Genomic DNA, 55,793 nt, shown 5'->3' with positions numbered 1-55,793 from the left:
GTTCCACTCGGCCGCACTGATGGGCGGCTACTGCGTGGCGCTGTGCGGCGGTGCCGCCATCGCCCCGGCGAAGTTCTCCGCTTCCACGTTCCTGCACGACATCCGGCGCTACCACGCGACCTACATGAACTACGTCGGCAAACCCCTCGCCTACATCCTGGCCACCGAGGAAAAGGACGACGACGCCGACAATCCGCTGCGGGTGGCCTTCGGCAACGAAGCCACCGACCGCGACATCAACGACTTCTCCCGCCGATTCGGCTGCACGGTCTGGGACGGCTTCGGCTCGACCGAACTGGCCATCATCATCACGCGTGAACCCGGCACCCCGGAGGGATCGATCGGCCGGGGATTTCCCAATGTCGCGGTGTACAACTCGGACACGCTCACCGAATGCCCGCGGGTCGAGTTCGACGAGAACGGCGCACTGGCCAATGCCGACGACGCGATCGGCGAGCTGGTGAACGTCGATGGCGCAGGCATGTTCATGGGTTACTACAACGACGATGAATCGACCGGTGAGCGCCTGCGGCACGGCATGTACTGGTCGGGCGATCTCGCGTACAAGGACGCCGACGACTGGATCTATCTGGCCGGGCGCACCGGCGACTGGATGCGAGTGGACGGCGAGAACCTGGCCGCGGGACCGATCGAACGTATCCTGCTCCGTCTTCCGGAGGTCAACCGCGTCGCGGTCTATGCGGTCCCCGACGAACATGTCGGCGACGCGGTGATGGCCGCCGTGGTCCTCCAGGACGACGCGGAACTCACTCCCGGGCGGTTCGCCGAACAGCTTGCCGCACAGGCAGACCTGTCCCCCAAGGCGTGGCCGCGCTATGTCCGGATCGCCGGCGACCTGCCGACGACGGCGACCAACAAGATCCTCAAGCGGGAACTGAAGAAGGACGGCCCCAGCGCAGGTGACGGCACGCTGTGGGTGCGCGAGGGACGATCGCGGGACTACGTGATCGTCGGTGCCTCCACCGCGGCGGTCTGAGGACCGATGACGCTCTCACACGCCGGGGACACCGGGGCCATCCCCACCGATGTCGACGGACTGACCGCGTCGTGGCTGTCAGACCTGCTGCGCTCGACCGGGCGGGACGCCGAGATCATCTCGGTCGAATCCGAGCCGGTCGGCTCCGGCCAGATGGCCGGCTCGTACCGGCTGACGCCGACTTGGGCCGTCCCCGGTGACCTGCCGAGGACGATGGTCGCTAAACTCGCGACAGGTGAACGCGCGCAACGCGAGTTCGCGGCAGGCGTCTTCCGCAACGAGGTACTTTTCTACCAGCGACTGGCGCCCACTCTCACCGCGCCCATCCCGCGTTGCCATGCGGCGGTGATCTCCGACGACCACACCGAGTTCGTGCTGCTGCTCGAGGATATGGCGCCTTCCGTCCAGGGCGATCAGATCGCCGGTTGCACGCCCGAGCAGGCGCACGCGGTGGCCCTCGCCGCGGCAGGCCTGCACGCGCCCCGGTGGTGCGATCAGACCCTCGCCGACCTGCCGGGGCTGGCGTTACCCACGCACGAAGACCGACTCCTGATGGATTCGGTTCTCGCCCCGATGGCCGACGTGTTCCGTTCCCGTTTTGATCTGTCCGGTCGCGAGGCGGCCGCCATCGACTGGCTGGTCGCCACTGCCGGGGACTGGCTGGAACGTGATCCTCGATGCTTCTCCCTGATCCACGGCGATCTCCGCATCGACAACATCCTGTTCGGGCCCGAGGGGTCGGTCACGATTGTCGACTGGCAGACCATCACACTTGGCAATCCCCTGCGTGACATAGCGTTCTTGCTTGCCACCAGCCTGACCGTCGATGATCGTCGCGCTCACGAACGGGAGATCGTGGCCGCCTACCATGCTGCGCTGCTCGCGCACGGTGTGACCGACTACTCCCTCGACGACTGTTGGTCCGATTACGTCGACTCGCTGATCCAGGCGCCCATGATCATCGTCTTCGGGTGTGGTGCGGCGATGCCCACCGAGCGCGGTGACCGTATGTTCACGATCATGCTCGAGCGTGCCGCGACCGCCATCGACGACTTGAATCCCGGTGCGCTCTCGTGAAACTGGTGATCGGCGCCAGCGGATTCCTCGGATCTCACGTGGTACGCCGTCTCGTGGAGTCCGGTGAGCAGGTCCGCGTGTTCGTCCGCGAGACCAGCGACACGCAGGGCATCGACGATCTCGTCGTCGAGCGTGTCGTCGGGGACCTGTTCGACGAGGCGACGGTATCCGCCGCCCTCGATGGCTGCGACGACGTCTACTACTGCGTGGTCGACACGCGGGCCTGGCTGATCGATCCGGAACCACTCTTCCGCACGAATGTCGAGGCGCTGCGAGCTGTGCTAGATGTGGCAGTGCATGCCGACCTGCACGCCTTCGTGTTCACCAGCACGCTCGCGACAATCGGCCGTGTCACGGGCCGCTCGGCCACCGAGGCCGACGAATTCAACTGGGCGGACACAGCATCGGATTATGTCCGGTCTCGTGTCGCGGCCGAGGACTTGGTCCTCGAGTACGCCCGGACGAAGGGGCTGCCCGCCGTCGCCATGTGCGTCTCCAACACCTATGGCGCAGGCGATTGGCAGCCGACACCACACGGGGCCTTTGTGGCGGGCGCCGCCCTGGGCAAGATGCCTTTCACGGTGCGGGGCATCCGCGCGGAGTCTGTCGGCATCGACGATGCCGCCGACGCACTGGTGCTGGCGGCCGAACGGGGCCGGCCGGGCGAACGGTACATCGTGTCGGAGCGCTTCATCGACCTCGGCGAGATCATCGCCGTCGCCGCACGCACCGCGGAACGCAGGCCGCCTCGCCTCGTCCTCCACCGATTGTCGCTCTATGCGTGCGGTGCGGTCGGTTCCCTCCTCGCCAAGGTCACCGGCCGGCCGCGGCAACTGACGATCACCTCGGTGCGGTTGATGCACTACATGTCCCCGATGGAACACGGCAAGGCCGAGCGCGAACTCGGCTGGCGCCCGAGCCCGGTCACCGAGGCAGTCGCGGAGGGGGCCCGGTTCTGGACCGTCCGGGCGGCGCGACGTCGGGCCGACCGCGCGGGCGCCGGAGATCAGCGCTGACGCCCCCGCAGATCGGGCGCACTTCCCTGACGATCGGGCGCGGAATCACGTCGACTGGACGCACTCTCCGGCCGTTGCGCCCGCTCGGAAAGATCCGGTAGCCGCGCGGCGAGGTTCTCTGCCCGCTCGACGAGATTCTGTACCCGCTCGACGAGATTCTGTGCCCGCTCGGCGGGATTCGGACGACGTCCTCACGCCAGCAGGTCGGCCAGCTCCGCCAAGGTGTAGGGCGCACTGTCGTGATGATCGCGGTATGCGATGAACGCCGCCTGCTGTGGTTCGTATCGTCCGATGAAACCGCCTGCAGCCGTGAATATCTGCCCGGTGATGTCCTTGGCGGCGTCACTGGCCAGGAAGACGTACAGTGCGGCCACGTATTCGGGTGGCGCGGGCTCCAGCGCGGCATCCTTGGTGAGGTCATCGAGAATGCCGCGCCGGTGCAGACTCTCGATGTGTGCGACGTAATCGTCCCCGCTCGACAGTCGGGATTTGGCCCCCGGCATCACCACATTCACCCGAACACCATGGTCGGCGAGGTCCGCACCGCCGGCGAGCGCCAGTGCGTTGACACCCCCCTTTGCGGCCGGATATCCACTCCCACCGAAGATCCCGAGCGACGCAGCCGAGCCGGTCAGCACGATCGATCCGGTCTGTTGTCGGGAAAAGACCCGTCCAGCGGCCTGCATCAAATGAAACGCACTCATCAGGTGCGCATCGACCTGCTCGCGGAACTCCGAATCGGTGATGGTGAGGATGGTCGAGCCCGCAGGTTCGGCAATACCCGCGCAGTTGACCGCGATGTCGAGTGCGCCGTACTCGGCGAGCGCGGTGTCCACCATCTGCTGGGCCACGCCGGGGTCGCCCGCCGAGCCGACGACGCCGACCGCATACCCACCGCCGCCACGGATCTCGGTGACGGTCTCCTCGACCACCATCCGATCCCGGCCGTTCACCACCACCGACACGCCACGGCCGGACAGCGCGTAGGACACCGCGAGACCGATGCCCCGGGTGGCCCCGGCGACCACGGCCACCCGCCCGGACAGACTCAGGTCCGGGGGGTGATCCGAGGACGACGATGTCCGGCCGTCATCCATCAAACGCCGCTACCCACCGGTGTGATCGGGAGCGAGCGACCCCGGTCGGTGAACTCGAAGGAGGCACCCGAGCTGAATCGTGCGATGGCGACCTCGCCGGATTCCTTGTGGGTCTCGCTTCCCCGGGTCATCACGAACTCGATCGCCTCGTCCGTCTCGTCGCTCGAACCGACTGTCCAGTGGGCATCCATCGCCGTGCCGATGGCCTGCAACGGCTCATGGTGTGCCCTCTCCAACAGGGTGACCCACCCTCCGTCGGTCACGGCGTCGGAGCTGTGGGGTACGCGGACCACCACATCCTCGCCCCGGACCTCGGCGGTCACACCGGTGTACTGCCTGGGTCCGAGAACCGGATGCAGGTTGATCACCGCGGCCAACCCCTCGGCGTCCGATGCGAGGCCGAGTGCCGCACGCAGCCGATCCGCCGACAACCCGGCGATCCCGATCAACTGCTTGCGGAAGATCTCCCGCGCCTGCTCCTCACTCTCGGCGTGCCTGCGCACCGACAGCAGAAAGCCGAGCGAGAGCAATTGATGTTGCAGCGCAATCTCTTCGGCGATACGTGCGAGCGCCGATCGTGACCATTCCCGGAACTGGAGGTCGGCGACGAGCGAGCCGCGGTAGTCGGTCAGTCCGTCGTCGGCCGACGAGTCGATCGGGGTGAGAGTCAACTGACCGGCCCGGGTGGTGAACATCTGCCCGGCGTCGGCCGGCAGCGGCAGTTCCTCCCGGTCCGGCTCGATCGTCACCGTCCACTCGCAGTGCGGCATCCGGTCGACAGGCCGGCGCGGCGGGCGGTGGATCGGCCGGATGCGCGCGCGGCGGTTCGTCGCGATCGCAGTCGCGTCGAACGTCGGGTCCTCGATGTCGTGGCACATCGTCGTCACGTAGTCGTCGCCCATCGGCTCGACGTCCATCAATGCGCCGCAATGTTGCAGGAAGAAGGACCCGTGATACTTGTCGGTCACCTCATAACGGAAGTCCATGAACTGCGGCGGAGCTCCGATGTCGAGTTGGAGACACTTGAACATGTCCTCCACTCCGTCACCATCGATCCCGAGAGCGGCCCGCATGCGGTGGGTGTACACCGGACTGGCCGCCATCCACTCCTCGATGGCCACCTGTCCCATCACTTCCCGACCGAAGGCGCTGATGAGGTGTGCCATCCCGCTGCGGTCGATCAACTGTCCGGAGAGCAGTAGTTCGGGCACCAGGGTGGCCAACTGATCCTGACTCAGGCCTTGATAGGCCGGGGCTGAGTGAGTCATCGATCAGATCACCAGAACTCGACGGGGGCTCTGCCGAACGGGTACCACCCGGGCAGGTCGCCCGGCGCCGACTTCTCGATCCGCTTGAGCATGCCGTCACTCATCGCGTTGTTCTTGAGAAGTTCGACGAACAGGGCCGACACGTTGCCGAAGTCGAAGAAGTCACGCTGCCAGGAGAACTGGAAGTTGCCGGCGTACTTGAACCAGCTGCCCTGGATGCCCTCCAACGCGTAATTGGTGCCATCCTCACGTTTGCGGTCGTAGACCTGCTTCCACAGTCCGATCATGTCACCGGTCTTCTCGTCGATGACCCACGCCTGGTAGGGGTACTCCCACCCCTCGAGGCCCTCCATCTCCTGTCCGAGGGCGAGGTCACGGATCTCGTCGCGACCGACTGCCATGAAATCTTTCTCGGGACCGTAATTCCACCCGTAGGTCGCGTCTTCGGTGTAGAACTCGGCCAGCGGCTTCCAGTCACCCGCCTTCTCGGCGACGACGTTCGCGTCCAGCCACCGCTGTTTCATCTCTTCCAGTTCGGCACGATCAAAAGACATGTCACTCCACTTCACTCGTCGTCTTCGACAATTTTCAGAGCTTGGGTCGGGCAGTACATCACCGCGGCCTCGACCTCGGCGCGGCGATTCTCGTCGGGTTCCTTGTCGAGGATCTCGACATGATCGCGGTGCGCCTCAAAGACGTCGGGCGCCTCCATCTCGCACATTCCGTGTCCCTGGCACAAGTCCAGGTCAACCTCGACACGCACTGTCGATCACCGCTTCCGATACTTCACACGGCACGGCTGCTGGAGCTGCACGACCATCTTGGAGTGATCGTTACGATAGGACTCCGACGGCTGCAGCATCTCGAACTCGTAATTCTGGAACAGCACCGAGAAGATCGCCTTGAGCTGCATGATGGCGAATTGCGCTCCCACACAACGATGCCGACCTGCTCCGAAGGGAATCCAGGTCCACCGATTGACGATGTCTTCCTGCCGCGGCTTGTCGTAGCGGTCGGGATCGAAGGTGTCCGGTTCCGGAAAGTCCTCCGGCAGTCGGTTCGAGATCGCGGGCGACACGGCGATCGACTGGCCGGCCTTGATCTCGAAGTCCTCGACGTGGAAATCCTTCTGCACCACCCGCATCAGAACGATCAACGGCGGGTGCAGCCGCAGCGCCTCCTTGAGAGCATTCTCCAGCTGAGGCATCTGCCTGGTATGGGCGAACGTGTACTCGGGACGCTCCCCGGCCGGGGTTTCTCCATAGATCTCATCGAGTTCGCCGTACACCCGAGCCATGTATTCGGGATTGCGCAACAACTCGATCAACGTCCAGGCCGCGGTGCCCGAGGTGGTGTGGTGACCCGCGAACATCATCGAGATGAACATGCCGGTGATGGTGTTCGCATCGAAGCCGACCTGGACCAAGACGTCCATCAGATCGCGATCTTCTTTGTTCTCCGTCGGATTCGCGATGCGGTCGTTCATCACGCCCTGGATGAACTCGACCAGCTCTGCGCGAGCCTCGTCGCGCTTGCGGAAGCTCTCGATGTCGGCCTTGTAGTCGACGTATGCGATCGGATCGGTACCCTTTTCCAGATCATGGAACAGATGCGCGATGTGTCCGTTCAGACTTTCCCGGAACTTCCTGCCGATCAGGCAGGCCGACGAGGTGTACAGCGTCAGCTCGGCAAAGAACTCGAGCAGGTCGATCTCGCCTTCGTCACCCCATTGCGCGATGATGCGCTCGACCTCGTTGGGGATGGTCACCGCGTGCTGTTTCATGTGCGGGCCCTTGAGCGCCGCATTGTGGATGGCCTTGGAACGCTCCTCCGGGTCGGTGTCGAAGACGACGCCCTCACCGAAGACCGGGGTCATGAACGGGTATGCGGCGGCCTGGTCGAGATCCTCCTCCGGCGCCCGGAAGAACTCCTCGTTGGCGGCGGCACCGGAGACCAGGACCACCTCACGATCGGCGAGCTGGAACATCCCGACGTCGCCGCACTCCTCGCGGATCCGCCAGAACAACGAGATGGGGTCGCTGGCCAGCTCGTCGAGATGTCCGTGTTCGCCTTCTCCACGGGAGACGCGCTTCGGTTGGGTCAGAGCAGTCATCGCTGTTCTCCTTCAGGCTTCTTGTCACGTGTGAGGGCGCCCTCGGCCTCCACCTCGACCACGCGCATGTGCGCGCCGCGCGGCATGGTGACGATCGCCGACACGGCCTGGGCGATGTGCCCGGGCTCCAGGAAGTTGCCGTGCCGGGCGAGTCCGTGCCGGATCCAGTCGTTCAGCATCAGTTCGGTGGTCTTCTGATCGAGATCCATGCCCATGCCGGTCAGCACCTGGCCGGGCCGGATCACGCTGGCACGCACGCCGGTTCCCTCCAACTCGAGTTGCGCAGTGGCGACCAGCCCGTCGATGCCGGCTTTGGCAGCCACGTACGCCGAGGACCACGGCCGCGGGTGAAGGACGACGTCGGAGCCGATGAACACGTAGTCGCCGCGTCGCCGCTCGATCATGCCCGGCACGACGGCACGGTAGAGACGATGGGCTCCGACGAGGTGGATGTCGATCTGTGAGGCGAAGTCTTCGGGGCTCACCTCATATGACAGCCCCACGGCGAGGTCGCCGGCGCCGCTCACGACGATCTCCAGATCACCCAGCGCGGCTTGCGCTTTCGCGACGCACTCGGTGACAGAAGCCTCGTCGGTGATGTCCAGCGGGACCGCAACCGCCTCCCCGCCGGCTGCGATGATCTTGTCGGTCAGTTCCTGCAGTTTCTCCACCCGTCGCGCGGCAAGCGCCACCGGATAGCCTGCGGCGGCGAGGACCTCGGCAGTCGCGGCACCAATGCCCGATGATGCGCCGGCCACCAGCACGGGGCGACGATCGGGATGAGGGATGAACGCCATCAGCGCACCTTCACTTTCACGGGGAGTTCCGCGAATCCGCGCACGTTCACCGAATGGACGCGGACCGCGTTGTCGATGTCGATGTCGACACTGCGGATGGAACGGGCAACCTCACCCAGGCCGATGTTGGACTCCAGTCGGGCCAGGTGTGCGCCGAGGCAGAAATGTGTACCCAGCCCGAAACTCAACAGCGCCTGGCTGCAATCCCGGCCGATCTGGTACTCGGCGGCATCGGCGCCGAAGACGTCCACGTCCCGGTTGCCCGAGCCGACCAGCAGCAGGACCCGCTCCCCCGCGGGGATCGTCAGGCCACCGTACTCGACATCGGAGAGTACGCGACGCAGCACCATCTGAGTGGAGTTGTCGTAGCGCAGTGTCTCTTCGGTCCAGTCTGCGACTGCATCGGGATCGGCCAGCGGCTTCGCGAGCTCGTCAGGGTTGCGCCAACCCCAATACAGCGCATTGGCAAGGAGTTTGGTGGTCGTCTCGTTACCGGCGACGACCATCAGGACCATGAACCCGACGATCTCGTCTTCGGTCAGGCGGATCTTCTCGCCGGTCGCGTCGTCGTCGACCTCCGCCTCGACCAGGGCCGACACCAGGTCGTCCCCGAGGTTCTTGCGGCGATCGGCGATCAGCTCCGAATAGTACTTGTGCAGCTCGATGTAGGCGTAGATCGCCGCTTCCGGGATGTCGAGAACACCCTCTTCCCGATGCAGCAGCAGATCCGACTGATGCCGGAGATGCGCGCGATCGGCCTCCGGCACACCGAGTAGTTCGGACACCACGTCCATCGGCAGCAGACCCGCGAAGTCGGCGATGTAATCGAACTCGCCCATGTCGAGGCACTTGCTCCAGTGCTGGTGGGTCAGCGCCGTGATCCGTCCGGACAGGTCGCCGACCCGGCGAGGGGTGAAGCCCTTGGAGACCAGCTTGCGGATCCGCATGTGCTTCGGATCGTCCATGGCCAGGAACGACATCGACTTGTGCGCATCCGGACCATACGAGGACGGATCCATGGACACGCCCCAGCTGTTGGACAGCTTCACACTGTCCCGGAATCCGGCGCGGACATCCTCGTGGCGGGCCAGCGCCCAGAAGTCCATCGCCGCATTGTGATAGACCGGCGCCTCGCGGCGAAGCCGGTCGTATGTCGGGTATGGATCCTCGTGGAAGTCATACGCATACGGGTCGAACGGGACGAGATGCTCCATCCCCGTTCCCGTGGCGGTTTCGGTCATCACTTCTCCATCAGTAGATGTGCGGCTGCGACAAGACGTTCGGAGGTCTGCTCGTACGTCATGTGGCCCATTCCCGCGTGCACCAGACCGCCGGCGTAGATCATCTCCAGTGCATCGAGGAGGGGGCCCGGGTTCTCCGGCTCCACCTCCAGAGCCTCGGCGAGACGTCGGCGGATGAACCCGCCGATCCGCAGCCGGAGGTGTTCCACGTCGGGATCGGTGCCCAGGAGAGCCATCGTGACCGCGCCACCGAGCTGCCCCTCCCCCGCGACCACCATCGACACCTCGCGAAGCACCTCCGCCACCCGCTCGGCGGGTGCCACCGACAGGTCGGGCTCACCGACCCCGGCGCTGAGCCGACGCCAGAAGACCTCGGCTACCAGGTGACTCTTCGACGAGAAGTAGGTGTAGGCGGTCGCGGGTGCGACACCCGCCAACTTGGCCACGGTTCGGACTGTGAGTCCGTCGAATCCCTCGTCGTTCAGCACCTCGACCGCGGCATCCGTCAATCTCGTGACGGTCTCGGCCTGCTGCTGGGTCAATCTTCGGCGAGTGGATTCCTGGGATACAGGACTGGACATGTGAGCGAGGCTACACTAGGTTTGAACTTGAGTCCAGACACCTGTCCAGATGGAGTTCCAGCCAATGTCCTTACGTCCTGCATCGTCGTCGGAACTGCTGATCGACGGCAAGCTCACCCCCGGTGGGGGCGGCACCTTCGATGTCGTGAACCCGGCCACCGAGGAGATCCTCGGCCAGGCCGCCGACGCCACCGCGGCCGACATGGACGCGGCCATCGCCGCCGCCCGCGTCGCCTTTGACACCACCGAATGGTCGCGCGACCACACATTGCGGGCCCGCTGCCTCCGCCAATTACGCGACGCGCTCCTGGCCCACGGCGACGAGCTGCGCGACCTGACGGTGGCCGAGGTCGGTTGCCCCGTGTTCCTCACCAGCGGACCGCAATTCGAGGGACCGGTCACCGATCTCGGCTACTTCGCCGACTTGGCCGAGAGTTATCAGTGGACCACCGACCTCGGCCAGGCCAAGCCGATGGGCATCAAGAACGTCCGGGAGATCCGCAAGGAGGCAGCCGGTGTGGTCGGCGCGATCACGCCGTGGAACTTCCCGCACCAGATCAACTTCGCCAAGATCGGGCCGGCGTTGGCCGCAGGCTGCACCGTGGTGCTCAAGCCCGCGCCCGACACCCCGTGGTGCGCCGCCCTGGTGGGCAAGGTCATCGCCGAGGAGACCGACTTCCCACCGGGCGTGATCAACATCGTCACCTCCACCGATCACGCGCTGGGCGCGCAGCTGTCCACCGATCCGCGTGTGGATCTGGTGTCCTTCACCGGGTCCACCGCAACCGGCAAGAAGGTGATGGCCGGCGCTGCCGAAACCCTGAAGAAAGTGTTCCTGGAACTCGGAGGCAAGTCGGCGTTCATCGTCCTCGACGACGCCGACCTCGCTTCCGCCTGCTCGATGGCCGCATTCAACGTGGTCACCCACGCCGGACAGGGCTGCGCCATCACCACCCGTCTCCTCGTCCCGCGGGAGAAGCTCGACGAGGCGATCACCGCGACCCGCGACTCGCTGGCCGGACTCGGGGCCGGTGATCCGAGCGACGCCGGAACCATCTGTGGCCCTTTGATCTCCGCCACCCAGCGCAATCGTGTCGAGTCCTACATCGAACTCGCGAAGACCGAGGGCGGCACCGTCGAGATCGGCGGCGGCCGGCCGGCCGACAAGGCCAAGGGCTACTTCGTCGAGCCGACCTTGATCTCCGGCCTCGACAACTCCGCCCGCGCCGCGCAGGAGGAGATCTTCGGTCCGGTGCTCGTCATCCTCCCGCACGACGGCGACGACGACGCCATCAGCATCGCCAACGACTCGCCGTACGGGTTGTCCGGTGCCGTCTGGGGTACGGATACGGCACGGATCGACAAGGTGGTCAATGGCGTTCGGACCGGCACGATGGGGATCAACGGGGGCATCTGGTACTCCGCCGACGTCCCGTTCGGCGGGTACAAGCAATCCGGCATCGGCCGGGAGATGGGCGTCGCGGGCTTCGAGGAATATCTCGAGTGCAAGGCGGTCGCGACGCCGGCCTGAGTGATCTCGATTTCGACAAGCTCAATCGGGCGGATCGGCGGTCAGCCCAACCGCTGGTCGAGTAGCTCCGAGCCGCTAGGCGATGAGTGTATCGAGACCACACCACCCTTCAACAAACAGAAAGCAGGACAATGAGTTCCGAGGACCGTAACCAACGCTTCGCAGGCAAGACCATCATCGTGACCGGAGCCGCCGGAGGTATCGGTGAGGCCTACGCCCGCGCACTGGCCGGCGAAGGCGCCAACGTCGTGGTCGCCGACCTCAACGACGAGCAGGGCAAGCAGGTCGCAGCCGACATCGGCGGCCTCTATGTGAACACCGACGTCGCCGACGAGCAGTCGGCGCAGGCGCTGGCAACCGCCACGGTCGACGCGTACGGCACCATCGACGGCCTGGTCAACAACGCTGCCATCTACGGCGGCATGAAGCTCGACTTCCTGATCACGGTGCCGTGGGACTACTACAAGAAGTTCATGAGCGTGAACCTCGACGGCGCACTCAACGTCACCCGCGCGGTCTACCCGCACATGAAGGACGGTGGCGCCATCGTCAACCAGTCCTCAACGGCCGCCTGGCTGTACAGCGGCTTCTACGGCCTCGCGAAGGTCGGCGTGAACGGCCTCACCCAGCAGTTGGCCACCGAACTCGGCGGCCAGAACATCCGTGTGAACGCCATCGCGCCGGGTCCGATCGACACCGAGGCGACGCGTTCCACCACGCCGAAGGAAATGGTGGCCGACATCGTCAACCGGCTGCCGCTCAAGCGCTTCGGCACCCCCGAGGACCTGGTCGGCATGTGTCTGTTCCTGTTGTCCGAGGAGGCCGGTTGGGTCACCGGGCAGATCTTCAATGTCGACGGCGGACAGGTCATCCGCTCATGACACAGTCGGGTACCGCGCCCGCGCGCCTCGGCTATGTCGGCCTCGGCAACATCGGCGGGCCGATGGCCGGTCGCCTGGCCAAGTGGGAGGGTGGCCTGACCGCCTTCGACCTCTCCGAGGAAGCACTCGGGAAGGTCGTCGACCAGGGCGCCACGGCCGCCACCTCACTGGGCGACCTGGCGGCGAAATCCGACATCATCGGCATCTGCGTCCTCGACGACACCCAGGTACGCACCGTGGTCGCCGGCGACGGCGGCCTGCTCAGCGCCGCCAGACCGGGAACCATCATCACCGTCCACTCGACGATCGGCCCCCAGACCGCCGTCGATCTGGCCGCGGAGTGCGCGGAACACGGTGTGACCCTGCTGGATGCGCCGATCTCGGGCGGGGCCGCGGGCGCCGACCAAGGCCGCCTGGCCATCATGGTCGGTGGTGACCGCGCCTCATACGAACAGCTGAAGGAACCGTTCGGTCTCGTCGCGGGCATGCTCGTCCACGCCGGCGACGACGTCGGGGCCGGCACCAAGATGAAGCTGGCCCGCAATCTCCTGCACTTCATCTCGTTCACCGCCGCCGCGGAGGCCTCGAAGCTCGCCGAGGCGGCCGGGATCAGCATCACCAAACTGGGCAAGGTGGTTCGGCACACGGATGCGATCACCGGTGGTGCCGGGTCGATCATCCTGCGCGACACCACCGACGAGATCGCACCCGACGATTTCTGGTATGACATCTTGACACCGGTACGCACACTCGGCGAGAAGGACCTGTCGCTCGCACTCGAACTCGGACGAGAACTCGGCGTCGATCTGCCGCTCGGCGACATCGCACTCCGCGACTTCGCCATCGGGTTGGGCGTGCCGCATCGAGAAGGAGAGGACTCATGACGTCAGCTGACGAGACCACCAGCCCGCAACGCCAGAAGGGCTTGGACAAGATGTCCGAGGTCTACGGCTGGGAGATGTCCGACGGACCCGGAGACTTCTTCGCGCACACCGCGGACCAGGTGTTCGGTGAGGTCTGGACGCGGGAGGGTCTCTCGGTCCGCGACCGCCGCCTGATCCTGCTCGGCGCCCTCGCCCAGGCGGGTCAGATCGACGTGGCGGAGATCCAGGCGGGTGCAGCGCTGGCCAACGGTGAACTGACGGCCGAACAACTGGAGGAGATCAGCCTCTTCCTGTGCTATTACGTCGGTTGGCCGTTGGGCACCAAGATGCATTTCATGTTCGGCAACGTCATCGGGAAACACCAGAAGAAGCAGAAGTGACCTCGGGAGTCGACTTCACGGAGCTGACCGGGGGCGGCGGCTGCTCGATCATGAGCGCCACCCCCGGTCCCGACCTGGAGGCCAACGGTTTCCGGGAAAACGAGTACGCCGCATCCGGTGTCGCAACCCGCTACGCCAACGCGGGCCCCGGTTCGGTGGCCCCCCTCGGCGAGGACAAGTACGCGACTCGCGTTCTGGTGCGCAGGCCGCGTCTCGATGCCGACTTCAACGGCACCGTCGTCGTCGAGTGGCTGAACGTCAGCAGCGGATCAGACGCGGCACCCGAATACACCTACCTGGCCGAGGAACTCGTCCGAGGCGGATACGCGTGGGTCGGCGTCTCGGCTCAGTACACCGGCGTGATGGGCGGGCCGGGCTCCGTGGGCGGTCTCGGTGAAGGCGCATCGGGCACGCTGGCCGCCAAGGACCCGGAACGCTATGCCGGCCTTTATCATCCGGGAGATGCCTACTGTTACGACCTGTTCGGGGCCGTCGGGCGGTCACTGCTGTCAACGTCCGCTTCGGGCGGCTCGCATCCGCTACGCGGACTGTCCGTCCGGCGACTGCTCGCCGCCGGCGAATCGCAGTCGGCAATGGCGTTGACGACCTACGCGAATCTGTTCGCCGCCGAGCACGAGGTGTTCGACGGGCTGCTGATCCACAGCCGCGCGGCCGCCGGCCTGGATCTGGGAGAGCCTGGCACCGCCATCGATGTCGATGCGGTGTTCGCTCAGGAGCCGGTGACGATCCGGAGCGATCTGCCCATCCCGGTCTTCATCGTCCAAACCGAGACCGACGTGCTGACGAATTTCCGCTTCTACCGCGCACGCCAGCCCGACACCGATCGGCTGCGTGTCTGGGAGATCGCGGGCACCTCACACGCCGACCTCCATCAGATCGGGCCGTATGAGCACATGCTCGGGTGTCCGACACCGGTCAACCGTGGGCAGCAACGATTCGTGCTGCGCGCCGCGTTGCGCCACCTGCGCGACTGGGCCGACGGCGGCCCGGTGCCCCCGATGGCGACCCCACTGGAGCTCGACGACAGCACGGACACAAATCAATTCGCCGTCGATGAGGCCGGGAACGTCCGCGGGGGCGTCCGCACCCCGTGTGTGGATGCGCCGACCGAGATCCTGAGCGGCATCGTCGGCGGCGACGTCCCTCGCATCTGCGTGCTGTTCGGTTCCACCACCCCGATCGCACCGGAAATCCTGGCCGCGCGATACGTCGGCCGCCACGACTACGAGCGGCATTACCGAGCGGCCACAACGTCAGCGATCGAAATGGGTTTCATCCTGGCGGCCGACCGCGACGAGGCTCTGGCCGACGCCCATCCCGACCGGATCCCCGACTGACCCACTCGATGGCGGCAGGAAACGAGACACCATGGAATTCACACTCGAAGACATCTCCACGCAGGAGTTCGAACGTCGTCGTGCGCTTTTCGGTCCCCTCGCCGACTCCGTTCGCGAACTGATCGACGCGGTGATCCGCACCGAGGTCGACGAGGACGTCATCCGTGACGCCCATGGTCAGATCGACTCGGCAGTGGAATCGTTGCGCACCAGGCAGATCGACGGCGCCTTCGGCGTTCGGCACACCGCCGACATGAAGGGCATGCCGTGGGGCAATGCGGTGATCGGCCTGCGGAACGCCGTGGCTCCACCCTTGCAGGTGACCCGGCACGAGAGCGGCCTGGTGTCCACCGATTTCACCCTCGGGGCCGCATATGAGGGGCCGCCGGGTTGCGTGCACGGCGGGATGTGCGCGATGGTCCTCGACCACGTCCTCGGCCAGGCCGGTAGCGCCGACGATGTTCCGTGCTACACCGGCACCCTCACGATGAGATATCTGCGCCCGACACCGCTCGGCCGGTTGCATGCGGAGGCCATCATCGTGGAACGCGACGGCCGCAAGAAGGTCGTGCGCGGGGCGATCTCCGACGCTGATGGCGAGACCGTTGCGGCTGAAGGTGTCTTTATCGTCCCGAAGGACTGGGCGGGCGTGATGCCCGAGGCCGCGGGCACGCCCGACCCGTGATTCGTGCGTCGGCCGCAGCACCTGACGACTGTCGCTGCGCAGCAGTTGCTGTCGTCCACGTGGTCACCCGACGCCACCGAGATAGGCTCGCTCGATCCGCTCGAGATCGCCGGCGAGTACGGACGAGTCCTCCTCGAGACGCACTTGTCCGTGGACCAGAACGATCGCACGGTCGGACACCTCGAGCGCAAGCCGGACATGCTGTTCGACCAACAGCACCGCGGTGCGTTCCGACGCCGCGACGTCCCGCAGAACCGGCAGGATCGCCTCCACGACGACGGGCGCAAGTCCCATACTCAATTCGTCGATCAGCAGGACCTTCGGTCTCTGGAGCAACGCCCGGGCGATCGCCAGCATCTGCTGCTCCCCGCCGGAGAGTTGACCGGCGGCCACGCCCAGTCGCGGTTTCAACGCCGGAAAGTATTGCAACACTTTTTCTATGGACTCTCGCGTGGCGCGATGTCCGCGTTCTCGGACCGCCAGACGCAGATTCTTTTCTGCGGTGAGTCTTCGGAACAGGGCGCGATCGTCGGGCACGATGACCATACCGGCGCGAACCGCGGATCGCGGTTTCCCGGACGGGAGCACCTGCCCCGCCAACGACACTGTTCCACCCAGGCCCGGCAACAAACCGGCAAGGGTCAACAGCAAGGTGGTCTTACCGGCGCCGTTGGGGCCGAGCAACGCGATCACCTCGCCCTCCTCGACGGAGATGTTCAGCCCTCGGACACACGGCGCCGCACGGGAGTACCCGGCTTCCAGTCCCTCGCACCCCAATACCGTCACGACGGCACCTCCTCAGTCGTCACCGGATGAGAGTTCCCGATCTGCTCCTGGTCGTGTGCCGTCGGCGAACCGAGATATGCAGCGATCACCAGATCGTTCGTCCGGATCTGTTCCGGTGTGCCGGTGGCGATCACCGATCCGAGATCGAGCACGATCACACGGTCGCAGATGCTGAGGACCAGGTCCATGTCGTGGTCGACCAGCAACACGGACACACCCAGCGCACGGGCCGCCCGTAGGCGCTCCCCCAGCCAACGGCTCTCGGCAGTGTCGAGTCCGGCGGCTGGTTCATCGAGCAATGCGACATGTGGTCGGCCGGCGAGGACCCTGGCCACCGACACCAATTGTCGCTGCCCCTGGGAGAGGTCCGCCGCCAGGATATCGGCGAGATGAGTGATGTCCAGCAGCGTCAGCACGTTGGCCACCGCCTCGTCGGTGTCACCCGACAATCGCGCGGCACCCACCGTGACGTTCTCCGCAACGGTGAGCTCGTCGTAGAGCTCGATGTCCTGGAACGTCCGCCCCAGACCTGATCGACTGCGTCGATGTGGCGGCAGACCGCTGATCTCCTTGCCGTCCAGCGTGACTCGGCCTCTCGATGCCGCGAATCCGCCGATCGCATCGATGAGGGTGGTCTTGCCCGCACCGTTCGGGCCGATGAGTCCGATGATCTCGCCTTCGCGAAGATCGAAGCTCACATCGTCCACCGCGACGACCTGGCCGTAGCTCACGGTCACTCCGGCCACCTCCAGGATGACCTTCTCCCCCACGGCCCGTTCGGATTCCGGCGGAACCGCGGATGCCTCGGGTGTCTGTTCGGCGGGATGCGCCCCTCTTCCGCCGGGGAGGCGAATCCGTTGTAGGTACCCGGCGAGTCCGTCCGGACTGGTCACCACGGTGAGCACCAACAGTATTCCGCTCACCAGCATGTAGTAGTCGCCGAAGCTCAGATAGCGATCTGAGATGAAGTAGAGGATTCCGCCCGGGGCCAGCACGCCGGCGAGCAATCCACCCGACACCGACGTCACACCGGCAACGTAGAAGACCGCAAAGAGCCCGATACCGGCGAAGACCGTGAAGGAGCTGGCGGTGGCGAGCGTCTGCTGATAGGCAAGCATCGCACCACCCAGGCCGGCCACAAACGAACCGATGGCGAATGCCAGGAGCTTGGTGACGCCCACATTGATGCCCGCCGCCGCGGCAGATCTTTCATTGGCCCGCACCGCCAGCATGGACGCACCGAGAGCACTTCCGCGCAACCGCGCGACACCCAGCGCCACCAGCGCGAGCACGATCAGGCAGACCACCCCGAACGCGATCCTCGGATAGCCCTCACCGGCCCCGATCCCGAGGTCGATACCGAACAGACTCGGTGGATCGACGGGTGCGCCTTGTAATCCACCGTTCAGGCTCGGATTCCGGAACCAGAAGGCCTCCAGGAATACCGCGAGAGCCAGGGTCGCGACCATGAGCGGCAATCCCCGAACCCGTAAGGCCGGAAGACCGACCAGCACACCGATGATCATCGCCCCACATGCCGCCAGAATGGGTGCGAACGGAAACGGGACTCCGAGGTCGGAGGTGATCTTGCTCAGGCCGAATGCGCCCGCTCCGGCCAGCGTGAGCTGAGCCAGCGAGACCTGACCCGCATAGCCGGTCACCACCACCTGGGAGAGTGCGATGACGGCGAAGATCATCGAGGCGATCACTGCGAGACGCAGACTGCCGGATGTGGCGAACAGGGCGCCGAGCACCACCACACATCCGACCGCGCCGGGAACCAGCAGACGTCGAGGCCGCGGAGAACGTCCAAGGTCTTGCCGGGTGATCGCGCCGCGCCCCGGCAGCGGCTGCCCGCGGATGAGGAGGAACGCCAAGATGAGTAGCAGCGGAACGGCTTCGGCAACACCCGCCTGGGGGAACCAGTCGACGGTCGACTGCAGGTTGGTCGCCTCGGACTGGAGCATACCGATGAGCAGGCCCGCACCCACCGTCAACGCGATACCGGTGAAATTGCCCACCAGGGCGGCGGCCAGCGCCGGCACGATGAACATCGTGTATGCCACCGGGTTGAGCGGAACGATGGGCGCGATCACGATACCGCCGATACCGGCGACCGCCGACGACAGCGCCCAGTTGCTGAGTGCAATCTTGTCCGGCGACAGACCCGTGACCAGCGCGCCCTTCTCTGACTCGGCTGCCGCTTCCGTCGCCATACCGAACCGGGTGTAGCGCAACACGAGTCCGGCGCACACCGCCAGACCGATGACCACCGCGGCCAGCCACAAACGGTCGGACGAGATCGCACTGTCACCAATCCGGAGTACACGCGGTGTGAAGATCGCACTCACGGTCGGGGTTTCGGTTCCGACCCGCAGCGCGATGAGCGCCTGGATCACCAGCATCAGACCGATAGAGGCCACCGCCTTGGCGAGCGCGGGTGCCGTGCGCATCTGACGGAAGACAAGGAGATACAGCACCACGCCGAGAAGTGCCGAGACGGCGACGGACACGATCATCGCCGGCACGATGGCCCAGTCCCCGCCGAGGTCGATCGTCGCCGGGAACCCCGGAATCGGATTGAGGAGCTCTCCGTGACGCAGAAAACCGAAGGTGTAGGCCGCGTAGAGCGCGACGGCGCCCGTCGCGAAGTTGACCACACCCGAACTCTTGAAGGTCATCACGAGTGCGAGTCCGAGTGCGGCGTACACCGCGCCGTTGCCGAGGCCCAATGCCAAGAAGGCGAAATGCTGAGTCATGTGCGAACCCAGATCGGGGGTCGCCGGCGGCGACCCCCGATCTCTCTCGTACTAGTTGTTGACAGCTACGGTGTTTTCCAGCTTTGTGTCAGCACTGACATCACTGACGAGAATTGACTTGCTGCACAGCGTCTTCAGCTGCGGAACAGCCGAGCCGTCGCAGGTGAAGCTGAGCCCCGGGGCGGCCGGCAACGGCACATCCTTTGCTGCCGTGAACGCCGCCATGACATCCTTCGGCGTGACCGGACCGGTGAGCGACTTGCCCACCTCGCCGAGCGACATCATCACCTGGTAGCCCAGGTAGGCCAGGCCGGCCGGATCGACGTCGGACGCATAGGTCGCCATGACACTGCGGTACAACTCGGACGAGGGATCATCGGAGTCCAGCTTGACCGTGGTGAACGCCTTTGCGCCGGCCACCGCGTCTGCACCCACGCCATCGATCACCTGCTTGTCGAGGCAGCTGGCGATCAGATATTTCTTGACCGTCGGAGCAGCTGTCTGCAGCGCCTTGATCGTCGAGATGCACTGACTGGTCTCACCGAGGACCGTGACGGCACCCGGCTTGCCTGCCAGCCCCGCGGTGATCTGCGGAGTGGGATCGGCAGCCGACGCGGGAATGGTGATGACGTCCATATCCACTCCTGCCTGTTTGAAGATCGGTGTACCGATCGCCTTCACCGATGCGGCCGCGTCGCCGGCGTCGGAGATGACGACCGCGATCTTCTTGACGCCCTCCTTGGCCGCGGTGGCGGCCTGACCGGCGAACACCGCGACGATGCCGCCCGAGAGCATGAACGCTCCCGACGTCATCATCTCTACCTGCGAGACCGGCGCCTGCGCGACGTAGGGAATTCCCGCGCCGGCGACGATCGGCAACATGACCGCCCCCTGCGATCCGAACGGCGCGACGACCGCAGCCACCTTCTGCTCGACCATCTGATTCGCGCAGCTCGTCGCCGAGGCCGGGTCCTCCTGCTCTTTGCAGACGACCAGGTCGATCTTGTGGCCCCCGAGGCCACCACCGTTGTTGTTCAGGTATTGCGTGGCGGCCTCACCACCTTCCCGGACCATCGGGACGGTGATAGGGCCGCCTTCGGGCGTGATGAACCCGATCTTGACCGGGTCGCCGGTGGCCGCATTCGACGGCAGTGCCGACGTGCTTCCCGCTGATCCGGCTGAGTCCGAGGAATTGTCGTCAGCACACGCCGTGACGCCACCGACGAGGAGCAGACCGGCTGCGCCGATCGTCGCTGTCGTGCGGAGGACACGCTTGACCGAATGCGATGGTTTCAATGCTGGTCCCTTCAAGAGGTGAACGGCAGATCTGGACAGCTCACAGACCGCCGGAGGAGCCAGGGTGAACATCGCGCTCGCCATCTGGCCTCCGGCAGAACTGTAACGCGTTGCAATTGCCGTTCGACGTGAATTCGAAGAATCCGACATTTGGTCCGATGACCACCAAGTTGGTCACTCGCCCAATATGTTTGGCACGGTGCAACGGACAGGCCACCGGGCCGGCCGTCCGCGCTCGACAGGCAGCGGTAGCGTGGTCGGTGTGAACACCGTGGATCAGGATGAGGGCGACAGCGTTCCGTTCGGGCGAGCGGAGGCACTACAGGTGCGCGGGATGTGGCAGCGCCTCGGGTTGCCCGGCATGATCGACATCCACACCCACTTCATGCCCAAACCGGTCATGGACAAGGTGTGGGCGTACTTCGACTCCGCCGGCCCACTGATCGGTCGCGAGTGGCCGATCACCTACCGCGCCGACGAGGACGTCCGGGTCACGACACTGCAGGACTTCGGGGTCCGCGCCTACTCATCCCTGGTCTATCCCCACAAGCCGGACATGGCCGAGTGGTTGAACGGCTGGGCTGCCGATTTCGCGGCGCACCATCCGGACTGTCTCCACACCGCGACCTTCTACCCGGAGGAATCGGCGCCCGCCTACGTCTCGAAGGCCATTCAGCGCGGGACGCAAGTGTTCAAATGCCACATCCAGGTCGGTGACTTCTCGCCGCTGGATTCGCTTCTCGACGGTGTCTGGTCGCAGATCGCCGACAGCCGGATACCGGTCATCATCCACTGCGGGTCGGGCCCGGCGCCCGGGACGCACACCGGTCCCGGGCCGATCGCCGCACTGCTGCAGCGCTTCCCGTCGTTGCCACTGATCGTCGCGCACATGGGAACTCCCGAGTACGTCGAGTTCCTCGATCTCGCCGAGCGCTATCCGGAAGTGCGGTTCGACACGACCATGTCGTTCACCGACTTCTCCGAGGAGGGCGCTCCGTTCCCGAAAAATGAACTTCCCCGGTTGCGCGAGCTCGGCGACCGCATCATGTTCGGCAGCGACTTCCCGAACATCCCCTACCCGTACACCCACGCACTCGAGGCCGTGCAACGCCTCGAGCTCGGCGACGACTGGCTACGCGGCGTGCTCTACCAGAACGCCGCCGAGTTGTTCGGGGTCGGTTGAGGCCTGCGCCTCTCACCACACCCTGAGCTCTCACAACACCTGAGACAGAAACGCGCGCAACCTCTCCGACTCAGCCGAGTCGAAGATCTGCTCGGGTTTGCCGGTTTCCACCACCGCGCCGTGGTCCATGAACAGGACGCTGTCGGAAACATTGCGGGCATAGCCCATCTCGTGGGTGACGACGACCATCGTCATCCCTTCTTCGGCGAGGTCGGCCATCAGCGACAGCACCCCTTTGACGAGTTCTGGGTCGAGTGCCGAGGTCGCCTCGTCGAAGAACATCACCTGTGGTTCCATCGCCAGCGCCCGGGCGATCGCCACGCGCTGTTGCTGTCCGCCGGACAGACTTCCCGGCCGGGCGTCTGCCTTGTTGGTCAGGCCGACGATCTCCAGCTGACGCATCGCGACGGCGCGCGCCTCCTCCTTGCCCAGCCCCCGAAGCTTGCGCGGCCCGAGTGAGATGTTGTCCACGACCGTCTTGTGCGGGAAAAGGTTGAAATGCTGGAACACCATGCCGATCCGGCGCCGGAGCTCGTCGGGATTGTCCCCGAGGACCGAACGGCCGTCGAGGAGCACATCTCCTTGATCGGGTTCGTGCAGCCGGTTGAGTACCCGCAGCAACGTCGACTTCCCGGATCCGGATGGCCCGATCACAGTCGTCGTGGTCCCCGCGTCGACCTGGATGTCGACCCCCCGCAATACGTGGTTCTTGCCGAACGACAGGTGCAGGTCGGTACCGGTCAAGGAGACCGCCTCGCGTGCGGTGATGGTGTCGGCCATGTCGCTCATCCCTTCTCGACCGCTGTTGCCGGCAGCGGGTCGTCCTCGACATCGGCGGGACGGCCGGTGCGCAACCGGTTGTCGATGTAGTTCACGAGGTGTGTGAGCGGAATCGTCAGGACGAGATAGACGATGCCCGCCGCCACCAGCGGTGAGAGATTACCGGTCTGCGCGTTGAGGTCCCGACCGACCGCGAACAGCTCTCGCTGACTGGCGAGCAGGCCGAGGAAGTAGACCAGCGAACTGTCCTTGATGAGGCTGATGAACTGATTCATCAGCGCAGGTAGGACGCGCCGCACACCCTGCGGGATCACGACGAGCCGCATCGACTGCCGGTAGCTGAAACCGATGGCGCGCGAGGCCTCCATCTGCCCGTCGTCGACGCTCTGGATACCCGATCGGAAGATCTCGCCGATGTACGCGGCGGCGAGCAGTGCCAACGCGACCGCGCCGAGCCAGTAGGGGTTGTTCCCGGTGAGGTTCTTGACCACCGGGCCCACCCCGAGACCGACGAGCAGGATCACCACCACTGCGGGCAGACCGCGGAAGATGTCGGTGTACACGCGGGCCGGCCAGCGCAGCCATCGTGAGCGGGAGATGCCGGCGACGGCCAGCAGCATGCCGAGGATCGTGCCGAGCACGCCGGATACCAGCGACAAGATCAGGGTGTTGACCAGTCCGGTCTTGATCAGGTCGGGGAAGGATTCCCGGTAGAGGTCCCAGTTGAAGAAGGTGCTGCCGAGCTGGGCGAAGGTGCCCTTCGGAGCCGACGCCTCGTCCGCCTTGCCCGCGTTCTCGGCCTCGTTCTCCTTGGCGATGGCGGCGAAGTCGGGCAGTTTCGGCTCGGGCGCGGCCTTGCTGCCGGGCTTCCAGCCGTCCGGCAGTTCACGCGGTACCCAGTCGGTGTAGAGCTTCGCGTAGGTGCCGTCGGCGATGATGGCGTCGAGGCCGGAGTTGAGCGCCTCGACGAGTTTCGGCTTGTTCTTGCCGACCGCCCAGGCGACGAAGTTGTTGACACTGAAGGTGTTCTCGACGATGGCGGTGCCGTCACCCTCCTTGACCGCGCCCTCCGCCTGCTGTGAGGGCGCGACCCATGCGTCGATCTGGCCGCTCTTCAGGTTCGCGTATGCGGTTGCATAGTCGGGGAACTTCACCGGGTCGAGCTTCAGCGTGTTGATCACGTAGTCGTCCTGGACCGTGCCCTGAACCACACCGATCCTGGTGGAGTCACTCAGGTCCGAGAAGCCCTTGATCGACCCGCTCGTCGGTGCGACCAACGAGAAATAGCCGAAGTCGTAACCGTTGGTGAAGTCGACCGTCTTGCGTCGCGCGTCGGTGGTGGTGATCGACGACGAGCCCACGTCGAACCGGTTGTTGGCCACCTGCGAGAGGAGTCCGGCGAACTCGGTCCCGGAGAACTGGATCTGCAGGCCCAGCTTGGCCGCCACCGCCTTGAGCAGCTCGTTGTCGAAGCCCGTGAAGACGCCCTGACCGTTCACGCAGATGCTGGGGCCGGCGTCGGACAAGGTGCCGACCGAGATCGTGCCGGCTTTCAGCAGGCCGAGGGCGTTGGTGTCGATCTGGTCGACCGGCGTCGTGGTGGCGGTGGTGTAGCGGTCCTCGCCGCCCTGATCCGCCGCCGCCATGTTGGTCGGGGCGGCCGATGCCGACGCCGCACCGGCCGGCGTACAACTGTCCGGCGGCGCGGCGGCAGCGCGAGGTGCAGGGCCACCGACAGCAGCCATCAGACCTATCACCGCCACGACCACCAGGAATGCCAGGTGGCGGACCGGCCTGGGAGCGGAGCGAGCCGAGGCCGTGCGGGTGGCGGTCACCTCAGCACATTAGCGAGCGATGACGGCGAACACCCAACACTTCCGCTCATCGCTGCGCGAAACCCCGATGTCAGACCGACCCTTGTGCCGCCATTCGCGCCCGCACCTCGGGACGGCGCAGCGGCGGCACGGTCTTGGGCGGCTGCCGCCGCTCGGGCAACACGTCGAGCAGTGCATGGGTGGCCTCGGTGACCTGCTGCACGGCCAGCTCGAAGGCCTCGGCGTTGGCCGACGACGGTTGCCGAATGCCGCTCACCTTGCGGATGTATTGCCGGGCCGCGGCCTCGATCTCCTCGTCGGTTGCCGCGGGTTCCAGACCGCGCAGCTCGGTGATGTTGCGGCACATGGTGGGCTCCTGGTCTCGATACGTCTCCTCGCTTCGCTCGTCGAATACTCGACCAGCGGACAAGGAGTTCAGTCGGCGATCTTGACGACCGCTTTCCCCAGGATCCGCCCTTCGGCCAGATCGGTCAACGCCTTGGGCAGCTCGTCGAGCGGATAGGTGACATTGACCTGCGGCCGCAACCCCGCGGCGATCATCTCGGCAAGTTCGTCGTGCAGCATCTCCGGCACCCCGGGATGAGTACGCACGTACTCGCCCCACGCGGCGCCGACGATGGAGATGTTGCGGAACAGCACCCGGTTCAGCTTGACCGTCGGGATGCCGCCGGCAGCGAAACCGATGACCACATAGCGGCCGTCGGGGGCGACCTGACGCAGCGCCTCGTCAAAGACCTCTCCGCCGGAGGGGTCGATCATGACGTCCACACCCTCGGGTGCGACCTCCCTGAGCTTCGCCCCCCATCCATCTTCGAGCGCGACGATCTCGTCGGCGCCCGCACTGCGCAGCAACTCTTCGGCACCCTTCCGGTGCACGATGGCGATCACCTTGGCGCCCATGGCCTTTGCCACCATGATCGACGCGGTACCGACACCGCCCGCGGCGCCGAGGACACCTACGATCTCGCCGGGCGCGGTCTGCGCGCGGAGCTTCAGCGCGAACAACGCCGTCTGGTAGTTGATGCCCATCGCCGCACCCTGGTCGAAGGTCAGCCCCTCGGGCAGCGGCAACAACTGCTCGGGCGCCGCGGCGACCTGCTCGGCGAAGCCACCGACGATGGACGCCACCAGCACCTTGTCGCCCGCCTTGACCGACGAGCCGGCGGGTGCATCGCGCACCACCCCGGCCACCTCGGTGCCCGGGGTGAACGGCGTCGGCATCCGCAGCTGGTATTTGCCCTGACTCATCAGGAGGTCGGGGAAGCAGATACCACACGACTTGATGTCGACGAGGACCTGCCCATCGGCCGGAGCGGGGTCGGCGACGTCGGTCAGTTCCAGTCCAGCGGGTCCCGTCTCGGCGGTGAGCACTTGTGCTTTCATACGGCTCACCCTACGCGGCCGCCGATATCGACCGGATAGGATCAGGAGTATGACTGCATCGTCGGCAAGGACGCCGAACGCACCATCGCCGGAGCGCCTCAAAGTGGCCGAAGAGGCCCCCGGTTTCATGCCCCTCGACGAGGCACAGACCCTTTTCGAGATCGCGGGAGAGTATCTGGCCCAGCCGAATTCGACTCGTGTCGGGGTCGAGATCGGCACCTACTGCGGCAAGTCCACCGTCTTCCTCGGGGCGGCCGCCGAACATTACGGGGCGACCATCGTGACGGTCGATCATCATCGCGGCTCCGAGGAGCATCAGCCCGGCTGGGAGTACCACGACAAGTCCCTCGTCGACCCGCACACCGGGACGCTCGACACCTCGGCACGCTTCCGCCAGACCATGTACGACGCGGGTCTCGAGAACACCGTGATCGGCATGCTCGCAGGGTCGGCCATCGCCGCAAGGGTGTGGGGCAAGCCGGCCGACTTCGTGTTCATCGACGGCGGCCACAGCATGCAGGCCGCGCAGAACGACCTCGACGGGTGGGCGCCCTGGGTGCGCATCGGCGGGGCACTGCTCATCCACGACGTGTTCCCGAACCCCGAGGACGGCGGACGGCCTCCGTACGAGATCTATCGTCAGGCGCTGGCCACCGGGCAGTTCACCGAGGTGCGGGCCGAGGGCTCGCTGCGCGTGCTCCGTCGCGACGGCGGCGAGGTGGGCACACCCCTCGGCTGACCCGACCCTGCCCGTTCTTCCCCCAGGTCTCGCGTTGTCCTCCGCAAGCAGTCGGCGGACGAAACCAGACGCGGGGGACGAACTGCCGCTGGGGGATGTCGCTGAGGGATGTCGCTGGGGGCCTCACCGGGGACCTCACCGGAGGATGCCGGCGGCCCGGAGGGCTGCGATCACCCTGGCGTGGAGGATTCTGGGGCGCATGGAATCCGACCATGTCCATCGGACGACCAGCGGTCCCGTCGCGCGGATCGCATCCTCGCGGAGTTTCTCCTCATAGATGACGTCCTCGGGCAGCCGGTCCCCGAACGGGGTCGACCGGTGATACTCGAGGCGACCGTCGAACTCTCCGACGACTCGGAGCACGCCGTCGACATCCCGCCGGCCGAAGTCGCCGCGCACCGTCTTGCGTTTCCCGTCGAGGTCCACCGGGATCGCGACCTGCAGATCAGGTGTGGGGATCTGCGGGTTCTCGGAGAGCACCAGTCGGCTCACGGACTCACCGACGCTCTCTGACAATCCGTTCGCCGAGACCACCATCGATCGCAGCATCGCGATGCCGCGATGCCATCGGTGCCATGGTGCCGTCGCAGTTGGTCGACCTGCTCGCCGATCTCGGCCATCGTCTCGCCGAGCTGGCGACCCGAATCGAGTACGCAGACCCCCTGGACAAATGTGCCGGTGCGCGCGACGTCGCAGATCGATCGGGCACGCGAGGTGACCGGGACCGGCCGCCGGAAGTTCCTCCCCCGGGTCTTGTTTCGCTCTCCGACGGCGGCCGGACGAGGAAGCAAGACCCGGGGGAAGAACCGTCAGGACATCATCGCCCGCACCTTGCCGAGCACGTCCGGGTAGCGCTGGAGATGCGCACCGCCGTTCACGTCGAAGGCTGCTCCGGTGATCCACGCGGCCTTGTCCGATGCGAGGAACACCGCCATGTCCGCTATCTCCTCGGGACGACCGCTGCGGCCCAGCGGGGTGTTCTCGATGTACTCCTCGGTGAGCCCCGGAACCATCGACAATCCGGCCGTGAGTGGGGTGTCGACAACGCCGGGCTGGATCGCGTTGACCCGCACGCGGCGCGGCGCCATCTCCAGCGCGGCCACCTCGACCAGCATCGTGGCACCGGCCTTCGACGCACAGTAGGCACCGACACCACTGCCGGGCTGACGCCCGTTCAGGGACGAGATCACGGTGATACTGCCGCCCTCGACGACGCGTTGGCCTGCATGTTTGAGCACCAGGAACGATCCCGTGAGGCAGACGTCGATGGTCGTCTGCCAGTGTTCGAGCGGCAGTTCCGTGATGGCGCCGGGAATCGTCAGACCGGCACAACTCACGACGGCCCGCAGATCCTCTACCGCCTCGAAGCCCGCGGACACCGATTCCTCGTCTGTCACATCCATTGTCACCGCGTTGGTGGTACCGCCGATCTCGTCGGCGGCCGTCCGCGCCGCATCGGCGTTCACGTCGGCGATGGTGACGACATAACCGTCGGCGGCCAACGCCCGCGCGGTGGCCAGACCGATACCCGACGCCCCGCCGACGACGACGGCAGCGGGCGAGCCGGTCATGAGGCACCGCCGGTGGCGGCTTTCTCGGCCACCGGCGCGAGATGTGCGGTCAGGAATGACAGTTGATGCGCCACAGCGGGTTCGAACCAGTCCTTGCCCGCGAAGACGTCGAAGTGGTCACACGGGTAGTGCCGCACCTCGGCCCGCGCCTTGAACCCCGCCTTCGCCGCGGCGTGGGGTGGTGCCCCCTGGTCGAAGTCGGCGATCTGCATCAGCACCGGTGCCGTTATCGCATCGGCATGCTTGTCGGCTCGGAAGTTGCCGAGTTCCAATCCGATCGACGCGTCCACCTCGTTCCGCCACGACGGCCCGGCGATCGTCAGGTAGTCCTCGTAAAATCCCGGCGACGTGAGCGCGGCCTTCTCACCCGGCCGCCCGACCACCGGCATCATCGTCGGCGGTCGGCCCAGCTTACCGGCCAAGGCGCTGCTGATCCCGACGACCGTCGAACGCGCCATGGCACTCGCGCCGACCTGTGGATAGTGATGGACTCCCGCCGCGAGACCGTTGACGAGCGGCACCATCGCTACCACGGCGCAGATGTCGGTTCGGTCTGCGGCCACGACCAGTGCATGACCCCCGGATTGCGAGACGCCCCAGAGGATCACGCGCTCGGGATCGACTCCCTCCTGACGCTTGGCCGCGTCGATCGCCGCACGATAGTCGTCGGCTTGTCCGGTCATCGAGATCCGTTGCCGTGGTTCGCCACCCGACAAACCGAAACCTCGGTAGTCGAAGGCGAACACCGCGAGTCCGGCGGCGGCGAGACGCTGCGCGTACGGCTCCAGGCCGGAGTCCTTCGTCCCGGCGAACCCGTGTGCCATCACCACCACCGGACGGCCCGCCGGGGTGTCGAACTGTGACCAGTCCGCGCCCGGGAAATACCATGCGTCACAGCCTGTTCCGTGGGAATCAAAGGTGACCGTCATCCGGGTCGTCATCATTGCGTACCTTCCTGCGCTCCTGCAGCGGCAACCATCGGCTCATCGTGCTCGTCGACCCGAGCCCACACCGGCGACCCCTGAGTGCGCGCGCGCCCGAGCCCCGCCGGCATCTCCTTGCTGCGGATGTTGTGTTCGTAGAGGTAATGGTCGAGTTGCTGTGTGTGCCGTGGCCGGTCGAGCATGTGCCCGGTGAAGAATTGCTGATCCTCCGCGATCACCTGATGCATCTCGTGCTCCGATGGCAGACGATAGCGCCCGACGGCGTACGCGCCGAGCAGTCGCGCCTGACACTCGACGAACGGGAACAGTGTCGGGGTTGCCTGCGCGAACCCGGCGAACACGAGGTCGTCGATGCCCGGGTAGAACATCCGCTTGTACAGATCTATCCGATTGTCCGGTGCGCTGATGAAATCCGGATCGAAGAACGGGAAGGTGATGTTGTAACCCGTTGCGTAGATGATGATGTCGAAATCGTCGGAAGTGCCGTCCTCGAAATGGACCGTCTCACCGTCGAACCGCGCGATGTTGGGCTTGGGGATCACATCGCCGGAGCCGAGGCGCAGCGGCAACTCGACCGATTGCGTCGGATGCGCTTCGAAGAACTTGTGATTCGGCGTCGGCAGCCCGAAGTCCTCCGGCCGTCCCGCGGTCATCGGCTGCATGACCTGCATGAACTTGCGCTGCCACGAGAACGGGATGTACGGCGAGGTGTGATAGTACCTGTCGGCCGGTTTGCCCGCGAAGTACTTGGGCACGATCCACGCACCAGAACGCGTCGACAACGTCAGCTTGTTCCCCAGCGCCTTCGACGACAGTTCGACCGCGATGTCTGCGGCGCTGTTTCCGAGGCCCACGACCAGAATCCGCTTGTCCGAGAATTCATGCGGTGTCTTCGGATCGACGTAGTGGTGCGCATGCATGGCAGTCCCGGTGAACTCACCTGGGAAGTCGGGGAACCTCGGGTCCCAGTGGTGCCCATTCGCGACCACGAGGAGATCGAACCGGCGTGAATCTCCGCGCTGTGTCTCGAGTTCCCATCCCCCGCCGTCGAGTCGTCGGGCGTGGGAGACCGCATTCTCGAATTCGATGTTGTCGAGCAATCCGAACGCCTGCGCGTAGGAGTCGAGGTAGCTCTTGATCTCTGAGTGATGCGGGAAGTCGGGATAGCTCTCGGGCATCGGGAAGTCGCGGAACGACAGCTGATGTTTGGACGTGTCGATGTGCAGTGAGCGATACGCGCTGCTGTGACCGTTCGGGTTGCCGAATGCCCAGTTCCCACCGATCCGATCGGACGATTCGAAGCAGGTGTACGGCACGCCGTAGTCGGCGAGCATCTTGCCGGAGGTGAGACCGCTGATCCCTGCCCCGATGACCGCGGTACGCGGTAGATATGTGCTCATGGTTCCTCACCCGAACAGCCCGCATAGCGGGCGGTAGACAGATTGTTCATTCTGTCTACCGCATTTCGTCGCAGGGGTAAACAGAATCCGGAATTTGTCTACAGATTTGCTAGGGTGCGAACGTGAGCGAGGCACCGACGAATCCGCAACCGGCTGACCCGGTCGCCGCCCGACTTCTCAACGCGTGCGAAAAACTTCTCGCCGAGAAGGGGATCCGCTCGACCACCATGCAGGAAGTCGCGGAGATCGCCGGGGTGTCCCGAGCCTGGCTCTATCGGCACTTTCCGGACAAGTCCACGCTCGTCGGTGCCGCCATCGTGCGGCTCAACGAGTCCTTCTGGGGCGACGCGGTCGCCGAACTCGAGGCGATCGACGGCCTCGATCGGCAAGTGAGCACAGGCGTACGCATCGGCCGTGGCGCCTACGACGATCCCGGAACGCTGCTGATGCGGTTACGGACCACCGAACCCGACGAATTCGCCGCTTGCGCGGGTGCCGGAGTTGCCGGCCTGATACCCGACCTCGCAGCCTTCTGGCGCCCGTTCATCGATGCCGCGGCACAGCGCGGCGAGATCCATCCCGATCACGATCTCGGCGAGGTGTCCGAATGGGTCGCGCGGGTGCTGATCAGTCTGGGCACAGTCCCCGGCGACACCGTCGATCCCGATGATGCCGACGCGGTGCTGCGCCAGGTGCGGCGGTATCTGATGCCGGGATTGCGGGCGTCTCCGGAGCAGTGAATTGTATGTGGCGCAGGAGGTCTCGATACACCTCTCGCCTAGCGGCTCGACGCCACTCGACCGGCGCTTGGGTGCGTCCCCTGAGTCCCTCACACCACCGCGGAGGCGATGCCGAGCTTCCCGGCGAGCTTGGCGAGATAACCGCTCGCCCGCTCCACACTGTCGTCCGGCAGTCCGTAGAGCACGGTGGTCACGCCGATCTCGCGCCATTTGTCGAGACGCTCCGGCACCGGCTTGAAGTCCAGCACGACGATCTGCGGTTCGCCGTCACGACCCGCTTCTGACCAGATGCGCTTGAGGAGCTCCACCGAGCCCTCGATGTCGTCTTCGCCGGGGGTGGTGATCCAGCCGTCGGCACTGCGCGCGATCCACTTGAAGTTCTTCTCGTTGCCCGCCGCGCCGACCAGGGTCGGGATCGACGACTGCGGCGGCTTGGGCCACGCCCAGCTGGCGCCGAAATCGACGAACTCTCCGTGGTATTCGGCCTCTTCCTGGGTCCACAGCGCCCGCATCGCCTCGAGGTACTCGCGCAGCATGGTGCGTCGGCGCTTCGGCGGCACGTTGTGATCACCGAGTTCGTCCAGGTTCCAGCCGAATCCGACACCCAGGGTGACCCGACCACCGGAGATGTGGTCCAGGGTGGCCAATGTCTTCGCCAGCGTGATCGGATCCGATTGCACCGGAAGGGCGACCGCGGTGGCCAACCGGATCCGCTCGGTGACCGCGGCCGCCGCGGCCAGGGACGTCCACGGATCGAGGGTCCTCATGTAGCGGTCATCGGGCAGCGAGGAATCCCCGGTCTGCGGATGCGCGGCGTCGCGCCGGGTGGGTATGTGTCCGTGTTCCGGCACGTAATACGCGGCGAATCCGGCATCTTCGATCAGCGGGGCCAGCACATGGGGCTTGAGCCCACGATCACTGGTGAACTGCACGATCCCGAATTCCATGAACCCTCCAACGCCGCGTCGCAATATGTCACGCCCAACCCTGGACGACTGACTGGACACCAGTCTAGGTCATTCAGCGTCCGACGGCCAGGTTTTGTCGCACGTCGCGGAAGATCCCGTTTGCCGCACTGGTCCTACTGATCGCGTCAGCAGCCAGGATGACCGCTGCCGACGTCCAGCAGCTCTTCTCCACGGGCCACCGTTTGCCGTCGGAGTAAACCAGCCCGGTCCAGTAGGACCCGTCCGGATCCCTGAGGTGTTGAATCGATTCCACCAGCGTGATCGCATCTCCGGTGTCCCCGAGCGCATCGAGCGCCAGCGCGAGCTCGCAGGTCTCGGCGCCGGTGACCCACGGGCGATGATCAACGCAGCGAACGCCTTTGCCTTCGACCACGAACTCGTCCCACCGGCGTGCGATGTGCTCCTGCCCCGCCCGGCCGCGTAGCGCGCCGCCGAGGATCGGGTAGTACCAGTCCATCGAGTGATCCGACGGCGGCTCGAAGATCTCCGGCCGGTCGCGGATCGCGTCGCCGAGCGCGGCGTGCGCGCTCACCCACTCCTGGTCCGGCTGACCCATCTCGTCGGCGATCCGGATCGCACAGTCGACGGCCTGGAAAATGCTTGCGTTGCCGGTGATCTGGGCCTGATCGAACATCGCTCCGGTGCCGTGGTCGCCACCCCAGCGGAACGCGCCGTCAGGGCGCTGAAACTTCATCACCAGGTCGATCGCCGACCACACCATCGGCCACATCCGATCGAGGAACACGGTGTCGCCGGTGATCAGGTAGTGATGCCAGACCCCGACCGCGATGTAGGCGCAGAAGTTGCTGTCGACGTTCGCATCCTCGACGTGGCCGATCACCGTGCGGATGGGCCACGAGCCGTCCGCCCGCTGCAGGCGCCGCGACCATTCATAGCCCCCTTCGGCCTCCGCGACACGTCCGGTGACCGACAGGGCCATCGCGGATTCAATGTGGTCCCACGGATCGGTCTGACCGCCCGGGAACCACGGCAGTGCACCCGAATCCTCTTGCATTGCAGCGACAGCGGCACCCGTGGCGTCCGTCTGCTGCGCGGTCAACACCCCGGCGATCGCCGGAAACCGCGTCACGGTGTCCCGGAGTCGGCCGGCTTCCGTAGGTACAGGGCCACCGACTTGCCGATGAACGGGTTGAGTGCCTGCTCCCCCGCCCGGGTCAGCCACGGCTTGCTCATCATGTCCCAGACGAGCAGCTGGTGATATCCCTTCACCAGGAGGTTGTCATTGTTCTCCACTCCGACAGCACATTTCAGCCACCAGTAAGGTGCATGAAGTGCATGCGAGTGATCGGTACCGGTGACCTCGAGTCCCGCGCGGGTTAGCTTGTCGGCGAGTTCGGACGCCTTGTAGATCCGGACGTGCCCGCCTTCCACCTCGTGGTACTCGTCCGACAGTGCCCAGCAGACCTTCTCGGGCCAGTAACGGGGCACCGTGACGGCAGCGACGCCACCCGGCTTGAGTATCCGCACCATCTCGGCCATCGCGGCTTCGTCGCCTGGGATGTGCTCCAGGATCTCGGACATCAGCACGACGTCGAAGCTGTTGTCGGCGTAGGGAAGACGAAGTGCATCACCGACCTCGGCCCGTGCTTTCGCATCGGCCGGCACGTGCCCTTCGGCCATCATCGCGTCGAACATCTCGCCGACGTCTGCCATGTCGGATTCGGACTGGTCGAAGGCGATGACATCCGCACCGCGCCGGAACATCTCGAACGAGTGCCTCCCCTGCCCGGCACCGATATCGATCGCCTTGGTCTGCGGACCCACCCCCAGGCGGTCGAAATCCACTGTCAGCACGCGCGTTCCCTTCGTCGATCCGTGATGTTGCTGTGGTCAGCCCACGACCGGGCCGGACTCGGTCGCCACGCCCCCATCGCGCGCGACTCGTTCCAGGACGGTTTCGTAGTGTGCCGCGGTCTTCGCTGCCACCGCCGCCCAGCTGTACCGATCCTCGACGCGGCTCCGGCCTCCCTGCCCGAGACGATGCCGCAACTCGGCATCGTCGAGCAGGCGCCCGATGGACTGTGCGAGTTTGCCGGAGTCCCCCGGCGGCACCAGCAGAGCCGCCTCCTCCTGGGTCCCGACGACCTCGGGAATCGCACCGGCGCGGGTGGCGACGAGCGGTGTCGCACAACTCATCGCCTCGACCGCGGGAAGTGAGAAGCCCTCGTAAAGGGATGGGACACAAGCGACCTCGGCGGACGCCAGCACGTCGGCCATCTCCTCGTCCTCCAGGCCGGAGACCACGCGGACGCGATCACCGATGGCCAGGTCGTCGATCATCTTGGCCGACGGACCGTTCGGGTCGAGTTTGGACACCAGTACCAGTTCGACCTGACGTTCGGCGCTCAGTTTTGCGATGGCCTCCAGCAGATATGAAACACCCTTGAGCGGCGCATCGGCACTGGCGACGCAGGCGACGCGTCCCGGGACACGTTCGACGCCCGGACGGAACACATCTGTGTTCACGCCGAGTGGGATCGTGGTGATGCGGCCCGACGGGATGTCGAATGCCTTGCGGATGTCGACCTCGCTGCTGCGTGACACGGTGAGCAGTTCGGGGATTCGCCGTGAGACGCGACCCTGCATCCGCAGGAACGAATGCCATCGCCATGCGGTGATCTTGCGCCAGCCCTTGGCCGCCTTGACCGCCAGTGTGCGATCGCGGGTGATCGGATGATGGATCGTCGCGATCAGCGGGAAGCCGGCCTTCTGGATGTCGAGCAAACCGTAACCGAGGCATTGGTTGTCGTGGACGATGTCGAAATCGTCCCGCCGCTGCTTCAGCAGTCGGGCCACCCGCAGACTGAAGGTGAGGGGCTCACCGAAGCTCGCGGTCCACATCGACCCGACCTCGAGCGCATCGATCCAGTCCCGGTACTCGCCCGGTCGCGGGGTACGGAACGGGTCCGGCTCGTCGTAGAGCGCCATACTCGGCACCTTGGTGAGCTTGACCCCCGCGTCGATGGCGACCTGGTCGAGTTCGGGATATGGCTGGCCGGAGAAGATCTCGACCTCGTGACCGAGCAGTGCGAGCTCTCGGGACAGGTGACGGACGTAGACTCCCTGACCGCCACAATGCGGCTTGCTGCGATACGACAGCAGTGCGACGCGCATCCCTACTGCACCGGTTCCATGCCGGCAGCGACCTCGAACTCGTTGAGCGAGACGAACTTCACGCGTCGGCGACCGGCGGACTTACCGGCATTCTTCTCGGCTGCATCGATGGCCTTCCAGCCATCCATGTCGATCCGCCGCGCACCGCGGTCCGACACGATGTCGGCGACGTCGTCGCGAGACGTGGACGGGCTTGAGAAGGCCCCCGCCACATAGTCTTTCAGTACGGCCTCCGCGGTCTCCTGACCACAAATCCGATTCATGCCGATCCCCCCGGTCGCACCACGTTTGATCCATCCAGTGACGAAGAGTCCCGGCACGACCTCACCGTCGGCCGCGACCTGAACCCTGCCGTCGGTGTTCGGCACGACGCCGTGCACATCGTCGAACGGCATATCGATAACAGGTACGCCACGATAACCGATCGCCCGCAACACCACTCCGGTGTCGATGTCGAAGCGCTCGTCGGACGGGGACACCGCCACCCGTTCGGTGCCCGGCGCGTACACGTTTCGCACGCACGTCAACCGCTCCACGTGCCCGTCCCCGGCCAGTTCCATCGGCGAGACCAGGAAGCGGAACACGATGCGCCGGTTCCCCTCGGTGGTCGGTCGCTCGGCGAACTCGCGCGCGAGGCGGACCTTGGTCGCGATCGTCGAATCCAAGATGTCGTCCTCGAGCGCCGCCTCGCTGGCCGGATCGAGCACGAGTTCGTCAGGATCGATCACGACGTCGACACCCTCGACATCACCGAGCGCGAGGAACTCGCTGTTGGTGTACGCCGCCTGCGCGACGCCTCGGCGGGCGAGCAGCACGACCTCCTTGACATTCGACTCACGCAGCGTCGCCAGTGCGTGATCGGCGATGTCGGTCTTCGCGAGTTCGTCGGGATCGCTGACCAGGATGCGCGCGACGTCGAGAGCCACGTTGCCGTTGCCGACCACCACGGCCCGCTCAGACGACAGATCGACGTCGAGATCGGCGTAGTCGGGATGGCCGTTGTACCAGGCGACGAACTCGGTGGCCGGGATCGATCCGGACAGATCCTCCCCTTCGAGCCCGAGACGTTTGTCGGTGGACGCACCGACCGCGTAGATCACCGCGTGATAGCGCTCGACGAGCTCGGCGTGCGTGATGTGCTTGCCGACCTCGACGTTCAGGAAGTACTGGAAGTTCCGCTTTGCCGCCGTCGCCGCGAAGGTCTTCTCGACGCCCTTGGTGGGTGCGTGGTCGGGCGCGACGCCGGCCCGGACAAGACCGTAGGGCGTCGGCAGCCGGTCGAACATGTCGACCTTGACCTGAGGCTTGCGCACGAGCTCCTCGGCCGCGTAGAACGCTGCAGGCCCGGCGCCGATGATGGCGACATGCAGTTCGCCGTCCGGCAACTGCGGCGCCTTCTTCGGGGGTACCAGGCCGCCCTCGACGTCGTGGTCCTTGTAGTAGTCGGCGTTGATCTGCAGATACGGCTCGTCGCGCTCTTCGAGCTGGTCATCGGGGAGGATCGCCTCCACCGGACACTCGTCGATACACGCACCGCAGTCAATGCATGTCTCGGGATCGATGAACAACATCTCCGCCGTGAAGAACTCCGGCTCATCGGGCGTGGGATGAATGCAGTTGACCGGACACACGCTGACACAACTGGCGTCGTTGCAACATGGTCGGGTGATCACATGCGCCATCTGCTGTTTCCTCGTAATCCAACACGTGGAACGTGTTCTAGTTTTCTCGTCCTGCGTATCTTAACTGTAAAGATACCGGTGGCTGAAAGTAGGGACCGAGTGAGCACCTCGCAAGCAGCGGGAACAACGTTCGAACCATTGCCGGATCGCAAGGAGGGAGCTCGATACTTCGAGGCCGACTATCGCGTCCGAACCGGAGACGTGGATCAGGATATGCGCGTACGGCTCGATGCCGTGGCCCGCTACCTGCAAGATGTCGCCAACGACAACATCGAGGCCACCGACTACGGCGCCTCCGATCCGTTCTGGATCGTCCGGCGGACCGTGATCGACGTGATCCGCCCGTTCACCTGGCCGGCCGCGGTGACCGCGCAGCGCTGGTGCGGGGCACTGTCCACACGCTGGACCAACATGCGCGTGCGCCTCACCGCCGATCACGAGACCAACCGCTTCAACCCCGATGAGCGCGAACCGGGACTCATCGAGACCGAGGCGTTCTGGATCAATGTGAACGATCAGGGGATGCCGTCGAGGATCACCGACGAGATGCTCGAGATGCTGTCCGAGATGACCGACGAACATCGGCTGCGCTGGAAGTCCATGAATCCCGACAAGGCGCCCGACCCGTCGTCGATCGAGCTCGAGGACCGCGAGCACGTGCTGCGCATCACCGATTTCGACCCGTTCAAGCACCTCAACAACGCGGCCTACCTGGAGGCGATCGAGGATGAACTCGTCGCTCATCCCGACCTGGTGGACGGTCCGCACCGCGCTGTCATCGAGTATCTGCGGCCGATCGTGCCGGGCGTGCCGATCACTCTGCGCAGGGTGCGGGAACCGGAACGCCTCCTGGTGTGGATGCTGATCCCGGGTGACGACGGACCGGCGGTCGCGGCGACGGTGTCGGTGTCGAAGATGCCGAGCGTGTGACCGACTGACTACTGGCCGCCGCTGAGGAGCAGCTCCATCAGTTTGATCGGCGCTGCACACGGGTCCGCGGGGACCGCTGCCGTCCGCGGTTCGACCCACCACGTGAAGACACCGCGGCTCGGGGCGCGCGCGGTGACCCCGCAGACCGCGGGTCGTTTCGGATCCCGTTGGGTGAACGCCGCCTGGCTGGCCACCTTGATGTTCTCGGTCTCGTAACCGAGCTTCTTGGCGGTCTGCTTCTCGACGTTCGGGTCTCCCCACTCGAACCAGTTGAAGGTGACACTCGCCGAGGTGGCGCCCTCGACGAGCCAACGGCAGATCGCCCCGTTGAAGGTGCCGCGGGCGACGCTTCCGCCGACCGCCTGCGCGATCTGTGCCGTCGAGAGGACCTCGCATTCGAGAAGCAGCTTGTCGTACTGATCGGTGTCGACGTGTCCCTGCTGCTCGTTGTCGGCGGCGCCGACTGCCACGGGCTCGCCGTCGATGTCGCGGGCGCACGCGGTCCCGAGGCCGAGGACCAGCAACAGCACTGCGATCAGAGTGAGCAGCCGTTTCATGATGCACGCTCGATCGAGAGTCGGGAGAGTTCGCGGGTCGACTCGCAGATCTGATCTGTCGCGGGCGGCGGCTGTGCACTTCCGAGCGCCTGCGTTCCCGCGCTCACCGACCATTCGAAGAAGTCGGCGCCGAAGGCGATACCGATCTCGCAGATCCCGGCATCGGATGCGATGAATCCCTTGTGCCCGTCGATGTCGATGTCCTTGGTGGACTCGCGCGACAGCTGCTCGGTGGCCCGTTCGCGACCGATCGGCGACCCGCGATACCAGTTGAACGACGCGACCGGCCCGGTGCGGTCGTTGCTGCTGTCCCACTCGCAGACCGACGGATTGTTCACGGTGTTGGCCAGACCGGCGAACTTGGTGATCCGGGTGACCTCTTCGGTCGTGACGCCCCCGCACGCGCCGAAGAACGGGCCCGCACCGGCCTTGCCCGGCGCGTCCGCAGTCGTCGGTGCCGCCGGATCGTCGGAGTCATCCGAGCAGCCGGCGAGGGCCACGACCAGCACGAGGGCCAGAGAGACCAGCAGGCCACCGTGCATCCGCAGTCGGTCGAGTTCGCGTCGTTCTCGCTTGGTCGGTCGCCCGGCACCGCGATCCCGCCGCGGCTGGCTCGCGACGACCTCGCGCGGAGGCGGCGGCGGGCTGCGGTCGATGTAGCACTCGGCCGCGGCAGGCGCGGACACACGTTTGCCGATCAGCTTGGTGACCTCGACGACCCGCTCGTGGCCGTTCAGGCGCACCCGGACTTCGTCACCGATCGCGACGGGCTGCGCCGGCTTCGCGGTGGCACCGTTCACCCGCACATGTCCGCCACGGCATGCCGCACCGGCCGCTGACCGGGTCTTGGTGAGCCGGATCGCCCAGATCCAGCTGTCGACGCGTGTGGTCATCGCTCCTCGGGGTCTACTTCCGACGGGTCAGAAAGTAGTAGCCGGCACCGGCACCCACCAGGCCCAGCAGGATGGCGAGCGGCCAGTTCAGCAGGAACCCGACGAGGAGGAACACCACGATGCCGGGGGAGACCGCGACGAGACTCATGCCCGGGTGCTGACGGACGACTTGGGAGACCGCTTTGCTCTTCGCCGGATCTACCGCCATGGCTCCTCCTTGGTGAGCGGAACGGGTGACGCTGAGGTTGTCTCCACTGTAACCACGAGAGCGACTGTAACCACGAGAGCGACGCCTGCCGCGGGACCGACGCTGAGGCGGCGCGGCCCGTCCCTGGACGCGGCCTCGGAACCACCCACGGTCACCAGCGTGTGCGATCCAGCCGCTCACCGTGTTCGCCGGCGTCCGCAGCACAGCCGAATCCGACCACCCATCGGCCGTCGGAGAGTTCGACGCCGCCCAGCATCATCGGGGCCGGCAGCGCGGCGAGGAACTCCCCCAACGCTGTCGGCGAGAGCGTCCACACCTCCCCCTGGATGGACCGGCCGCGCTCGGGGTCGCGGATGAGGCCCGGCTTTGCGGGGGTGGTGTCGAGCGCAACGAGGCGGTAGTCCGGCGCGGTCCACACCTCACCCGACCACCGCGCTCCCCGGTCGGAGAGTTCGTGGGTCAACGGGCCGCCGCGCATGTGCGCACCGAACACCGCGAGCTCGGTTGCCAGGGCACCACCCGCCTCGGGCCACGCCGCCGGAGCGGCATCGGCGGTGCCGTCGAGAAACCGGCGTGCGAGATCGGTGATCACCGCATCGTCGTGTGCACGCCCCAGTAATGTGACCCCGAATTGCGCACGGGTACCGCCGGTCTCGTCGACCTGCCCGGCCGGTATGGCGAGACCACACAGGTCGAAGAGGTTACCGAAGTTCGTGTAGGTGCCCATCCGGGAGTTCACCCCGATCGGGTCCGCGTCCACCTCGGCCAGGGTCGGGTGCATCGGCGCCGTCGGCACCAGGAGGGCATCCGCATCACCCCACTCCGCCATCGCCTCAGTGCGGAGCTCCGCGAGACGACGGCGGGCGCGCAGGAGATCCACCGCACCGAATCGCTTTGCACCGCTGATGATCCCGGCCACCACAGGGTCCAGCCCGGACTCGGTTCCGGCGGCGTCGATGAACTGTCCGACCGCGTCGTATCGTTCGGCGACCAGGGCATCCTCGTACAGCAACTTCGCCGCGGCGAGGAACGGTCCGAGGTCGATGGGCTTGATCCGTAGGCCCGCGGACTCGGCACGGCCGACCGCCGCACCGAAGGCATCGCGCCACGCGTCGTCGAGTTCGGGCAGATCTGCGGGTACCGCGACGGTCGGCTGCTCGGTGGCGGCCAGTCGGGTGGCCGGGCCGAACGGTCGCGGTCCCTGCGCGGTCGCCATCACGGCCATCGCCCGATTCGCGAGGTCGAGGTCCGCCGCGAAGATGGTCGCCGTGTCGTAACTCGTGCAGGCGGGCACCACGCCGTCGGTCGAGACCACGCCCAAGGTCGGCTTGACCCCGACGATTCCCTGCAGGCCGGCGGGAACCCGCCCCGACCCCGCCGTGTCGGTGCCGATCGCGATGTCGGCGAATTCCAGGGCCACGGCGACCGCCGAACCGGAGCTCGACCCGCCCGAGATCCGGTCGGGTCGTCGTGAATCCCGAACGGCTCCATACGGACTCCGAGTTCCGACGAGTCCGGTGGCGAACTGGTCGAGGTTGGTCTTGCCGATCACCACCGCCCCAGCGGCACGCAGCGCGGCAACGGCCGGGGCATCGGCCGACGGCACGTGGGCATAGTCGGGGCACGCGGCGGTGGTGGAGAGCCCGGCCACATCGACATTGTCCTTGACCGCGAGCACGATTCCCGCCAGCGGCCCGCCGGCCGTCAGCGAGTCCTGATGCTCGGCCTGCACCTCGTCGCGGGGACGAAGGGCGATGAACACCTCCGGACGGTCGGCCTCGTCGATGCGCCGATAGATGTCGATGATCCTGCTCATGCGACCTTCCCCTCTTCTGCGACCTCCCCTTGCCCCACGGCGTCCGCCAGTGCGTCATCCGCCGGGATATTCGCGAACTCACCCTGACGCGACCAACGTTCGCGCTCCTCGGCACGCGCGGCTTCCATCGTGGCACGCCTCGTGGCGATGTCGGTGGCGTTCTCGTCGAGGAACTGTTGGTGTTCGGCGAGCGAGAAGGAGCCGTCGGAGATCCGCACGCTGTCGCCGCGGCCGGCCGCGACGTCTGCCCTCATGTCGAGGAGTTCGTCCGAACTCACCGGGTACCAACGGATCTGGTCGAAGAACCGGAGCAGCCAGGGGTGCTCCGGGTCGAAGCCCGGCACCGGCGACGGATACCGGTGGTTCCACACCTGTGTGGTGCGGCCGACGAACTGATATCCGCCCGGTCCCTCCATGCCGTAGATGCACATGTAGGCGCCGCCGATGCCGACGGCGTTCTCGGGTGTCCAGGTGCGCGCCGGGTTGTATTTCGTCGTCACCAGGCGATGACGCGGATCAAGCGGCACGGCGACCGGTGCGCCGAGGTAGACATCACCCAGGCCCAGCACCAGGTAGCTCGCGTCGAACACGATCTCGTGGACGTCGTCCACGGACTCCAGACCGTTCATGCGGCGGATGAACTCGATGTTCCACGGACACCACGGTGCATCGGAACGAACACCGAGCATGTATCGCTCGATGGCCTCGCGGGTGGCCGGGTCGTCCCAGGACAGCGGCAGATGGACGGTCCGGCTCGGGACCACGAGGTCCTCCGCAGCCGGCAATTGGCTCTCACATTCGTTGAGCCAGGCAAGCATTCGCTCTTGCGACCACACATCGGGGTCCGCCTTGACCTGCAGCGACCGTATTCCCGGCGTGAGGTCGATGAGTCCGGCCGGACGCTCGGCGTCGATCCGCTCACTCAGCGCATGCACCCGGGCGCGCAAGGCGAGATCGAGGTGCATGTCGCCATACTCGACGAGGATGTTGTCGTCCCCGCTTCGGCGGTAGGTGACGGAGGTGGAGCCGTCCGCGGTGGTGGTGGAACCGAGGATGCCACCGTCCGGATCCCCGCCTGAGGAGAGGACATCCACAAAGCACGCGCGGCGTCCCAGCCCGGTCTCCGACGGCGACGCGGTCCGATCGCTGCGCACCGGGACGAACTTCACCGTGTCACCGGGCTTGAGCTGACCGAGCTTCCAGCGCTGAGCTGTCACGACGGTGACCGGGCAGACGAAGCCACCGAGGCTCGGCCCGTCCGGTCCGAGCAGGATCGGCGTGTCGCCGGTGAAGTCCAGTGCGCCGACGGAGTAGGCGTTGTCGTGGATGTTGGAGGGGTGCAGTCCCGCCTCACCGCCGTCGGTTCGAGCCCACCGCGGCTTCGGGCCCATCAGCCGGATACCGGTGCGGTCGGAGTTGAAATGCACCTCGTAGGCCGTGTCGAACAGGTCCTCGATGTCGTCGGCGGTCAAGAACTCCGGCGCACTGTGCGGTCCCACGGTGACGCCGAGTTGCCACCTGTTGGTGAACGCCGGCTGCTCGTCACCGAGGACGCGCCGGGCCGTGCCGATGGGCAGTTCCGCCCGCACCAGTTCATCGCCGTCGCCGAGCTTGCGACCGTCGTGACCGCCGAACCGCCCGAGAGTGAAGGTCGACTTGCTACCCAGATAGTCCTCGGCGTCGACCCCACCGGAGACGGCGATGTAGACGCGCATGCCCAGATCGGCCGTCGCACCGACGTCGAGGACATCGCCGTCCTCGACGGTGATCGGCACCCATTGCGGCACAATCGATCCATTGACGGTGACCACCACGGGCGCACCGGTGACCGCCACCGACGCCGCTTCCGTGAAGCGCAGGGCGGGGCCCATCATGGTGGCTTCGAGCGCTGCCGCGTGCGCGGGATTGCCCACCGCCTGGTTGGCGAGCCGGAACGAGAGGTCGTCCATCGGTCCCGACGGCGGCACACCGACCTTCCAGTAGCCGACCCGGCCGGGCCAGTCCTGGATGGTGGTGAGCGGCCCCGCGCGGAGAACGGTGATGGTGGCCATGGGGAGTCAGCTCCTCGGGTCTGTTCGGGGCCGGTTCGCTGCGGGGCGCGTGACGATGACGCGGACCGCGGTCGGGTCGAATCCGTTGCAGGGGTTGTTGATCTGTGGGCAGTTGGAGATCAGCACCAGGGTGTCGACGTCGGCACGCAGCGCGAGCCGCTTCCCGGGTGCGGACAGCCCGTCCACGATGCCGAGGGAGCCGTCTGGATCGACCGGCACGTTCATGAAGAAGTTGACGTTGCCGACGAGGTCACGTTTACCGAGGCCGTGGCGCGCACCGCCGATGAGGAAGTTCTCCACACACGCATGCTGATGTTTGGTGTGATGGCCGTATCGCAAGGTGTTCGACTCTTGCGAGCAGGCGCCGCCGAGCGTGTCGTGGTTACCCACCTCGTCGTCGACGATGGTCATCATCGGAGCGGATTCCTGATCGCGGATCACCGTACCGGTGGTGAGGAAGATGTTTCCCTGTGCGGCGATGGTGGCCTGCGCGGAATATCGGATCGCGTGGTCGTGGCCGCCGTAGAAGAGGGTGTCGACGGCCTGGTTGCCGTAGAGGTCGACGATGGTCAACACGTCGCCGGCGGCGATGACGCCGGACCACGGAGCACGCTCGCCGACTTCGGCGTCGTCGATCACCGCACCGGGCACGAGGGCCAGGCCGGCCGCGTCACGTTGAGACATGGTGGTGGTCATGGTGTTCTCCTTGCAGAGTCGGTCTGGTGCTCAGAAATGGGCGGCGGCCCAGGCGTCTTCGGAGTTCGCCACGGCGCGCTGATATTCCGGATCGGTCGAGCCGACCGACGACAGCAGGTTGCCCAGGTCCTCGGGCGCCTGCCAACCGAGCACCTCGAGGGGGCCGGCCGTGAACACCGGCGCGGGATCGAGGGGATGTGCGGTGTTGACGATCGCAACGATGCACGGCAGATGCAGGATCAGGTCGACGGACTTGTCCAGCCCCGCCGAGCCCTTCGATGTGAGACTGCCGTCGGCCTCCACCACGACGCCGTGGAAGAACGAGAGCGACGGCGCCACGTCGGCAGCGCCCAGACCGTTCTTGGCGGCGGCCAGGGTGAACAGCTCTCGCCCGGCCGGGCTGTCCGAATGAGCAGCTCCGGCACCGTACTTGGCAATGTTCGAGCCCAAGGTGGTGGTACCGCACAGGGCGTCGTGATGGGCGCTGTCGTCGGCGACGAGGGTGGCGAGCACCCGGCCCTGGTCGCTGAGCAACGGGTGCCCGGTGGTGACGTAGGCCTGCCACGGCACCTTGACGGTGTCGGCGACATTGAGCCGCTCCCACGGAGCGTCCACGCGCCACAGCATCAGGTGCGCGCAGGCGCTGCCCGTGACGTCGCGCAGGCGCAACCGGGTACCGCGGGCCAGCACCTTGCTCGTGTAGCGGCCACCGGGAACTGTTTCGGCCCAGGTCAATCGGGTCGGCTCGACGTCGGCCGGCGGATTCGGCCATTCGCTGGCCGGCACCACCGGCATCGAGTCGGTGATGGTGCCGGCCTGCGAGCGTGCATGTTCGCGGGCTCCGGTGGTGCTGTCGGTGGTGGTTGCCGTGCTCGTTGCGGTGGAGGACATGGTGATGAAACTCCTTGGAGGGGTGGGATGGGTGGTCGGCCCTTCGAGACGCTCGCAAGCTCGCTCCTCAGGGATCGAGGGACGTAGCAAGCTCGCTCCTCAGGGATCGAGGGACGTGGCGAGATTCCGGAGCCCGGTCCCTGAGGTGTGAGCGAAGCGAGCCACGAAGGGCGGGCGACTACGCGCCGACGGTGACCGGCTTGGGATGCTCTTTGCCCCGTGGGAAGCAGGCGATCCCGACGAGCACGGTGATCGCGATGCAGATCGGACCTGCCCAGCACAGGATCGGCATCTCCCCTGCCGGATCGAACACCTCGGCACGCGGCCAGGAGAGATTCACCACCATGACCGCGCCGTAGAGAACCGCGAGCAGGTTCACGACGATACCGAGACGGCCCATGGAGAACAGCTTCTTGCCCTCGGCATCAACCGCGACACCACCCTTGGGCCAGCCCTGGAACCGGCGGTAGAGCATCGGGCCGGTGACGGCGAGATAGGCCAGGTAGATGAGGATGATGCAGACGCTGGCAAGGGTCGCGAAGATCGCCGAATTGCCGACGTTGACCACGAGGATGCCGATGCAGAGCAATCCGATCAGGATCGACGGGGCGATCGGGGTGCCGGTGCGTTCGTTGACGTGGGACAGCGTCTTGGAGAACGGGAGCCGCCCGTCGCGAGCCATCGAGAACATCAGCCGCGAGCACGCGGTCTGGATCGCCAGGGTGCAGATGAAGATGGCGATGGCGACGTCGCACAGCAGGACCTTTCCCCAGAAGCTGCCGAGAACCGAGTCGAGAACGTAGGGCAGACCCCCGGTGGCGAGTTCTTCGTCGAGGGTGGGGGCCGCCATGAGCGCACCGAGCAGCATCAGTCCGCCACCGATCGCAGAGACCGTCAGGGCGAGACGGATCGTTCGCGGCGCGACCCGACGCGGGTTCCGGGTCTCCTCGGCGAGCTCACCGGCCGAGCCGAAGCCGACCATGACATAGGCGGCCATCAGGCCCGAGACGATGAATGCCCAGATGTACCCGGGCTGCTGGCCGGGGATGCCGGTGTCGAAGACGACGTCGGGGCCGCGCTTGGCGTGGGTGAACAGGGCGAGGACCACCGCGACGACGCCGACGAGTTCGCAGGTGACACCGATGTTGTTGATGCGGCTCATCCACGAGATGCCCACGCAGTTGATGGCCGTGACGATCACCAGCAGGATCGAACCGAGCAAGACCGCATTGGCAGCGCCACTGGTGGTGGTCAGGGTCGGGTCGTCGCCGATGATCTGGAAGCCACTCCACACCGACGGCAGGACCACCTGCAGCGCAATGGCCGCGGCCGAGGCCGTGACGACCTGGGCGATCATCATGAACCAGCCGCCGAACCAACCGATCACCTCGCCGCCCATGCGTCGCGACCACTGGTAGATGGCTCCCGAGATCGGGTAGCGCGCCGCGATCTCCGCGAAGCACAGGGCGACCAGGAACTGGCCTGCGTAGACGATGGGCCACGTCCAGAAGAATGCCGGCCCGCCGAAACCGAATCCGAGACCGAACAGCTGAAAGATGGTGGTGAGGATCGAGACGAAGGAGAAGCCCGCCGCGAACGACGCGAACTTACCGAGCGAGCGGTGCAACTGTTGGTCGTAGCCGAACTCGGACAGGTCATCGGCATCGCCGCCCGAGGACGTCGGCGGCTCGGCCGGAGGGGTGATGGCGGTGGAGGTCATGATCGTTCGCCTCTCTGCTGAGGGTCGGGAGCTCCACGGTGAGCTTTATCTGTCGAGTGACAGATAACCGTCCGGCGATTTCTGTCGAATGACAGAAATGTTTCACCCCGGAAAACGCACGCTACGACTGTGTAACACCACCCCAGGTCAGCGCGTCGGCGCGGGTCGAAACGGTGCACTAGGGTGAATCTGTCGACCGACCGACAACAACACGAACGGGGACGAGATGGCGACGCGTCCGGCTTCATCGCGCACGGCCGCGAGCCCGGGACGGCCACGCCTCGTCAAACCGAGACGCCACGGCGATACCGCCCGCGACGAGATCCTCGACGCCGCAGCCGAGCTTTTCACACGCCACGGGTACACCGGAACGTCGACGCGGATGATCGCCGACGCAGTCGGAGTCCGCCAGGCGTCGCTCTATCACTATTTCAAGACCAAGGACGACATCCTGGCCGCTCTGCTCGCGACCACCGTCGATCCGTCACTGGAACAGGCGCGGGAACTCCTGGCGTCCGAGGGCGAACCCCTGAAACGCCTGCTCGACCTCGCCCGCTACGACGTCACCCAGCTGGCGGCCGCACGGTGGAATCTCGGCGCACTCTATCTGTTGCCCGAGCTGGCCGACGACAGGTTCGGCGAGTTCCGCGCCGCCCGCCAAGAATTGTCGGCGGCATACGAGGCACTCGCCACTGCCGCTCTGGCCGACGCCACGGACACTCGCGGACTACTGCCCTTCCGGCTCGTCGAGTCGGTGATCATGATGCGGTCGGACGAGACACGCGGTGAACTCGGCACCCACACGGTCACCGGACTGGTCGACACGATCGTGGGCGCCATCGAGATGCTGATGGATCACAAGCCGGCCGACTGACGTCGGCCGGCTTGTGTTGGTTGCGTTGCGCGAAGGGTCAGGAGAGACTCGCGTCCGGCTCGAAATCCCACTTCGAGCAGCCGTAGACGATGTTGTCGGCGTAGGAATTCTGCTCAGTCGCCGAGCCATTTCGCACGCCGTATTCGGTCACCCATGCGCGGGGATTCGCGTCGGCGATCTGACTCAGTGTGCGAAGGTTGCTCTGGCCGGCCGGCTGACCGGCGATAGGCTGCGTGCTCCACCACTTACCCGCTGCGAGGTCATTGTTTGTCACAAAGCTGTTCGCACCAGCGCCGCCGTTATAGTTCGGCTGCCAGACGAGCGTCGTGAATCCCGACACCACCTTGTCGGTCCGCTTGGCATCGCGTACCCGGATCTGGAAGGTCGTGGACGTTCCCTTGTACATGTAGCCGAGGGAATTGCGTTGCCTCGCCAACTGCGGCAACGGCGTGCTGAACCCCGAATGGAAATAGGCCGCGGCCCCTCGGGAGTTGTACATATGCAGCGACCCCTTGCCGGATTGACCGCCCGGGCCCGACATGAAGATCGGCTGAGAACCATCCAGACGGCTCCAACCCCACGTAGCAACCGGCGGGTTCACGTTTGTGTGAATGCAAGGGAAGCCCGGCGGAAGTATCGGGTCCAGACTCCCGTTGGGGCCGGCATTCGCAGTTCCGACGGCGGTGAGCCCCGGAATGACCGCGAGCGCGGCCGCCGATGCGGCAATGATTGATGTTCGTGCAAAACGGGACAGACGTTTACGAAAAAACACTGCGCCTCCTACCTATGAGGTGGTGGAAAATCCTGGTCACTGGATATGAACCGAACAATGCTCCATACGTCGCGTATGGCCCCCAGCGAACAATGCGCTCGAGTCAATTTATGGGGCGGTGAGCGTCACCGACCGAGAAGAATCACCTACCTCAGGTTGCTCGGCAAGAATGAGCCACTGAATCTGGCATCTTTGACAGTATCTGCAATATGGTGGTTCGTAGCGGATTTTGCGATCATCAACCCCGCTCTTGAGACTTCGATCGGCGTTTCTCTCGATGAATGGATTCCCCCGGGCCCGACCTCGACACCGCATCACGACGTGAGCGTCGAGCTGCGAAGCGCCGCGCGCACGGTCCTCTAGGCTGTACCGCATGGCAGGCCGCAGCATGCGTTTCGATCCGATCGCCGAGGCTCGTCAGAACTGGTCCGATGCCGGCTGGGCCGACGTCGCCGACGGGATGGTCGCGGTCACCTCGGTCATGCGCGCCCATCAGATCCTGCTGGCGCGGGTCGAGTCGGCATTACGGCCCTACGATCTGAGCTTCTCCCGTTTCGAACTGCTACGGCTGCTGGCATTCTCGCGGCAGGGCGCATTGCCGATCACCAAGGCGAGTGACCGGCTGCAGGTCCACGTCACCAGTGTCACGCATGCGATCCGGCGCCTCGAGGAGGCCAAGCTGGTCCGCCGCGTGCCGCATCCGACTGATGGCCGAACGACCCTCGTGGAGATCACCGATCTCGGCCGCTCGACGGTCGAGGACGCGACGGCCACGCTCAACAAACAGGTGTTCGGCGAGGTCGGGATGAGCGACGACGAGATGGCCGCGATGGTGACGGCGATCCAGTCCCTTCGGCGCGACGCCGGCGACTTCTGACCGTCGCCTTACGTCAGAAACGTCATTCCTCGTCGGCGACCTTCCGCACGCGAAGGGTCGCTGACGAGGAATGACGTTTTCAGAGCGCGAAGTGCGGGCCGGATCGAGGCTAGTGCAGCGACGTGATGATCGCGCTGAAGTCGAGGTCGGAGTGCTGTTCGGCAAAAGCCTTGTACAGCTGGGCGGCATGGGTACCGAGCGGCGCCCGGGACCCGGTGCCGGCCACCGCATCCATCGCCAGACCAAGATCCTTGTTCATCAGCGCAGTCGCGAAGCCGGGCTTGAACTCGTTGTTCGACGGTGAGGTGGGGACCGGACCGGGAACCGGGCAGTTGGTCTGGACCGCCCAGCAGTTCCCGGTGGCACCGGTGATCACGTCGTAGAGGGCCTGGTCGGAGAGTCCGAGCTTCTCGGCGAGCACGAATGCCTCGCCGACCGCGATCTGCTGAACGGCGAGCACCATGTTGTTGCACACCTTCGCGGCCTGACCGGCCCCGGCGGCGCCACAGTGGATCACCTTGCCCGCCATCGGGTCCAGCGTCGAACGTGCGGCGATGAACGCGTCGTCCGCACCGCCCACCATGAAGGCGAGCGTGCCTGCGACCGCACCCTTCACCCCGCCCGACACCGGGGCGTCGAGCTGGGCGAACCCGTGATCGGCGGCCTGCTGGTTGATCTCCCGCGCATCCTCGACCGAGATGGTGGAGCTGTCGATGAAGAGCGTGCCGGTCGGCGCTGCGGGCAGGATGTCCGCATAACACTTCTTCACGATCGGCCCGCTGGGGAGCATGGTGATCACCACCTCTGCTGCCGCCACTGCCTCGACCGCGGTCGGGAACGTCGCGACACCGTTCCCCTGCGCCGTCTTCACCGCCTCCGGCACCGGATCGAACCCATGCACGGTGTGTCCGGCCGTCACCAGGTTCGCCGCCATCGGCCCACCCATGTTGCCCAGTCCCAGAAAGGCGATCGTCGTCATTGTCGAATCTCCCAATGTGAAGTCGGTTGTGCTGGTGATCAGTTCAGTTCTCGCGGTAGCGCGCGGCGATCGACCGTCCGACCACGACGCGCATGATCTCGTTCGTGCCCTCCAGTATCCGGTGCACACGGAGATCCCGGACGATCTTCTCGATACCGTATTCGTTCAGGTATCCGTAGCCGCCGTGCAACTGCAGTGCCTGATCGGCCACGGCGTAGCAGTTGTCGGTGACGAAGCGCTTGGCCATCGCGCACTGCTCCACCTTGTCCGGTGCGCCCGCATCGAGGGCGGCCGCCGCCTGCCACAACATCAATCGCGAAGCCTGCAGGGACGTCGCCATGTCGGCGAGCGTGAACCGGATGGTCGGCTCGTCGATCAGGGCGCTTCCGAACGCCTTGCGCGACGCGACATAGGTCGCGGCACGGTCGAACGCGGACTGGGCCCCACCCAGGGAGGACGCCGCGATGTTGAGCCGGCCGCCATTGAGGCCGTTCATCGCGATCCCGAAACCGATGCCCTCCTCACCGCCGAGGAGATTGGCGGCAGGCACTCGAACCTCGTCGAGGATGACCTGCGCGGTGGGCTGAGCATGCCAGCCCATCTTGCGCTCCTGCGCACCGAAACTCAGTCCCGGAGTGCCCTTTTCGACGAGGAAGGTGGAGATCCCACGGGCGCCGCTGTCGCCGGTGCGGGCCATCAGCACATAGACGTCGCTGGAACCCGCACCGGAGATGAACTGCTTGACACCGGTGAGGACGTAGTCATCTCCGGATCGGACCGCCTTGGTGGACAACGCCGCCGCATCCGAGCCGGCGCCCGGCTCGGTGAGGCAGTAGCTGGCCACCGTTTCCATCGACGCCAGATGTGGGACCCAGTGGACACGCTGCTCGTCGGTGCCGTAGTGATCGACCATCCAGGCACACATGTTGTGAATGGACAAGAAGGCTGCGACCGCCGGATCCGCGGAGGCGAGCTGCTCGAAGATGCGCACGCCGTCGAGCCGACGCAGGCCACTGCCGCCGACATCCTCCGAGCAGTAGATCGCGCCCATGCCGAGTTCCGCCGCCTCGCGCAACTCATCAACCGGAAAGTGGTGGCTCTCATCCCATTCCAGTGCGAACGGTGCGAGCCGCTTGGCCGCGAATCCGGCCGCGGTCTCGACGATGACGCGTTCGTCCGCGTCGAGACTGCCGTCGGTGATCGTCGTCATCGACATCAATCCATCGTCGGGATGACGAACTCGGCGCCGTCCTTGACGCCGGACGGCCATCGGGTCGTGACGGTCTTGGTTTTGGTATAGAACTGGATCGAGGCCGGGCCATGCTGGTTGAGGTCCCCGAAGCCGGACCGCTTCCAGCCACCAAAGGTGTAGTAGGCCACCGGAACCGGGATCGGCACGTTCACGCCGACCATGCCGACGTTGACCCGTGCGGTGAAGTCACGGGCGGCGTCGCCGTCCTGCGTGAAGATCGCAACACCGTTGCCGTACTGGTGATCCGAGGCCAGCGCGAGCGCCTCCTCGTAGTCGGCGGCCCGCACGATCTGCAGCACCGGACCGAAGATCTCGTCTGTGTAGCTCGTCATTTCCTTGGTGACATGATCGAAAAGGGTTGGCCCGATGAAGAATCCGTTTGATAGATCTTCGTCGCCGTACTGCTGCTCGTCGCTGGTCCGCTCGCGGCCGTCGATGACCAGTTCGGCACCCTCCTCGACACCCTTGCCGATGTAGCCCTTGACACGTTCGAGTGCGGCGGCGGTGACCAGCGGTCCGTAGTCGGCCTTGGGGTCGAGGCTGTGGCCGACACGCAGCGCGTTGACCTTGTCGACGAGCTTGGCGCGCAGGCGTTCCGCGGTCTGCTCACCGACCGGAACCGCGACGCTGATCGCCATGCACCGCTCGCCGGCACTGCCGTAGCCGGCGCCGATCAACGCATCGACGACCTGATCCATGTTCGCGTCCGGCATGACGATCATGTGGTTCTTGGCGCCGCCGAAGCACTGTGAGCGCTTGCCGTTCGCGGCAGCCGTCGAGTAGATGTACTGCGCGATGTCGGAGCTGCCGACGAATCCGAGCGCCTGCACGTCGGGGTTGTTCAGCAGCGCATCGACGGACTCCTTGTCGCCGTGGACGACCTGGAAAACCCCATCCGGCAGACCGGCCTCGCTGAACAGTTCGGCCAGCCGCACCGGCACTGATGGATCCCGCTCACTCGGCTTGAGGATGAAGGCATTGCCACACGCCAGCGCAGGCCCTGCCTTCCACAGCGGGATCATCGCCGGGAAATTGAAGGGCGTGATCCCGGCGACCACGCCCAGCGGCTGGCGGATCGAGTGGACGTCGATGCCGCCGCCCGCCCCCTCGGTGAATTCCCCCTTGAGCAGATGCGGGATGCCGATGGCGAACTCGATGACCTCGATGCCACGCTGGATGTCACCCTTGGCGTCGGGATGGGTCTTGCCGTGCTCGAGTGACAGCAGGGTGGCCAGTTCGTCGGCGTTCTGGTTGACCAGGTCGACGAAGCGCATCAGCACGCGGGCGCGACGCTGCGGGTTCCAGGCGGCCCATTCACGCTGCGCCTCGACGGCGGTGGCGACCGCGGCGTCGACCTCGGCGGTACTGGCCAGCGGCACCTTGGCGGCGACGGCGCCGGTGCTGGGATTGAAGACGTCGGCGAAACGACCGTCGGTGGCGGTCACCAGACCACCGTTCAGGAAGTGCGGAACGGTACGGACGGCGTCGGTGTGGACATTGGCTGCATCGGTTGCGGACACGTGTAGATCACCTTGATTCACAGTCGGATGGCAAGCAGGCCGATGTGGCTTGCATCTCTCAATAGTAGGACATCCAAGTAAATCTGCAACCCCCTCCCACCTGCGAATTACCCGCGAGCGGTGAGTTAGGGTAGCCTTCCCTGAACCGTGTGGTCGTGACCTCCGGCGGTGAGGTCGAAAGGGGTTCTGTCATGTCGGTCGTCATCTTGTACGGCACGGAAACGGGCAACTGCGAGTTGGTCGCGGACACCATCTCCGATGTCCTCGCGGTGAATCACGACCCGTCGATCTATGACATGAGCGAGTACTCGGTGGAAGACCTCGATCCCGCCGACTTCCTGGTCGTCGTGTGCTCGACCTTCGGCGAGGGTGAGCTGCCCAGCGGTGCCGAGCCGTTCGCCGAGGAGCTCGACGACGTGGAGCCAGACCTGACCGGCGTGCGTTTCGCGGTGTTCGGGCTCGGCGACAGTGTGTACGGCGAGACCTTCAACCACGGCAGCGAGATCATGGCCGAGAAGCTGGCCACGCGTGGAGCCGTGCAGGTCGGCGAGCACGCGCGCCACGACAACTCGTCGGCGGTCAAACCGGCCACCCTGGCCGCCGAGTGGGCTGAGCGCATCACCGCGGTCATCGAACCCGTCAACGCCGGCTGACGTCCGTCGTCACGGGACGACGGCCTCGTCGGGCACCGCCCTCCGCGCTCGGCAATTGACCTCCTCGGCACGGACCGCGGCAAGTTTGGCGAGTTCGAGGACGGCGCGGACCATCAAGGCAAGCACGACGCCGAGGAACAGGGCGGTCGGCACCGAGACATTGAGGTTCTCACCGAGCAGCACGACGCCGAGTCCCATCGAGACGGCGAGTTCGATCACGGTCAGCGCCGGGAACGACGTCTGCAACTCACCGGCGCCGAACGCCCGCTGCTGGGCGACGACACCGCCCGCCGCCACCACCAGGAACAGGTAGAACTCCGGCTGGCGGAATGCGCCCGCGAAATCGTGGATGAACTGGTACGCGATCGTCTTGACCAGCAACGCCGACATACCGAACAGGGCACCCGCGGTGACGCCGTACAAAAGCGCCTTGTAGTGCTGGTTGGACCGTTCGGCGGCCAGCACGCACCCGATCAGGACGACGATCACCGCACCGATCGTCACGACCATCAACAGTCCCCCCGGCCGGCGTAGCGATGGTTCGGGTCGTGAGATGGCGAGGAAGACCGTCACGCAGACCACCAGCACCGCACCCCATGTCCACTCGGGCTTCAGCGGCCACCGCTGATCGGCCCAACCTTCCATCGGCAGGGCGAAGAGGATCGCGAGCACCACGAGCGGTTGCACGAGCAGGATCGACCCCAACCCCAGGGCCGCGACCTGCGCCGCGAATCCGCACAGGGCCACAGTCGCACCGATCCACCAGCCCCGCCTGATGGCGCCGCTGGCATGGGATGCGCGTTGACGCATCACCGTACCGCCGGCGATCAGTACTGCTGCGAGGATCGACAGCAGCGCGGGAACCCAGGAGTGCACCCTGTCCAGGCTATCGGTTGGCGAGCGTGGTTCAACCTGTCCGGATCGACACCGATCACGGTGTGTGTCCACCAGGATGTCGGCTCGGCATCGTAGGTTGGGTACATGCGGTACCAGGCCGAACTCGAACGTCTCGCCACATTGGACGCCGACGCCATCAGCCGCGCGTGTTCGTCGCCGGACGCGGTCATGAGCCTGATCGACATCGCGATCGACGAATGCATCGAATACGACGAACTCGCCGACGAGCACTTCGCAACCGGCGACCACGAGCACGCCACCTTTTGCCGACAGGAAGCGGCCGCGTGGCGTGCGACGACCACGGTGCTGCGTTCTCTCAGTCGGTCTCTTGCGGGTTCGCGGGCCGCGACGAATCGGCCGCCCCGGCGTTCGGAGGGTGCGGCATGACGCGCACGCTGGTGTTGATGCGGCACGGGAAGTCCGGCTACCCGTCGGGCGTCGGAGACCACGAGCGACCCCTGGCCGACCGCGGTCGACGGGAGGCCGCACTCGCCGGACGATGGATGGCCGACGAGGGGCTGGCCATCGACGCGGTGGTGTGCTCGACCGCCACCCGGACGCGCGAGACCCTGGACCGCACGGGCATCTCCGCGCCCACCACCTACGTCGACGACGTCTACGGTGCCGCGCCGCACGAGATCCTCGAGACGCTGAGGGTCCACGCACCCGCCGACGCCGCGACGGTCCTGGTCGTCGGGCATTCGCCCGGCATGCCCACCACGGCCCTCACCCTCGATTCCGACGGATACATCGAGCGGTTCCCGACCTCGGCCTATGCCGTGGTGTCGATCGGACTGCCCTGGGACCGGATCGGTGTCGACGTCGACCCGGACGCTCATCTGATCGGCGTGCGCATCCCCCGAGCGGCCGACGACTGAGCGACCGTCGACGATCTCCGCGTCGTGACGTCCACCGAGCATCCCGATGCGGTAATGTACGGCCCGGATTGCAGAATTACGCAATCCGTGTATCCGTCAATCCATCGAGCAGCCGCTCACGATCCGCCGCACCCGGATCGTCGCTCGCAAGGAGATCTCCACGTGCCGAACAGGACCTCGATCAACTCGGACGGTCCCGAGCGGCCGCTGTACGAGATCAAG

General features: G+C 65.8%; 56 protein-coding genes (2 of these 56 running past the window's edge). 19 read left to right on the top strand and 37 right to left on the bottom strand.

What is annotated here, in order from left to right; all coding sequences use genetic code 11:
- The 3 genes in view from fadD1 to ACPXCG_RS15235 are tightly spaced (at most 6 nt apart) and all read left to right on the top strand, a layout consistent with a single transcriptional unit that may run on beyond the window.
- Window positions 1-997 carry the 3' portion of a fatty-acid--CoA ligase FadD1 gene (gene fadD1 / locus ACPXCG_RS15245; protein WP_425792779.1) on the top strand. The gene continues 599 nt to the left of window position 1, outside the view, so the window shows 997 of its 1,596 coding nt (coding positions 600-1,596); the start codon falls outside the window, past its left edge; the stop codon is at window positions 995-997.
- 6 nt (window positions 998-1,003) lie between these two features.
- Entirely contained in the window at window positions 1,004-2,074 is a 1,071-nt protein-coding gene (locus ACPXCG_RS15240) for a phosphotransferase (protein WP_425792778.1), read from the top strand.
- Window positions 2,071-3,090: an NAD-dependent epimerase/dehydratase family protein gene (locus ACPXCG_RS15235; RefSeq protein ID WP_425792777.1), complete on the top strand. Its 1,020-nt coding sequence runs from the start codon at window positions 2,071-2,073 to the stop codon at window positions 3,088-3,090. The genes ACPXCG_RS15240 and ACPXCG_RS15235 overlap by 4 nt, the downstream gene beginning before the upstream one ends.
- A gap of 191 nt (window positions 3,091-3,281) precedes the next feature.
- Here the strand turns inward: ACPXCG_RS15235 and ACPXCG_RS15230 are convergent, their stop codons facing one another.
- Genes ACPXCG_RS15230 through ACPXCG_RS15195 form a run of 8 tightly spaced genes read right to left on the bottom strand, consistent with a single transcriptional unit; the run spans window position 3,282 to window position 10,187 of the window.
- The gene (locus ACPXCG_RS15230) at window positions 3,282-4,187 is read right to left on the bottom strand and encodes an SDR family NAD(P)-dependent oxidoreductase (protein ID WP_425792776.1); all 906 of its coding nucleotides are present in this window, start codon (window positions 4,185-4,187) and stop codon (window positions 3,282-3,284) included.
- Entirely contained in the window at window positions 4,187-5,455 is a 1,269-nt protein-coding gene (locus ACPXCG_RS15225; RefSeq protein ID WP_425792775.1) for a hypothetical protein, read from the bottom strand. The genes ACPXCG_RS15230 and ACPXCG_RS15225 overlap by 1 nt, the downstream gene beginning before the upstream one ends.
- 8 nt (window positions 5,456-5,463) lie before the next feature.
- Window positions 5,464-6,009: a nuclear transport factor 2 family protein gene (locus ACPXCG_RS15220; protein ID WP_425792774.1), complete on the bottom strand. Its 546-nt coding sequence runs from the start codon at window positions 6,007-6,009 to the stop codon at window positions 5,464-5,466.
- A gap of 11 nt (window positions 6,010-6,020) precedes the next feature.
- Complete coding sequence (locus ACPXCG_RS15215) at window positions 6,021-6,218, bottom strand: ferredoxin (protein WP_425792773.1); 198 nt, start codon at window positions 6,216-6,218, stop codon at window positions 6,021-6,023.
- Between the two features lie 6 nt (window positions 6,219-6,224).
- Complete coding sequence (locus tag ACPXCG_RS15210) at window positions 6,225-7,568, bottom strand: cytochrome P450 (protein WP_425792772.1); 1,344 nt, start codon at window positions 7,566-7,568, stop codon at window positions 6,225-6,227.
- Complete coding sequence (locus ACPXCG_RS15205; protein WP_425792771.1) at window positions 7,565-8,365, bottom strand: SDR family oxidoreductase; 801 nt, start codon at window positions 8,363-8,365, stop codon at window positions 7,565-7,567. The genes ACPXCG_RS15210 and ACPXCG_RS15205 overlap by 4 nt, the downstream gene beginning before the upstream one ends.
- On the bottom strand, window positions 8,365-9,606 hold the full coding sequence (locus ACPXCG_RS15200) for a cytochrome P450 (protein WP_425792770.1): 1,242 nt from the start codon (window positions 9,604-9,606) through the stop codon (window positions 8,365-8,367). Before ACPXCG_RS15200 ends, ACPXCG_RS15205 begins: the two co-directional genes overlap by 1 nt.
- Complete coding sequence (locus ACPXCG_RS15195) at window positions 9,606-10,187, bottom strand: TetR/AcrR family transcriptional regulator (RefSeq protein WP_425792769.1); 582 nt, start codon at window positions 10,185-10,187, stop codon at window positions 9,606-9,608. Before ACPXCG_RS15195 ends, ACPXCG_RS15200 begins: the two co-directional genes overlap by 1 nt.
- A gap of 64 nt (window positions 10,188-10,251) precedes the next feature.
- On the opposite strand from ACPXCG_RS15195, the gene ACPXCG_RS15190 reads away from it, so the two are divergent.
- From ACPXCG_RS15190 to ACPXCG_RS15165, 6 genes are all read left to right on the top strand, one after another.
- Window positions 10,252-11,718: an aldehyde dehydrogenase gene (locus tag ACPXCG_RS15190; RefSeq protein ID WP_425792768.1), complete on the top strand. Its 1,467-nt coding sequence runs from the start codon at window positions 10,252-10,254 to the stop codon at window positions 11,716-11,718.
- Window positions 11,719-11,849: 131 nt separating this feature from the next.
- Complete coding sequence (locus tag ACPXCG_RS15185; RefSeq protein WP_425792767.1) at window positions 11,850-12,599, top strand: SDR family oxidoreductase; 750 nt, start codon at window positions 11,850-11,852, stop codon at window positions 12,597-12,599.
- A complete protein-coding gene (locus tag ACPXCG_RS15180) occupies window positions 12,596-13,483 on the top strand; it encodes an NAD(P)-dependent oxidoreductase (RefSeq protein WP_425792766.1) in 888 nt (295 codons plus the stop codon). The genes ACPXCG_RS15185 and ACPXCG_RS15180 overlap by 4 nt, the downstream gene beginning before the upstream one ends.
- Complete coding sequence (locus ACPXCG_RS15175; RefSeq protein ID WP_425792765.1) at window positions 13,480-13,863, top strand: carboxymuconolactone decarboxylase family protein; 384 nt, start codon at window positions 13,480-13,482, stop codon at window positions 13,861-13,863. The genes ACPXCG_RS15180 and ACPXCG_RS15175 overlap by 4 nt, the downstream gene beginning before the upstream one ends.
- Window positions 13,860-15,221 carry an alpha/beta hydrolase domain-containing protein gene (locus ACPXCG_RS15170; protein WP_425792764.1) on the top strand — a complete coding sequence of 454 codons (1,362 nt, stop codon included), beginning with the start codon at window positions 13,860-13,862 and terminating at the stop codon, window positions 15,219-15,221. Before ACPXCG_RS15175 ends, ACPXCG_RS15170 begins: the two co-directional genes overlap by 4 nt.
- Window positions 15,222-15,252: 31 nt before the next feature.
- Entirely contained in the window at window positions 15,253-15,906 is a 654-nt protein-coding gene (locus tag ACPXCG_RS15165) for a PaaI family thioesterase (RefSeq protein ID WP_425792763.1), read from the top strand.
- Window positions 15,907-15,969: 63 nt separating this feature from the next.
- Here the strand turns inward: ACPXCG_RS15165 and ACPXCG_RS15160 are convergent, their stop codons facing one another.
- From ACPXCG_RS15160 to ACPXCG_RS15150, 3 genes are read right to left on the bottom strand one after another with little or no spacing between them, the layout of a single operon-like run.
- A complete protein-coding gene (locus ACPXCG_RS15160) occupies window positions 15,970-16,692 on the bottom strand; it encodes an ABC transporter ATP-binding protein (RefSeq protein ID WP_425792762.1) in 723 nt (240 codons plus the stop codon).
- Window positions 16,689-19,451 carry an ABC transporter permease subunit gene (locus ACPXCG_RS15155; RefSeq protein WP_425792761.1) on the bottom strand — a complete coding sequence of 921 codons (2,763 nt, stop codon included), beginning with the start codon at window positions 19,449-19,451 and terminating at the stop codon, window positions 16,689-16,691. The genes ACPXCG_RS15160 and ACPXCG_RS15155 overlap by 4 nt, the downstream gene beginning before the upstream one ends.
- Window positions 19,452-19,502: 51 nt before the next feature.
- The gene (locus tag ACPXCG_RS15150; RefSeq protein ID WP_425792760.1) at window positions 19,503-20,747 is read right to left on the bottom strand and encodes an ABC transporter substrate-binding protein; all 1,245 of its coding nucleotides are present in this window, start codon (window positions 20,745-20,747) and stop codon (window positions 19,503-19,505) included.
- Window positions 20,748-21,081: 334 nt separating this feature from the next.
- Here ACPXCG_RS15150 and ACPXCG_RS15145 point away from each other — a divergent pair, with 334 nt between their 5' ends.
- The gene (locus tag ACPXCG_RS15145; protein ID WP_425792852.1) at window positions 21,082-21,930 is read left to right on the top strand and encodes an amidohydrolase family protein; all 849 of its coding nucleotides are present in this window, start codon (window positions 21,082-21,084) and stop codon (window positions 21,928-21,930) included.
- Between the two features lie 30 nt (window positions 21,931-21,960).
- Here the strand turns inward: ACPXCG_RS15145 and ACPXCG_RS15140 are convergent, their stop codons facing one another.
- The 4 genes from ACPXCG_RS15140 to ACPXCG_RS15125 form a co-directional block, all read right to left on the bottom strand.
- Complete coding sequence (locus ACPXCG_RS15140; protein ID WP_425792759.1) at window positions 21,961-22,710, bottom strand: amino acid ABC transporter ATP-binding protein; 750 nt, start codon at window positions 22,708-22,710, stop codon at window positions 21,961-21,963.
- A 5-nt stretch (window positions 22,711-22,715) separates the two neighbouring features.
- Window positions 22,716-24,455, bottom strand: a complete 1,740-nt coding sequence (locus tag ACPXCG_RS15135) for an ABC transporter substrate-binding protein/permease (RefSeq protein WP_425792851.1) — start codon at window positions 24,453-24,455, stop codon at window positions 22,716-22,718.
- Between the two features lie 160 nt (window positions 24,456-24,615).
- The gene (locus ACPXCG_RS15130) at window positions 24,616-24,891 is read right to left on the bottom strand and encodes a DUF2277 domain-containing protein (RefSeq protein WP_425792758.1); all 276 of its coding nucleotides are present in this window, start codon (window positions 24,889-24,891) and stop codon (window positions 24,616-24,618) included.
- A 68-nt stretch (window positions 24,892-24,959) separates the two neighbouring features.
- Window positions 24,960-25,928: an NADPH:quinone oxidoreductase family protein gene (locus ACPXCG_RS15125; protein ID WP_425792757.1), complete on the bottom strand. Its 969-nt coding sequence runs from the start codon at window positions 25,926-25,928 to the stop codon at window positions 24,960-24,962.
- 49 nt (window positions 25,929-25,977) lie between these two features.
- Between ACPXCG_RS15125 and ACPXCG_RS15120 the strand changes: the two genes are divergently transcribed.
- On the top strand, window positions 25,978-26,667 hold the full coding sequence (locus tag ACPXCG_RS15120) for a class I SAM-dependent methyltransferase (RefSeq protein WP_425792756.1): 690 nt from the start codon (window positions 25,978-25,980) through the stop codon (window positions 26,665-26,667).
- Between the two features lie 135 nt (window positions 26,668-26,802).
- On the opposite strand, the gene ACPXCG_RS15115 is transcribed toward ACPXCG_RS15120, so the two are convergent.
- From ACPXCG_RS15115 to ACPXCG_RS15100, 4 genes are all read right to left on the bottom strand, one after another.
- Window positions 26,803-27,204 carry a hypothetical protein gene (locus ACPXCG_RS15115; RefSeq protein WP_425792755.1) on the bottom strand — a complete coding sequence of 134 codons (402 nt, stop codon included), beginning with the start codon at window positions 27,202-27,204 and terminating at the stop codon, window positions 26,803-26,805.
- Between the two features lie 272 nt (window positions 27,205-27,476).
- Complete coding sequence (locus tag ACPXCG_RS15110) at window positions 27,477-28,238, bottom strand: SDR family NAD(P)-dependent oxidoreductase (protein ID WP_425792754.1); 762 nt, start codon at window positions 28,236-28,238, stop codon at window positions 27,477-27,479.
- Entirely contained in the window at window positions 28,235-29,179 is a 945-nt protein-coding gene (locus ACPXCG_RS15105) for an alpha/beta hydrolase (protein WP_425792753.1), read from the bottom strand. Before ACPXCG_RS15105 ends, ACPXCG_RS15110 begins: the two co-directional genes overlap by 4 nt.
- Window positions 29,179-30,582 carry a flavin-containing monooxygenase gene (locus tag ACPXCG_RS15100; RefSeq protein WP_425792752.1) on the bottom strand — a complete coding sequence of 468 codons (1,404 nt, stop codon included), beginning with the start codon at window positions 30,580-30,582 and terminating at the stop codon, window positions 29,179-29,181. Before ACPXCG_RS15100 ends, ACPXCG_RS15105 begins: the two co-directional genes overlap by 1 nt.
- 122 nt (window positions 30,583-30,704) lie before the next feature.
- Here ACPXCG_RS15100 and ACPXCG_RS15095 point away from each other — a divergent pair, with 122 nt between their 5' ends.
- On the top strand, window positions 30,705-31,322 hold the full coding sequence (locus ACPXCG_RS15095) for a TetR/AcrR family transcriptional regulator (RefSeq protein ID WP_425792751.1): 618 nt from the start codon (window positions 30,705-30,707) through the stop codon (window positions 31,320-31,322).
- Window positions 31,323-31,411: 89 nt separating this feature from the next.
- On the opposite strand, the gene ACPXCG_RS15090 is transcribed toward ACPXCG_RS15095, so the two are convergent.
- The 5 genes from ACPXCG_RS15090 to ACPXCG_RS15070 form a co-directional block, all read right to left on the bottom strand.
- Window positions 31,412-32,269: an LLM class F420-dependent oxidoreductase gene (locus ACPXCG_RS15090; RefSeq protein ID WP_425792750.1), complete on the bottom strand. Its 858-nt coding sequence runs from the start codon at window positions 32,267-32,269 to the stop codon at window positions 31,412-31,414.
- Window positions 32,270-32,342: 73 nt separating this feature from the next.
- Window positions 32,343-33,380, bottom strand: coding sequence for a prenyltransferase (locus ACPXCG_RS15085; RefSeq protein WP_425792749.1), 1,038 nt, complete (start codon window positions 33,378-33,380; stop codon window positions 32,343-32,345).
- Window positions 33,377-34,105, bottom strand: a complete 729-nt coding sequence (locus ACPXCG_RS15080) for a class I SAM-dependent methyltransferase (protein ID WP_267630043.1) — start codon at window positions 34,103-34,105, stop codon at window positions 33,377-33,379. The genes ACPXCG_RS15085 and ACPXCG_RS15080 overlap by 4 nt, the downstream gene beginning before the upstream one ends.
- A 36-nt stretch (window positions 34,106-34,141) precedes the next feature.
- The gene (locus ACPXCG_RS15075; protein ID WP_425792748.1) at window positions 34,142-35,425 is read right to left on the bottom strand and encodes a glycosyltransferase family 4 protein; all 1,284 of its coding nucleotides are present in this window, start codon (window positions 35,423-35,425) and stop codon (window positions 34,142-34,144) included.
- Between the two features lie 2 nt (window positions 35,426-35,427).
- Window positions 35,428-37,107, bottom strand: a complete 1,680-nt coding sequence (locus ACPXCG_RS15070; RefSeq protein ID WP_425792747.1) for an FAD-dependent oxidoreductase — start codon at window positions 37,105-37,107, stop codon at window positions 35,428-35,430.
- Window positions 37,108-37,206: 99 nt separating this feature from the next.
- On the opposite strand from ACPXCG_RS15070, the gene ACPXCG_RS15065 reads away from it, so the two are divergent.
- The gene (locus tag ACPXCG_RS15065) at window positions 37,207-38,037 is read left to right on the top strand and encodes an acyl-[acyl-carrier-protein] thioesterase (protein ID WP_425792746.1); all 831 of its coding nucleotides are present in this window, start codon (window positions 37,207-37,209) and stop codon (window positions 38,035-38,037) included.
- Between the two features lie 8 nt (window positions 38,038-38,045).
- On the opposite strand, the gene ACPXCG_RS15060 is transcribed toward ACPXCG_RS15065, so the two are convergent.
- From ACPXCG_RS15060 to ACPXCG_RS15025, 8 genes are all read right to left on the bottom strand, one after another.
- Entirely contained in the window at window positions 38,046-38,594 is a 549-nt protein-coding gene (locus ACPXCG_RS15060) for a DUF3558 domain-containing protein (protein ID WP_425792745.1), read from the bottom strand.
- On the bottom strand, window positions 38,591-39,487 hold the full coding sequence (locus tag ACPXCG_RS15055; protein ID WP_425792744.1) for a DUF3558 family protein: 897 nt from the start codon (window positions 39,485-39,487) through the stop codon (window positions 38,591-38,593). Before ACPXCG_RS15055 ends, ACPXCG_RS15060 begins: the two co-directional genes overlap by 4 nt.
- A 13-nt stretch (window positions 39,488-39,500) precedes the next feature.
- Window positions 39,501-39,695, bottom strand: a complete 195-nt coding sequence (locus tag ACPXCG_RS15050) for a hypothetical protein (RefSeq protein ID WP_425792743.1) — start codon at window positions 39,693-39,695, stop codon at window positions 39,501-39,503.
- Window positions 39,696-39,846: 151 nt separating this feature from the next.
- Complete coding sequence (gene atzF / locus ACPXCG_RS15045; RefSeq protein ID WP_425792742.1) at window positions 39,847-41,511, bottom strand: allophanate hydrolase; 1,665 nt, start codon at window positions 41,509-41,511, stop codon at window positions 39,847-39,849.
- Window positions 41,508-43,562, bottom strand: a complete 2,055-nt coding sequence (locus tag ACPXCG_RS15040; protein WP_425792741.1) for a 5-oxoprolinase/urea amidolyase family protein — start codon at window positions 43,560-43,562, stop codon at window positions 41,508-41,510. The genes atzF and ACPXCG_RS15040 overlap by 4 nt, the downstream gene beginning before the upstream one ends.
- A gap of 6 nt (window positions 43,563-43,568) precedes the next feature.
- A complete protein-coding gene (locus tag ACPXCG_RS15035; protein ID WP_425792740.1) occupies window positions 43,569-44,258 on the bottom strand; it encodes an urea amidolyase associated protein UAAP2 in 690 nt (229 codons plus the stop codon).
- A gap of 30 nt (window positions 44,259-44,288) precedes the next feature.
- Entirely contained in the window at window positions 44,289-45,149 is an 861-nt protein-coding gene (locus ACPXCG_RS15030) for an urea amidolyase associated protein UAAP1 (RefSeq protein WP_425792739.1), read from the bottom strand.
- Between the two features lie 178 nt (window positions 45,150-45,327).
- The gene (locus ACPXCG_RS15025) at window positions 45,328-46,869 is read right to left on the bottom strand and encodes an amino acid permease (protein ID WP_425792738.1); all 1,542 of its coding nucleotides are present in this window, start codon (window positions 46,867-46,869) and stop codon (window positions 45,328-45,330) included.
- Window positions 46,870-47,095: 226 nt separating this feature from the next.
- Between ACPXCG_RS15025 and ACPXCG_RS15020 the strand changes: the two genes are divergently transcribed.
- Window positions 47,096-47,743, top strand: a complete 648-nt coding sequence (locus tag ACPXCG_RS15020; protein WP_425792737.1) for a TetR/AcrR family transcriptional regulator — start codon at window positions 47,096-47,098, stop codon at window positions 47,741-47,743.
- A 37-nt stretch (window positions 47,744-47,780) separates the two neighbouring features.
- Here the strand turns inward: ACPXCG_RS15020 and ACPXCG_RS15015 are convergent, their stop codons facing one another.
- Entirely contained in the window at window positions 47,781-48,515 is a 735-nt protein-coding gene (locus ACPXCG_RS15015) for a hypothetical protein (RefSeq protein WP_425792736.1), read from the bottom strand.
- A 373-nt stretch (window positions 48,516-48,888) separates the two neighbouring features.
- Between ACPXCG_RS15015 and ACPXCG_RS15010 the strand changes: the two genes are divergently transcribed.
- Window positions 48,889-49,392, top strand: coding sequence for a MarR family transcriptional regulator (locus tag ACPXCG_RS15010; protein WP_425792735.1), 504 nt, complete (start codon window positions 48,889-48,891; stop codon window positions 49,390-49,392).
- A 109-nt stretch (window positions 49,393-49,501) separates the two neighbouring features.
- Here the strand turns inward: ACPXCG_RS15010 and mmsB are convergent, their stop codons facing one another.
- From mmsB to ACPXCG_RS14995, 3 genes are read right to left on the bottom strand one after another with little or no spacing between them, the layout of a single operon-like run.
- Window positions 49,502-50,371 (bottom strand): 3-hydroxyisobutyrate dehydrogenase, encoded by an 870-nt coding sequence (mmsB, locus tag ACPXCG_RS15005; protein ID WP_425792734.1) that lies wholly within the window; start codon window positions 50,369-50,371, stop codon window positions 49,502-49,504.
- A gap of 43 nt (window positions 50,372-50,414) precedes the next feature.
- Window positions 50,415-51,581, bottom strand: coding sequence for an acyl-CoA dehydrogenase family protein (locus tag ACPXCG_RS15000; RefSeq protein ID WP_425792850.1), 1,167 nt, complete (start codon window positions 51,579-51,581; stop codon window positions 50,415-50,417).
- Window positions 51,582-51,586: 5 nt separating this feature from the next.
- Window positions 51,587-53,143 carry a CoA-acylating methylmalonate-semialdehyde dehydrogenase gene (locus ACPXCG_RS14995; protein ID WP_425792733.1) on the bottom strand — a complete coding sequence of 519 codons (1,557 nt, stop codon included), beginning with the start codon at window positions 53,141-53,143 and terminating at the stop codon, window positions 51,587-51,589.
- A 191-nt stretch (window positions 53,144-53,334) separates the two neighbouring features.
- On the opposite strand from ACPXCG_RS14995, the gene ACPXCG_RS14990 reads away from it, so the two are divergent.
- Complete coding sequence (locus ACPXCG_RS14990) at window positions 53,335-53,796, top strand: flavodoxin domain-containing protein (protein ID WP_425792732.1); 462 nt, start codon at window positions 53,335-53,337, stop codon at window positions 53,794-53,796.
- A gap of 9 nt (window positions 53,797-53,805) precedes the next feature.
- On the opposite strand, the gene ACPXCG_RS14985 is transcribed toward ACPXCG_RS14990, so the two are convergent.
- The gene (locus ACPXCG_RS14985) at window positions 53,806-54,672 is read right to left on the bottom strand and encodes a DMT family transporter (RefSeq protein WP_425792731.1); all 867 of its coding nucleotides are present in this window, start codon (window positions 54,670-54,672) and stop codon (window positions 53,806-53,808) included.
- A gap of 105 nt (window positions 54,673-54,777) precedes the next feature.
- On the opposite strand from ACPXCG_RS14985, the gene ACPXCG_RS14980 reads away from it, so the two are divergent.
- From ACPXCG_RS14980 to ACPXCG_RS14970, 3 genes are all read left to right on the top strand, one after another.
- The gene (locus ACPXCG_RS14980) at window positions 54,778-55,080 is read left to right on the top strand and encodes a hypothetical protein (RefSeq protein WP_425792730.1); all 303 of its coding nucleotides are present in this window, start codon (window positions 54,778-54,780) and stop codon (window positions 55,078-55,080) included.
- Window positions 55,077-55,571, top strand: a complete 495-nt coding sequence (locus ACPXCG_RS14975) for a SixA phosphatase family protein (protein ID WP_425792729.1) — start codon at window positions 55,077-55,079, stop codon at window positions 55,569-55,571. The genes ACPXCG_RS14980 and ACPXCG_RS14975 overlap by 4 nt, the downstream gene beginning before the upstream one ends.
- A 162-nt stretch (window positions 55,572-55,733) precedes the next feature.
- Window positions 55,734-55,793 carry the 5' portion of an ArsR/SmtB family transcription factor gene (locus ACPXCG_RS14970; protein ID WP_425792728.1) on the top strand. The gene runs 324 nt beyond the window's last position, so 60 of the gene's 384 nt are visible here — the first part of the coding sequence; its start codon is at window positions 55,734-55,736; its stop codon lies off the right edge, out of view.

Origin of the sequence: Gordonia sp. DT218 (assembly GCF_049847105.1) — a bacterium.
Lineage (GTDB): Bacteria > Actinomycetota > Actinomycetes > Mycobacteriales > Mycobacteriaceae > Gordonia.
The sequence above is the reverse complement of the archived record's forward strand: the minus strand, read 5'-3'. Positions and strand labels throughout refer to the sequence as shown.

Bases quoted from the DNA above. Each gene is read 5' to 3' on its own strand.
- ACPXCG_RS15240 (WP_425792778.1), top strand. From the start codon at position 1,004: ATGACGCTCTCACACGCCGGGGACACCGGGGCCATCCCCACCGATGTC.
- ACPXCG_RS15230 (WP_425792776.1), bottom strand. From the start codon at position 4,187: ATGGATGACGGCCGGACATCGTCGTCCTCGGATCACCCCCCGGACCTG.
- ACPXCG_RS15225 (WP_425792775.1), bottom strand. From the start codon at position 5,455: ATGACTCACTCAGCCCCGGCCTATCAAGGCCTGAGTCAGGATCAGTTG.
- ACPXCG_RS15220 (WP_425792774.1), bottom strand. From the start codon at position 6,009: ATGTCTTTTGATCGTGCCGAACTGGAAGAGATGAAACAGCGGTGGCTG.
- ACPXCG_RS15210 (WP_425792772.1), bottom strand. From the start codon at position 7,568: ATGACTGCTCTGACCCAACCGAAGCGCGTCTCCCGTGGAGAAGGCGAA.
- ACPXCG_RS15205 (WP_425792771.1), bottom strand. From the start codon at position 8,365: ATGGCGTTCATCCCTCATCCCGATCGTCGCCCCGTGCTGGTGGCCGGC.
- ACPXCG_RS15200 (WP_425792770.1), bottom strand. From the start codon at position 9,606: ATGACCGAAACCGCCACGGGAACGGGGATGGAGCATCTCGTCCCGTTC.
- ACPXCG_RS15195 (WP_425792769.1), bottom strand. From the start codon at position 10,187: ATGTCCAGTCCTGTATCCCAGGAATCCACTCGCCGAAGATTGACCCAG.
- ACPXCG_RS15190 (WP_425792768.1), top strand. From the start codon at position 10,252: ATGTCCTTACGTCCTGCATCGTCGTCGGAACTGCTGATCGACGGCAAG.
- ACPXCG_RS15185 (WP_425792767.1), top strand. From the start codon at position 11,850: ATGAGTTCCGAGGACCGTAACCAACGCTTCGCAGGCAAGACCATCATC.
- ACPXCG_RS15180 (WP_425792766.1), top strand. From the start codon at position 12,596: ATGACACAGTCGGGTACCGCGCCCGCGCGCCTCGGCTATGTCGGCCTC.
- ACPXCG_RS15175 (WP_425792765.1), top strand. From the start codon at position 13,480: ATGACGTCAGCTGACGAGACCACCAGCCCGCAACGCCAGAAGGGCTTG.
- ACPXCG_RS15165 (WP_425792763.1), top strand. From the start codon at position 15,253: ATGGAATTCACACTCGAAGACATCTCCACGCAGGAGTTCGAACGTCGT.
- ACPXCG_RS15155 (WP_425792761.1), bottom strand. From the start codon at position 19,451: ATGACTCAGCATTTCGCCTTCTTGGCATTGGGCCTCGGCAACGGCGCG.
- ACPXCG_RS15145 (WP_425792852.1), top strand. From the start codon at position 21,082: ATGTGGCAGCGCCTCGGGTTGCCCGGCATGATCGACATCCACACCCAC.
- ACPXCG_RS15140 (WP_425792759.1), bottom strand. From the start codon at position 22,710: ATGGCCGACACCATCACCGCACGCGAGGCGGTCTCCTTGACCGGTACC.
- ACPXCG_RS15135 (WP_425792851.1), bottom strand. From the start codon at position 24,455: ATGGCTGCTGTCGGTGGCCCTGCACCTCGCGCTGCCGCCGCGCCGCCG.
- ACPXCG_RS15130 (WP_425792758.1), bottom strand. From the start codon at position 24,891: ATGTGCCGCAACATCACCGAGCTGCGCGGTCTGGAACCCGCGGCAACC.
- ACPXCG_RS15125 (WP_425792757.1), bottom strand. From the start codon at position 25,928: ATGAAAGCACAAGTGCTCACCGCCGAGACGGGACCCGCTGGACTGGAA.
- ACPXCG_RS15120 (WP_425792756.1), top strand. From the start codon at position 25,978: ATGACTGCATCGTCGGCAAGGACGCCGAACGCACCATCGCCGGAGCGC.
- ACPXCG_RS15115 (WP_425792755.1), bottom strand. From the start codon at position 27,204: ATGGTGGTCTCGGCGAACGGATTGTCAGAGAGCGTCGGTGAGTCCGTG.
- ACPXCG_RS15110 (WP_425792754.1), bottom strand. From the start codon at position 28,238: ATGACCGGCTCGCCCGCTGCCGTCGTCGTCGGCGGGGCGTCGGGTATC.
- ACPXCG_RS15105 (WP_425792753.1), bottom strand. From the start codon at position 29,179: ATGACGACCCGGATGACGGTCACCTTTGATTCCCACGGAACAGGCTGT.
- ACPXCG_RS15100 (WP_425792752.1), bottom strand. From the start codon at position 30,582: ATGAGCACATATCTACCGCGTACCGCGGTCATCGGGGCAGGGATCAGC.
- ACPXCG_RS15090 (WP_425792750.1), bottom strand. From the start codon at position 32,269: ATGGAATTCGGGATCGTGCAGTTCACCAGTGATCGTGGGCTCAAGCCC.
- ACPXCG_RS15075 (WP_425792748.1), bottom strand. From the start codon at position 35,425: ATGCGCGTCGCACTGCTGTCGTATCGCAGCAAGCCGCATTGTGGCGGT.
- ACPXCG_RS15070 (WP_425792747.1), bottom strand. From the start codon at position 37,107: ATGGCGCATGTGATCACCCGACCATGTTGCAACGACGCCAGTTGTGTC.
- ACPXCG_RS15060 (WP_425792745.1), bottom strand. From the start codon at position 38,594: ATGAAACGGCTGCTCACTCTGATCGCAGTGCTGTTGCTGGTCCTCGGC.
- ACPXCG_RS15055 (WP_425792744.1), bottom strand. From the start codon at position 39,487: ATGACCACACGCGTCGACAGCTGGATCTGGGCGATCCGGCTCACCAAG.
- ACPXCG_RS15050 (WP_425792743.1), bottom strand. From the start codon at position 39,695: ATGGCGGTAGATCCGGCGAAGAGCAAAGCGGTCTCCCAAGTCGTCCGT.
- atzF (WP_425792742.1), bottom strand. From the start codon at position 41,511: ATGAGCAGGATCATCGACATCTATCGGCGCATCGACGAGGCCGACCGT.
- ACPXCG_RS15040 (WP_425792741.1), bottom strand. From the start codon at position 43,562: ATGGCCACCATCACCGTTCTCCGCGCGGGGCCGCTCACCACCATCCAG.
- ACPXCG_RS15035 (WP_425792740.1), bottom strand. From the start codon at position 44,258: ATGACCACCACCATGTCTCAACGTGACGCGGCCGGCCTGGCCCTCGTG.
- ACPXCG_RS15030 (WP_425792739.1), bottom strand. From the start codon at position 45,149: ATGTCCTCCACCGCAACGAGCACGGCAACCACCACCGACAGCACCACC.
- ACPXCG_RS15025 (WP_425792738.1), bottom strand. From the start codon at position 46,869: ATGACCTCCACCGCCATCACCCCTCCGGCCGAGCCGCCGACGTCCTCG.
- ACPXCG_RS15020 (WP_425792737.1), top strand. From the start codon at position 47,096: ATGGCGACGCGTCCGGCTTCATCGCGCACGGCCGCGAGCCCGGGACGG.
- ACPXCG_RS15010 (WP_425792735.1), top strand. From the start codon at position 48,889: ATGGCAGGCCGCAGCATGCGTTTCGATCCGATCGCCGAGGCTCGTCAG.
- mmsB (WP_425792734.1), bottom strand. From the start codon at position 50,371: ATGACGACGATCGCCTTTCTGGGACTGGGCAACATGGGTGGGCCGATG.
- ACPXCG_RS15000 (WP_425792850.1), bottom strand. From the start codon at position 51,581: ATGACGACGATCACCGACGGCAGTCTCGACGCGGACGAACGCGTCATC.
- ACPXCG_RS14990 (WP_425792732.1), top strand. From the start codon at position 53,335: ATGTCGGTCGTCATCTTGTACGGCACGGAAACGGGCAACTGCGAGTTG.
- ACPXCG_RS14980 (WP_425792730.1), top strand. From the start codon at position 54,778: ATGCGGTACCAGGCCGAACTCGAACGTCTCGCCACATTGGACGCCGAC.
- ACPXCG_RS14975 (WP_425792729.1), top strand. From the start codon at position 55,077: ATGACGCGCACGCTGGTGTTGATGCGGCACGGGAAGTCCGGCTACCCG.